This is a genomic window from Exiguobacterium sp. s46 (assembly GCF_018618875.1).
GTDB lineage: Bacteria > Bacillota > Bacilli > Exiguobacteriales > Exiguobacteriaceae > Exiguobacterium_A > Exiguobacterium_A abrahamii.
On the sequence record NZ_JACSMY010000001.1, the window covers coordinates 1,081,713 to 1,139,212 of the forward strand.

At 46.6% G+C, this 57,500-nt stretch carries 62 protein-coding genes and 1 tRNA gene (2 of these 63 cut by a window edge); 30 read left to right on the top strand and 33 right to left on the bottom strand.

What is annotated here, in order from left to right; genetic code table 11:
- From KNQ08_RS05815 to KNQ08_RS05845, 7 genes are all read left to right on the top strand, one after another.
- Nucleotides 1-2,122, top strand: partial view of a HAMP domain-containing sensor histidine kinase gene (locus tag KNQ08_RS05815; RefSeq protein ID WP_149427519.1) — the 3' portion only. It extends 194 nt beyond the left edge of the window; 2,122 of the gene's 2,316 nt are visible here — the last part of the coding sequence; its start codon lies off the left edge, out of view; it ends in the stop codon at nt 2,120-2,122.
- Entirely contained in the window at nt 2,112-2,417 is a 306-nt protein-coding gene (locus tag KNQ08_RS05820) for a hypothetical protein (protein WP_133207422.1), read from the top strand. Before KNQ08_RS05815 ends, KNQ08_RS05820 begins: the two co-directional genes overlap by 11 nt.
- A 12-nt stretch (nt 2,418-2,429) precedes the next feature.
- Complete coding sequence (locus tag KNQ08_RS05825) at nt 2,430-2,981, top strand: cysteine hydrolase family protein (RefSeq protein ID WP_149427520.1); 552 nt, start codon at nt 2,430-2,432, stop codon at nt 2,979-2,981.
- Between the two features lie 207 nt (nt 2,982-3,188).
- Nucleotides 3,189-4,070 (top strand): manganese catalase, encoded by an 882-nt coding sequence (locus KNQ08_RS05830; RefSeq protein ID WP_058264888.1) that lies wholly within the window; start codon nt 3,189-3,191, stop codon nt 4,068-4,070.
- Between the two features lie 5 nt (nt 4,071-4,075).
- Nucleotides 4,076-4,294 carry a hypothetical protein gene (locus KNQ08_RS05835; RefSeq protein ID WP_055968392.1) on the top strand — a complete coding sequence of 73 codons (219 nt, stop codon included), beginning with the start codon at nt 4,076-4,078 and terminating at the stop codon, nt 4,292-4,294.
- Complete coding sequence (locus KNQ08_RS05840) at nt 4,287-4,580, top strand: spore coat protein (protein WP_029341888.1); 294 nt, start codon at nt 4,287-4,289, stop codon at nt 4,578-4,580. The genes KNQ08_RS05835 and KNQ08_RS05840 overlap by 8 nt, the downstream gene beginning before the upstream one ends.
- Before the next feature lie 74 nt (nt 4,581-4,654).
- The gene (locus KNQ08_RS05845) at nt 4,655-5,770 is read left to right on the top strand and encodes a hypothetical protein (protein WP_055968393.1); all 1,116 of its coding nucleotides are present in this window, start codon (nt 4,655-4,657) and stop codon (nt 5,768-5,770) included.
- A 42-nt stretch (nt 5,771-5,812) separates the two neighbouring features.
- Here the strand turns inward: KNQ08_RS05845 and KNQ08_RS05850 are convergent, their stop codons facing one another.
- Complete coding sequence (locus KNQ08_RS05850; RefSeq protein ID WP_432277370.1) at nt 5,813-6,223, bottom strand: thiol-disulfide oxidoreductase DCC family protein; 411 nt, start codon at nt 6,221-6,223, stop codon at nt 5,813-5,815.
- 181 nt (nt 6,224-6,404) lie between these two features.
- On the opposite strand from KNQ08_RS05850, the gene KNQ08_RS05855 reads away from it, so the two are divergent.
- On the top strand, nt 6,405-7,148 hold the full coding sequence (locus tag KNQ08_RS05855) for an SDR family oxidoreductase (protein ID WP_055968397.1): 744 nt from the start codon (nt 6,405-6,407) through the stop codon (nt 7,146-7,148).
- A gap of 55 nt (nt 7,149-7,203) precedes the next feature.
- Here KNQ08_RS05855 and KNQ08_RS05860 read toward each other — a convergent pair whose 3' ends face one another.
- From KNQ08_RS05860 to KNQ08_RS05875, 4 genes are read right to left on the bottom strand one after another with little or no spacing between them, the layout of a single operon-like run.
- A complete protein-coding gene (locus tag KNQ08_RS05860) occupies nt 7,204-7,662 on the bottom strand; it encodes an NUDIX hydrolase (protein WP_214770486.1) in 459 nt (152 codons plus the stop codon).
- Nucleotides 7,634-8,359, bottom strand: a complete 726-nt coding sequence (locus tag KNQ08_RS05865; RefSeq protein WP_214805084.1) for an alpha/beta fold hydrolase — start codon at nt 8,357-8,359, stop codon at nt 7,634-7,636. Before KNQ08_RS05865 ends, KNQ08_RS05860 begins: the two co-directional genes overlap by 29 nt.
- Nucleotides 8,349-8,762, bottom strand: a complete 414-nt coding sequence (locus KNQ08_RS05870; protein ID WP_214805085.1) for an RDD family protein — start codon at nt 8,760-8,762, stop codon at nt 8,349-8,351. The genes KNQ08_RS05865 and KNQ08_RS05870 overlap by 11 nt, the downstream gene beginning before the upstream one ends.
- 12 nt (nt 8,763-8,774) lie before the next feature.
- Complete coding sequence (locus KNQ08_RS05875) at nt 8,775-8,942, bottom strand: hypothetical protein (protein ID WP_214805086.1); 168 nt, start codon at nt 8,940-8,942, stop codon at nt 8,775-8,777.
- A 122-nt stretch (nt 8,943-9,064) separates the two neighbouring features.
- Here KNQ08_RS05875 and KNQ08_RS05880 point away from each other — a divergent pair, with 122 nt between their 5' ends.
- Nucleotides 9,065-9,991 (top strand): zinc-dependent alcohol dehydrogenase, encoded by a 927-nt coding sequence (locus KNQ08_RS05880; protein ID WP_214805087.1) that lies wholly within the window; start codon nt 9,065-9,067, stop codon nt 9,989-9,991.
- Here KNQ08_RS05880 and KNQ08_RS05885 read toward each other — a convergent pair.
- Nucleotides 9,973-10,569 (bottom strand): hypothetical protein, encoded by a 597-nt coding sequence (locus KNQ08_RS05885; RefSeq protein ID WP_214805088.1) that lies wholly within the window; start codon nt 10,567-10,569, stop codon nt 9,973-9,975. The genes KNQ08_RS05880 and KNQ08_RS05885 overlap by 19 nt on opposite strands.
- The gene (locus tag KNQ08_RS05890; RefSeq protein WP_214805089.1) at nt 10,570-11,301 is read right to left on the bottom strand and encodes a DUF5694 domain-containing protein; all 732 of its coding nucleotides are present in this window, start codon (nt 11,299-11,301) and stop codon (nt 10,570-10,572) included.
- Nucleotides 11,302-11,410: 109 nt separating this feature from the next.
- Between KNQ08_RS05890 and KNQ08_RS05895 the strand changes: the two genes are divergently transcribed.
- A complete protein-coding gene (locus tag KNQ08_RS05895) occupies nt 11,411-11,764 on the top strand; it encodes a hypothetical protein (RefSeq protein ID WP_214746073.1) in 354 nt (117 codons plus the stop codon).
- 127 nt (nt 11,765-11,891) lie between these two features.
- On the opposite strand, the gene KNQ08_RS05900 is transcribed toward KNQ08_RS05895, so the two are convergent.
- Nucleotides 11,892-13,244, bottom strand: a complete 1,353-nt coding sequence (locus tag KNQ08_RS05900) for a phenylacetate--CoA ligase family protein (RefSeq protein WP_214805090.1) — start codon at nt 13,242-13,244, stop codon at nt 11,892-11,894.
- A gap of 172 nt (nt 13,245-13,416) precedes the next feature.
- Between KNQ08_RS05900 and KNQ08_RS05905 the strand changes: the two genes are divergently transcribed.
- Nucleotides 13,417-14,271: an AraC family transcriptional regulator gene (locus KNQ08_RS05905; RefSeq protein WP_214805091.1), complete on the top strand. Its 855-nt coding sequence runs from the start codon at nt 13,417-13,419 to the stop codon at nt 14,269-14,271.
- Between the two features lie 55 nt (nt 14,272-14,326).
- Here KNQ08_RS05905 and KNQ08_RS05910 read toward each other — a convergent pair whose 3' ends face one another.
- Together KNQ08_RS05910 and KNQ08_RS05915 are read right to left on the bottom strand one after the other, a co-directional pair.
- Nucleotides 14,327-15,676 carry a phenylacetate--CoA ligase family protein gene (locus tag KNQ08_RS05910; protein ID WP_214805092.1) on the bottom strand — a complete coding sequence of 450 codons (1,350 nt, stop codon included), beginning with the start codon at nt 15,674-15,676 and terminating at the stop codon, nt 14,327-14,329.
- Between the two features lie 245 nt (nt 15,677-15,921).
- Complete coding sequence (locus KNQ08_RS05915) at nt 15,922-16,311, bottom strand: hypothetical protein (RefSeq protein WP_035397030.1); 390 nt, start codon at nt 16,309-16,311, stop codon at nt 15,922-15,924.
- A gap of 159 nt (nt 16,312-16,470) precedes the next feature.
- Between KNQ08_RS05915 and KNQ08_RS05920 the strand changes: the two genes are divergently transcribed.
- Together KNQ08_RS05920 and KNQ08_RS05925 are read left to right on the top strand one after the other, a co-directional pair.
- Nucleotides 16,471-17,895, top strand: a complete 1,425-nt coding sequence (locus tag KNQ08_RS05920; RefSeq protein ID WP_064299730.1) for an NAD(P)H-binding protein — start codon at nt 16,471-16,473, stop codon at nt 17,893-17,895.
- A 120-nt stretch (nt 17,896-18,015) separates the two neighbouring features.
- On the top strand, nt 18,016-21,603 hold the full coding sequence (locus KNQ08_RS05925; RefSeq protein WP_214805094.1) for a dynamin family protein: 3,588 nt from the start codon (nt 18,016-18,018) through the stop codon (nt 21,601-21,603).
- Nucleotides 21,604-21,887: 284 nt separating this feature from the next.
- On the opposite strand, the gene KNQ08_RS05930 is transcribed toward KNQ08_RS05925, so the two are convergent.
- From KNQ08_RS05930 to KNQ08_RS05940, 3 genes are all read right to left on the bottom strand, one after another.
- Complete coding sequence (locus KNQ08_RS05930) at nt 21,888-22,796, bottom strand: LysR family transcriptional regulator (protein ID WP_214723464.1); 909 nt, start codon at nt 22,794-22,796, stop codon at nt 21,888-21,890.
- Between the two features lie 12 nt (nt 22,797-22,808).
- On the bottom strand, nt 22,809-23,759 hold the full coding sequence (corA, locus tag KNQ08_RS05935) for a magnesium/cobalt transporter CorA (RefSeq protein WP_214723466.1): 951 nt from the start codon (nt 23,757-23,759) through the stop codon (nt 22,809-22,811).
- A gap of 481 nt (nt 23,760-24,240) precedes the next feature.
- On the bottom strand, nt 24,241-24,789 hold the full coding sequence (locus KNQ08_RS05940) for a hypothetical protein (RefSeq protein ID WP_023468520.1): 549 nt from the start codon (nt 24,787-24,789) through the stop codon (nt 24,241-24,243).
- A 284-nt stretch (nt 24,790-25,073) separates the two neighbouring features.
- On the opposite strand from KNQ08_RS05940, the gene KNQ08_RS05945 reads away from it, so the two are divergent.
- A complete protein-coding gene (locus tag KNQ08_RS05945) occupies nt 25,074-26,192 on the top strand; it encodes an NAD(P)/FAD-dependent oxidoreductase (protein WP_035397025.1) in 1,119 nt (372 codons plus the stop codon).
- Between the two features lie 42 nt (nt 26,193-26,234).
- Nucleotides 26,235-26,558, top strand: a complete 324-nt coding sequence (locus KNQ08_RS05950) for a hypothetical protein (RefSeq protein WP_133207443.1) — start codon at nt 26,235-26,237, stop codon at nt 26,556-26,558.
- Nucleotides 26,559-26,636: 78 nt separating this feature from the next.
- On the opposite strand, the gene egtD is transcribed toward KNQ08_RS05950, so the two are convergent.
- The 5 genes from egtD to KNQ08_RS05975 form a co-directional block, all read right to left on the bottom strand.
- Entirely contained in the window at nt 26,637-27,593 is a 957-nt protein-coding gene (gene egtD / locus KNQ08_RS05955; RefSeq protein ID WP_055968420.1) for an L-histidine N(alpha)-methyltransferase, read from the bottom strand.
- The gene (gene egtB / locus KNQ08_RS05960) at nt 27,593-28,873 is read right to left on the bottom strand and encodes an ergothioneine biosynthesis protein EgtB (protein ID WP_214723468.1); all 1,281 of its coding nucleotides are present in this window, start codon (nt 28,871-28,873) and stop codon (nt 27,593-27,595) included. The genes egtD and egtB overlap by 1 nt, the downstream gene beginning before the upstream one ends.
- A gap of 124 nt (nt 28,874-28,997) precedes the next feature.
- Nucleotides 28,998-29,981, bottom strand: a complete 984-nt coding sequence (gene guaC, locus KNQ08_RS05965) for a GMP reductase (RefSeq protein ID WP_214723470.1) — start codon at nt 29,979-29,981, stop codon at nt 28,998-29,000.
- A gap of 160 nt (nt 29,982-30,141) precedes the next feature.
- Nucleotides 30,142-30,648, bottom strand: coding sequence for an NUDIX domain-containing protein (locus KNQ08_RS05970; protein ID WP_214723472.1), 507 nt, complete (start codon nt 30,646-30,648; stop codon nt 30,142-30,144).
- On the bottom strand, nt 30,635-31,192 hold the full coding sequence (locus tag KNQ08_RS05975; protein WP_149427536.1) for a GNAT family N-acetyltransferase: 558 nt from the start codon (nt 31,190-31,192) through the stop codon (nt 30,635-30,637). Before KNQ08_RS05975 ends, KNQ08_RS05970 begins: the two co-directional genes overlap by 14 nt.
- Nucleotides 31,193-31,354: 162 nt before the next feature.
- On the opposite strand from KNQ08_RS05975, the gene KNQ08_RS05980 reads away from it, so the two are divergent.
- From KNQ08_RS05980 to KNQ08_RS06005, 6 genes are all read left to right on the top strand, one after another.
- Nucleotides 31,355-31,597 (top strand): hypothetical protein, encoded by a 243-nt coding sequence (locus KNQ08_RS05980; protein WP_208796362.1) that lies wholly within the window; start codon nt 31,355-31,357, stop codon nt 31,595-31,597.
- Between the two features lie 243 nt (nt 31,598-31,840).
- The gene (locus KNQ08_RS05985; protein ID WP_023468529.1) at nt 31,841-32,041 is read left to right on the top strand and encodes a cold-shock protein; all 201 of its coding nucleotides are present in this window, start codon (nt 31,841-31,843) and stop codon (nt 32,039-32,041) included.
- Between the two features lie 84 nt (nt 32,042-32,125).
- Nucleotides 32,126-32,491: a nuclear transport factor 2 family protein gene (locus KNQ08_RS05990; protein WP_047394207.1), complete on the top strand. Its 366-nt coding sequence runs from the start codon at nt 32,126-32,128 to the stop codon at nt 32,489-32,491.
- Between the two features lie 124 nt (nt 32,492-32,615).
- Complete coding sequence (serC, locus tag KNQ08_RS05995) at nt 32,616-33,680, top strand: 3-phosphoserine/phosphohydroxythreonine transaminase (protein WP_149427537.1); 1,065 nt, start codon at nt 32,616-32,618, stop codon at nt 33,678-33,680.
- Nucleotides 33,681-34,838: a phosphoglycerate dehydrogenase gene (locus KNQ08_RS06000; RefSeq protein ID WP_133207446.1), complete on the top strand. Its 1,158-nt coding sequence runs from the start codon at nt 33,681-33,683 to the stop codon at nt 34,836-34,838. It abuts the gene before it with no gap.
- Nucleotides 34,839-34,851: 13 nt separating this feature from the next.
- A complete protein-coding gene (locus KNQ08_RS06005) occupies nt 34,852-36,054 on the top strand; it encodes a DUF1015 domain-containing protein (protein WP_214805096.1) in 1,203 nt (400 codons plus the stop codon).
- A gap of 51 nt (nt 36,055-36,105) precedes the next feature.
- Here KNQ08_RS06005 and KNQ08_RS06010 read toward each other — a convergent pair whose 3' ends face one another.
- The gene (locus KNQ08_RS06010; RefSeq protein WP_214805098.1) at nt 36,106-37,878 is read right to left on the bottom strand and encodes a glycoside hydrolase family 13 protein; all 1,773 of its coding nucleotides are present in this window, start codon (nt 37,876-37,878) and stop codon (nt 36,106-36,108) included.
- Between the two features lie 194 nt (nt 37,879-38,072).
- Here KNQ08_RS06010 and KNQ08_RS06015 point away from each other — a divergent pair, with 194 nt between their 5' ends.
- Nucleotides 38,073-38,786, top strand: a complete 714-nt coding sequence (locus KNQ08_RS06015) for a YebC/PmpR family DNA-binding transcriptional regulator (RefSeq protein ID WP_023468535.1) — start codon at nt 38,073-38,075, stop codon at nt 38,784-38,786.
- A 244-nt stretch (nt 38,787-39,030) separates the two neighbouring features.
- Complete coding sequence (locus tag KNQ08_RS06020) at nt 39,031-39,324, top strand: hypothetical protein (RefSeq protein ID WP_023468536.1); 294 nt, start codon at nt 39,031-39,033, stop codon at nt 39,322-39,324.
- A 40-nt stretch (nt 39,325-39,364) separates the two neighbouring features.
- Here KNQ08_RS06020 and KNQ08_RS06025 read toward each other — a convergent pair whose 3' ends face one another.
- On the bottom strand, nt 39,365-39,616 hold the full coding sequence (locus KNQ08_RS06025) for a hypothetical protein (protein ID WP_029341919.1): 252 nt from the start codon (nt 39,614-39,616) through the stop codon (nt 39,365-39,367).
- A 357-nt stretch (nt 39,617-39,973) separates the two neighbouring features.
- On the opposite strand from KNQ08_RS06025, the gene KNQ08_RS06030 reads away from it, so the two are divergent.
- From KNQ08_RS06030 to mnhG, 7 genes are read left to right on the top strand one after another with little or no spacing between them, the layout of a single operon-like run.
- Entirely contained in the window at nt 39,974-42,379 is a 2,406-nt protein-coding gene (locus tag KNQ08_RS06030; RefSeq protein ID WP_214805100.1) for a Na+/H+ antiporter subunit A, read from the top strand.
- Nucleotides 42,376-42,816, top strand: coding sequence for a Na(+)/H(+) antiporter subunit B (locus tag KNQ08_RS06035; protein WP_056062059.1), 441 nt, complete (start codon nt 42,376-42,378; stop codon nt 42,814-42,816). Before KNQ08_RS06030 ends, KNQ08_RS06035 begins: the two co-directional genes overlap by 4 nt.
- Before the next feature lies 1 nt (nt 42,817).
- Nucleotides 42,818-43,159, top strand: coding sequence for a Na(+)/H(+) antiporter subunit C (locus tag KNQ08_RS06040; RefSeq protein ID WP_023468540.1), 342 nt, complete (start codon nt 42,818-42,820; stop codon nt 43,157-43,159).
- Nucleotides 43,152-44,639, top strand: coding sequence for a Na+/H+ antiporter subunit D (locus KNQ08_RS06045; RefSeq protein WP_149427543.1), 1,488 nt, complete (start codon nt 43,152-43,154; stop codon nt 44,637-44,639). The genes KNQ08_RS06040 and KNQ08_RS06045 overlap by 8 nt, the downstream gene beginning before the upstream one ends.
- Before the next feature lie 3 nt (nt 44,640-44,642).
- On the top strand, nt 44,643-45,119 hold the full coding sequence (locus KNQ08_RS06050; protein WP_023468542.1) for a Na+/H+ antiporter subunit E: 477 nt from the start codon (nt 44,643-44,645) through the stop codon (nt 45,117-45,119).
- Between the two features lie 47 nt (nt 45,120-45,166).
- The gene (locus KNQ08_RS06055) at nt 45,167-45,403 is read left to right on the top strand and encodes a Na(+)/H(+) antiporter subunit F1 (RefSeq protein WP_369792030.1); all 237 of its coding nucleotides are present in this window, start codon (nt 45,167-45,169) and stop codon (nt 45,401-45,403) included.
- Nucleotides 45,387-45,761 carry a monovalent cation/H(+) antiporter subunit G gene (mnhG, locus tag KNQ08_RS06060; protein ID WP_214805102.1) on the top strand — a complete coding sequence of 125 codons (375 nt, stop codon included), beginning with the start codon at nt 45,387-45,389 and terminating at the stop codon, nt 45,759-45,761. The genes KNQ08_RS06055 and mnhG overlap by 17 nt, the downstream gene beginning before the upstream one ends.
- 53 nt (nt 45,762-45,814) lie before the next feature.
- Here the strand turns inward: mnhG and KNQ08_RS06065 are convergent, their stop codons facing one another.
- From KNQ08_RS06065 to adh, 13 genes are all read right to left on the bottom strand, one after another.
- Entirely contained in the window at nt 45,815-46,258 is a 444-nt protein-coding gene (locus KNQ08_RS06065; protein ID WP_050678277.1) for an Rrf2 family transcriptional regulator, read from the bottom strand.
- A 217-nt stretch (nt 46,259-46,475) separates the two neighbouring features.
- Nucleotides 46,476-47,372, bottom strand: a complete 897-nt coding sequence (locus KNQ08_RS06070) for a glycerophosphodiester phosphodiesterase (protein ID WP_214805104.1) — start codon at nt 47,370-47,372, stop codon at nt 46,476-46,478.
- 151 nt (nt 47,373-47,523) lie between these two features.
- Entirely contained in the window at nt 47,524-48,780 is a 1,257-nt protein-coding gene (gene odhB, locus KNQ08_RS06075) for a 2-oxoglutarate dehydrogenase complex dihydrolipoyllysine-residue succinyltransferase (protein WP_214805106.1), read from the bottom strand.
- Between the two features lie 35 nt (nt 48,781-48,815).
- A complete protein-coding gene (locus KNQ08_RS06080) occupies nt 48,816-51,656 on the bottom strand; it encodes a 2-oxoglutarate dehydrogenase E1 component (protein ID WP_064299712.1) in 2,841 nt (946 codons plus the stop codon).
- Nucleotides 51,657-51,968: 312 nt separating this feature from the next.
- Nucleotides 51,969-52,697: an amino acid ABC transporter ATP-binding protein gene (locus KNQ08_RS06085; RefSeq protein ID WP_251133629.1), complete on the bottom strand. Its 729-nt coding sequence runs from the start codon at nt 52,695-52,697 to the stop codon at nt 51,969-51,971.
- Nucleotides 52,694-53,338, bottom strand: a complete 645-nt coding sequence (locus KNQ08_RS06090; RefSeq protein ID WP_023468550.1) for an amino acid ABC transporter permease — start codon at nt 53,336-53,338, stop codon at nt 52,694-52,696. The genes KNQ08_RS06085 and KNQ08_RS06090 overlap by 4 nt, the downstream gene beginning before the upstream one ends.
- A 31-nt stretch (nt 53,339-53,369) precedes the next feature.
- The gene (locus KNQ08_RS06095) at nt 53,370-54,137 is read right to left on the bottom strand and encodes a transporter substrate-binding domain-containing protein (protein ID WP_023468551.1); all 768 of its coding nucleotides are present in this window, start codon (nt 54,135-54,137) and stop codon (nt 53,370-53,372) included.
- Nucleotides 54,138-54,339: 202 nt separating this feature from the next.
- Nucleotides 54,340-54,423: transfer RNA gene (locus KNQ08_RS06100), tRNA-Leu, on the bottom strand.
- A 42-nt stretch (nt 54,424-54,465) separates the two neighbouring features.
- A complete protein-coding gene (locus tag KNQ08_RS06105) occupies nt 54,466-55,398 on the bottom strand; it encodes an alpha/beta hydrolase (protein WP_055968447.1) in 933 nt (310 codons plus the stop codon).
- Between the two features lie 21 nt (nt 55,399-55,419).
- A complete protein-coding gene (locus KNQ08_RS06110; protein ID WP_050678281.1) occupies nt 55,420-55,761 on the bottom strand; it encodes a hypothetical protein in 342 nt (113 codons plus the stop codon).
- Between the two features lie 15 nt (nt 55,762-55,776).
- Nucleotides 55,777-56,787 carry a S66 family peptidase gene (locus KNQ08_RS06115; protein WP_214805108.1) on the bottom strand — a complete coding sequence of 337 codons (1,011 nt, stop codon included), beginning with the start codon at nt 56,785-56,787 and terminating at the stop codon, nt 55,777-55,779.
- A 188-nt stretch (nt 56,788-56,975) separates the two neighbouring features.
- Nucleotides 56,976-57,338, bottom strand: a complete 363-nt coding sequence (locus KNQ08_RS06120) for a DUF779 domain-containing protein (RefSeq protein ID WP_023468555.1) — start codon at nt 57,336-57,338, stop codon at nt 56,976-56,978.
- A gap of 22 nt (nt 57,339-57,360) precedes the next feature.
- A protein-coding gene (gene adh, locus KNQ08_RS06125) for an aldehyde dehydrogenase (RefSeq protein WP_055968451.1) crosses the window boundary here: on the bottom strand, nt 57,361-57,500 show its final stretch. Its footprint extends 1,381 nt past the window's final position; 140 of the gene's 1,521 nt are visible here — the last part of the coding sequence; its start codon lies beyond the right edge, outside the window; it ends in the stop codon at nt 57,361-57,363.

Consider the following 57,500-nt stretch of genomic DNA (forward strand, 5'->3'; position numbering starts at 1 on the left):
CAATCTTCAAGTCCAACAAATCGACTTTAATGATCAAACCGATCTTAAGCAGGTCAATCAGCGGTTGGAACGCTTACAACAACACGTTCAATCATTTAATCAACGTTATTCAGATCCATCAGACGAACGCTTTACGCGTCAACTTGTTCAATTTTCAAGATTTTTAGAACTGGAACTCACCTTACAAGTACTCACGGATAATCAAAAGCTGGTTCAACAATCTGACTCCGCTATCAATGACTACTTTCGATTGATTCATAATGAAGAGCGAAAAGCACAACAATCACTACAACAAAGAACCGTTGAAGTTTTACGCTACGCCTTTGGTGTGATGATCATTGCTTTTTGCCTTCTCAGTTACTTGATTTTAAGACTTGTGCGGTCTTTTCGAACGGACTTACTTGACCTCGTCGATCAAACGAAACACCCTGACCGATTGGAGCAGAACGATTTTCAGAACCGTCACGATGAGATTGGTACACTTGGGCGATCGATGCAACAAATGACAACGTTGCTCGCCTTTGAACACCAGCAAACGCAAGCTGTCAATTCACAACTCCAAGAGTCTTTCTATCAACAAAAAATAATTGAGCGACAACTTCAATTTCAAAACCAGTTAGCTACTCAAATTTTACGTCATCAATCAATGACAGGTCTTCACACGTGGCTACAAGCAATCGGTAGTCATTTTCGGGCGACGCATATCTTTTTTTCACCACAGTCGGAAAGTTTTGAAGCTGTCCATATCGCACTATCAGACGAACCGACTTATGACCAAGAACGGCTAGAGTTAGAAGCCAAGACCGAGCTAGATACATCGATCCATCTAATTGAGGAAGAACAATTGACGTTGTGTGCTCTCCCATTACACAGTCCGTCAAAATTCATCGGTACATTGACGTTACAATTTCATCATCGTTTCACCGAGACTATCGCACTTCAGAAAACGACACATTTATTGAATATCGGGTTGATGCGGTTGCTTGATGACATCCGTATAAAAGATCACCATCAATTAATTCAACGCATTTTAAATGGTCTTCGAGAAGCTATATTGTTCGTCGATGTGACGAACACAAATATCTTTACGAATCACATGTTCCATCAATTGTTCCCGAACTGGTCACCATCTGAAAAACAATCTGAAAACTTAGCATTCGTTATCGAAGCCTTCGAACCGTTGATTCTCGAAACAGATGCGTTGCATGTATATGTCGAACAAATCAAAGCAGGCTTCGAGCATGCATCAATCGTTCCGGCTCAGGATTTCTCAATGCCAGATGATCGTCATGTACGACTTTACACAGAATTTTTGCCCGATCGTCAAGGTATTTTATTTGTTTTTCGTGAACGCACAATTGAAGTCAACCATGCTAAAAAAGAGCAAAACTTCATTTCGGTTTTATCTCATGAGCTACGAACGCCGCTTGCCTCCATTGAAGGGTTTAGCGAACTGATGTTACACCGGACATTGTCTCCTTCAAAGCAGCGCAAATACTTAGAGACCGTGCGAAGTGAGACGCAGCGACTCAGCCAATTATTAACCGAATTCCTAGATTATCAGCGACTTAGTCATCAAAAAGAATCCTATCATTTGGTATCATTTTGTATTGAACGTATGCTCATTGAGTTAACCGAGTGGTTGAACGTTTCGACATCGACGCATCATTTACAAATCCAAACCGACGGACCTTGTCTGATCACGGCTGACCAAGAAAAAATCCGGAGAGTCTTATTAAACATCTTGAATAATGCGATAAAATATTCTCCCGTTGATTCAAATATCCAAGTCTCGCTAGCGTGCTGTGAATCTGAAATCGTCATCACCATTAGCGATGAGGGATATGGTATCCCAACTCAAGATCTTCCCTATCTGTTTGATCCCTATTACCGCGTCGAACAGGCAGACCACCTTCAAGTTCAAGGAACAGGTCTCGGTTTACCGATTTGTAAGGAAATCATTGAGGCACATGGCGGACGTATCACCGTTCATTCAGAAATCGGAAAGGGATCCGACTTTTTTATCCGTTTACCTCGTGATGAAGAGTGGAACACAACCAATAACATGTATAAGAACAGTATGAATAATCTACAACTAGGAAGTGAAGAACGTGGAAGCTGATTTAAATCAAATCGTTCGCTGTTTGAATCAAGATTTTAAACAGCAAAAAACTGTCTTCAGTGCAATGGCATTGAAAGAGACCAACCCCTGCATCGTCTTGATGGAAGATCACCGCAAAAGACTGCTGAATGACGCTTTATATCAATACCCAGATTTCATCGCAGAGTTGGAATCCCTCATCTATCGTTGTTTAATTGATGTCCGGGGAGCCCGTGAATCAGCCTCCCCTTCTGAGATTTTTATCTCTAAAGCCCAGCTCTATTCACCTTATCATTATTTAATCACTTTTTTATGAGAGGAGTCCGCCATGACTGTTCAAGAAAATACAGCATTGTTGATCATCGATGTCATCAATAAGATGGATTTTGAAGGAGCTGAGCAGTTATTGCAACAAACGCTCCCTGTCCTTGAACCACTCTCAAAATTAAAACAACATTGTAAACGTCAAAACATCCCGGTGATTTACGTCAATGACAATTTTGGTCTTTGGCAGGAAAATGTCAATCAAATCATAGATGAGTGCCGCGGTGGTCTTGGAGATGTACTCATCGAGACAATGCACCCAGAAGAGAACGATTACTTCATCATCAAGCCAAAACATTCAGGTTTTTTCGGGACCCAACTTGATATTTTATTAAAGCATTTGGATGTCTCACGTCTTATCATCACCGGTCTAACGACGGATATGTGTATCTTATTTACTGCAAACGATGCCTACATGCGAGAATATGCCATTCATGTTCCTGCAGACTGTACGGCAGCAGAAACCGCCGTTGCAAAAGATCATGCTTTAGAAATTCTCAGTTCGACATTAGCTCTTGATTGCTCCTCAAGTTTAAGCTTGATGGAGGGGGAATGACGATATTGCATTATTTTTTTGAAACGTTTAAAACTGCATACGAAATACTGCCTTGGCACTATCCCAAACTTGTTCATAAATCATTCTTTGATTGAACGTTCACCTCAGCATATCGAAAAATAAGGTAAACAGGTTTGAAAGGAACCGATTAAGGTATATAACATGTGTAAGTCATATATGTTTAAAACTTAAAAGGGGGTTCTTTTCATGTTTCGCCATCAAAAAGAATTACAATTCGAAGTCAAGGTTGATCGACCCGATCCAAAACTCGCTCGGGCCGTGCAAGAGGTACTCGGTGGACAATTCGGTGAGATGACGGTCATGATGCAATATCTTTTCCAAGGCTTCAATTGTCGAGGTGAAGAAAAGTACAAGGATATGCTGATGGATATCGGGACGGAAGAAATCGGGCACGTTGAAATGCTATGTTCCCTCATTTCTCAATTGCTCGACGGGGCGTCACCGGATGATCAGGCAGAAGCTGCCAAAGATCCAGCGACGGCAGCAATTCTCGGGGGTATGAATCCACAGCATCTTTTAGTTAGCGGTCTCGGTGGACTGCCATCAAACGCAAACGGCATTCCGTGGAACGGATCCTATATCGTCGCGAGCGGTAACTTATTGGCAGATATGCGCTCGAACCTACATGCTGAATCACAAGGTCGACTTCAAGTCGCCCGTCTCTATCATATGACGACGGATGAAGGCGTGCGTGCTACATTCCGTAAGATGCTCGCTCGCGATCGTTATCACCAGTATCAATGGATGGCTGCGATCGAAGAGCTGGAAACGAAAAACGGCGTCGTCGTGCCTGCTACTTTCGCACCGGAAGATGAGATGGAAGCGCAACCGCATGCTTATGAGTTCTGGGACCTATCGGAAGGAACAGCTTCAAAAGAAGGTCGCTGGGCTCAAGGGGAAGCACAAGATGGCACCGGTGAATTCGTTCATCTAGAAAACCCTGCACCACAAGGAAATATTCCGAATATGAAGGTACCAGCACACAAACTTCACCACGACCTAGCAGAAAAAACAGGAATGCAAAATGTTAAAGATACTGTCAAACGGATGTTACATGATAAGGAGTGAGACCGATGGCTAAATCACCACTTGCAATCCATGAAACACTCGAAATCCATGAAATCATGACGATGAAACAAGCCTGTCTCGTTAAAGCTGTTGCTGTTCGTTCTTTTGTTAAAGATGAGACGCTTGAAAAATTGATTGCTCAAGACATCAAAGATAGCGAACAAGCATTAAACGATTTACAAAAGCTATTGGCAGATCATGAAGGAGGCGGTTCTCATGAATGAAGCTCTCCAATCCATCAACCGTCCTAGTAAAAAACGCGACGAGTTGATTGCGACAGACTTCTTGATCAGCAGCAAATCACTTGTCCGTGCTTATGCTGTCGCAATTACGGAAACGGCTTCTCCTGATGTGCGGAAAGTCTTGACCGAACAACTGAATAAAGCCATTCAGACTCACGCTGCGATCGCCGGATACATGATTGATCACGATATGTATCACGCGCATGACTTGAAAAAACAATTAAAACACGATCAAGAAAAGCTAGAGGTCGCAAAAGGATTACTATGACGTTTCCCCTTCCCTTCTGATCCTGAAGCGGAAGGGGTTTTCTTTCATAATTCGTGTAAGGAGCGATCAGTCCCATGATTGACATCAATCACATTCAAATCAAACAAAGCGGAGAAACCGTTTGTCTCACCTGGAAAGGAACAAGTAACGTCCGACTCTTCTTAAACGGTATACCTTGTTTCATTCAGAACTCGAATACCTATCAAACGGATGTACTCCCTTTATATGAGCCTTTGTCGTTCGAACTGATTGATTCAGATTCGAAGACACGTATCGTCACGGCTCTTGTTTCAAGTACGGATGATTTGTTCTGGAACCGAAAAGTGACTGTCCTGATTCAACAAAATCATGCTGTCCGACTATTATGGGGTGAAATTCCAGAGGTATCGCATTATTCGATATTTCAAGATAAGCATCGATTAGGTCAAACTACAACACCCGAATGGAAAGGAACGATTGACCCTGAACAGTTTACACGTTTCGAAATCCGGATGTTACGTCCCATTTCTAGAAAATCGATGCCGTTCGCACGTATTATCGAGACGTTCGCCCGCGTTACGAATCAGATAAAACAAGAACAAGACCGAGAACGGGAATTTGAACAATTCGTGCTCTATTTTTCTTTGTACCCGCTATCCGCTTCACATACGAAGGTTTCTTCATACCGATTGCGTGTACTAACGTTCATTGCTCCTCCGATTCTCATGAACCCGAATCCGTTTTCTCCGCATCGTTATTTCGAAGGCGATGCGCGACAATATTCGCCTTTTTCTAAAGAGTATCGTACCTTTACAGAGGTCCTGACATGTAATGGTGAAACCACTCATCAACTATCAAAACAAGCAAATCCTACTCGCTCTTTTGATGCTCGTCATCAGTTATATCGAGAAGATGTCGCTTCGACACAGCAAGTCTATTTATCACATCAATCACCAACTCGATATACGCTTCATCATTCTGTTGGTAATCCGCTCGTCGTCTCACCAAACATCGACTACGAAATAACGGTGACACACCGTTCAAATCTTTGGCGTATCGCAGGAACACACCTCCAATCACCGCATCATGAAGTGTATCTGGATGAGGGAGACGATTGTTTTGAAACAATCCACCAAGCCCATGATTTAGGATTAAGTTTCCTCGGCGATCCATTGCCAAGTTGTCACTGGTTGCATGTGACCAACCAATGAACAGAAAGAAAACCGCGACCGATTCGTCGCGGTTTTTCATCTTTAGTCGTGAAATCGAGCTCGCGTCTCCGGAGACGGTAACGCGCACTGCTGCTTTTGTCCAAACCAGCGATGACGGTTGTTTGCAACGAAATCATAGACGCGATCTCGAAGTGAACGTGGAACAATCTGAAACACACTCAACAGACGCCATCCACCTTTTAAATGACGGGCAATCCGTAACGCTGCATCTGATTTGATATAGGGTACACCCCGGTCAATCACAACGACACTGTCGATCGTTTCCGGAAGATGATGACGACGGACGATTTCTTGTCCTGTTTCCCCTTGCAACGAAGCAAAATCATGATATCCTTTGTCTCGTTTCAAAATGAACTGGACACTCGCGTCACAGAGATTACATTCTCCGTCGAATAAGACGATTGCTTTCATGATCGATTCATCCTTCCCCACCTGTTTAACGAATAATTTCGTACACTTTTTCTTTACCACATTTCAAGTCAAAACATGCATTTAATCAGTATGTTAAATCATGATAACGCTTCCGTTCATTGTCTTTCTTACGCTATACTGTTTTTGTAAACATTTGGAACCATTCATTTATTTGAATGTATCTATGTAAAGGAGCGTACATATGACGAAACGACCGATTGCCATCGTGACCGGTGCCAGTCAGACACGCGACATCGGAGCTGCGATTTGCCGCCAGCTTGCCTCGTCCGGACATGACCTGGTCTTTACTTATTTTAAAGCAACAGCGGATTGGGCGGCTAGTTTTACGACCGAACTCGAAAATCAAGGTGCCCGCGTCCTTGCGATCGAGCTAGATTTAGGTCAAGCAGATGCTGCTGACGATTTATTCAATCAGGTAGAAGACTTTGGAACACCAAGCATCCTGATCAACAACGCTGCCCATTCGACGATGACGGATTGGAAAACACTTGATGCAGCCAGTCTTGATCAACACTATGCCGTCAATCTCCGGGCACCGTTGTTGCTCGCGACACGTTTCACGAAACGATTCGCTGAAGCACATCTAACGTCCGGTCGTATCATTCAACTGACGTCCGGACAAGATCTCGGTCCGATGCCTGACGAGATTGCTTACGCTACGACAAAAGGTGCCTTGTCGACGTTTACGAAGACTTACGCGGCAGCCGTGGCACCGCTTGGCATCACCGTCAATGCGGTCAATCCGGGTCCGACAGACTCGACTTGGATGGATGAAGCAACCCGGACGGCGCTTAAACCTAGTTTTCCGTTCGGGCGAATCGGTGCGCCGGAAGACGTCGCACGATTGATCCAATTCCTCGTCAGTCCTGACGGTGGCTGGGTGACCGGGCAAGTCATCCATTCCGAAGGTGGCTTTGAACGCTGAATATGTCGCATGTAAAAACATCCCTCTGACGTGAAAATCAGAAGGATGTTTTGCATTATCGAAAGACCGGACCCGTTTCCGTCAAAAAATCGTTCCAGGCTGTTTGATGCAGTTCGCTATAGAGTTCTGGCATTTGGTCTCTTTCAAAAAAAGCAACGTCGAGTGATTCATCGGAATCAATCGTCAATTGCCCCCCATTGATTCGGCAAACGAAAAAATGGACGATCGGCTGAGCGACATCCCCGTTCGGATACATCTCTTCGTACTTCGAATAGACACCACTCAAACGTTCGATCCTGACATGAAAACCGGTCTCTTCAAAAATCTCACGCTGTGCGGCTTCAACGAGCGACTCTCCCAGTTCCAGTGCGCCGCCGGGAAAGCCCCATGCTTGTTGCTCCCGCCGTTTTTGAAGAAGAATGCGCCCCTTCTTGTCAAAGACAATCCCACCGGCAAAGTTCAACATCACTTTTTCTTGACCGACCTTAGTGCGAAGAAAACGTATGTAGTCCATCTGTCGCCCCTTGAAGTTTGACGTGCTTCAGCCATGCAATCAGTTGCTTGATCATGGCATCGGTCACGATATGATTGACACCCGGAAAAACGTCTAATACGGTCGTTTTCGCCATACCTGCTTGAACAGCGGTTGCATGATAGAACTGCTGGATCGATAGTGGAATGATGTCATCGGCATCGCCGTGCAGGAGCAACCGCGGACGCTCATCCATCACACTGATTGGATCGAGCTTCCATGGTACATCCTCCTTTTTGATAGCAGGTCGCCCGTCACGAACGCAGAATTGACGTTCTGCTTCAAGATAGGCACCGCTCCCATTGATCGCAACGAGTGCTTTAATCGGCTGACGCGACATGATCCCGTGGGCAATGAACCCACCCATCGAGACGCCGATCGCTATCACGTCTGAAACATGCCAGCCTGATTGTTCGATGATAGCTGTCGCTTCCGTAATCGATTGTTCGACGACCGTCCAAAAATAGGTCGTCGTTACTTCTGAATCAAATGGATGATCAAGCGGATCACGTTGATCATGCCGAAGAAGTTCCGGGATGAAGACATCATACCCTTCTTCAGATAATTGTCGCGCAAACTCTAGATAAGAGACAGCTGTTCCGCCCCAACCATGATAGAGCAGAATGGCTCCTATAGGTTGAGAGGCACGGACACTATGGACATGAAAATCAAGCTTCATTTTTTAGCTTTTCCTGGTTCAAGCGGACGATCGTTCTCGCGAAGTCATCTTCCGGTAATCGTTGTCCGTTCTCAAGAAACGGTTTCCAGTACGGTCGAATCTTAAATAACGAGACCGTATCACGATAGACTGTTCGGCGGACGATTTGTTTTGTCGTCAACGGCAATCCGTTCTCGCTTTCAACCTGGATGCCGCAAATCTGACCACCGATTGTTTTTCCGTTCAACAGTTTTAATTGCGCGACTTCTCCTAGAAAACTGATCGTCGGTTGTGTCACGACAGCGTGAACGACTTCTGACTTCACACGTCGTAACACCGTTTTTTCGATGACGACAGAAAGTCCGAAATAAACAGCTTGGTTGATGATATACGCACCGATTCGTCGTTTTGTCGTTGAATGCATGGATGGTCCTCCTTATACGTTGAAATAAACGACAGCGCCAAGTCCACTGACGGCAATCAAATAAAAGACGATTGCGAGTCGTTTGTTTGCGGCAGAAATATCCTTTCGGGCGAGGATCTTACTATACCGAAACGTCAAAAATGCGAACACGAGCAATGCCAAAATTAATAATGGTGCCATTTGATTCCCCCCTCTTCTTTTTTATTCTACATCATTTCTGGTTTCGAATTGTTATATTTTACAAATAAAGTGGTATATGCTTGATCCATATATAATCAATCCAACAATGAAATGAGGTTTACATGTTGAACACTACAACAATTTGCTGTCTTGTGGAGTCGAAGACGCCTGGTTATCTTGTTCGGGAACTGCCGCCGCTTGGCATCTATGACGTCCACGTCCGCACTCTAGCCGGTGCCATCAGTATCGGTGCCGAACTTCCCCAATGGCTGGAACAAGACATGACCGAAACCAGCTATGACTATCCGCTCGAGACAGGATATGAAAGTTATGGCGAAGTGCTTGCAGTTGGTGACGCCGTCCAAATCGTCAAGCCCGGAGATCGGGTCGTCAGCTTCTATGGTCATCAAGATCAGGCGATCGTTCCTGTATCGAAGGTCATCCCGGTTCCTGCTCATATCTCACCGCGCGAAGCCCTACTGTTGATTCTGTCCTGTGACGCGGCAAAAGGCGTCCGAAAGCTAACATTGACACCCGACACAAGCGTCTTAGTTTCTGGAATGGGTACGATCGGTTTGCTGACGGTACATTACTTACGGCATTACGTCAACGTTCGTCAGATTGATATCCTCGAGCCGCTTACGTCCCGAGCGGAGTTAGCGCGTCAATTAGGTGCACGTGTTGTCACACCGGGTTCAAGTATGTATGACGCCGCCATCGAATGTTCCGGACGCCAAGCGGCCTTTGCCGAGCTTCAGTCCGCTGTCCGTCCTCATGGTGCAATCTGCGTCTTATCGGACGGCAACCGGGAAGCCTTGACGTTGACGCCCGCGTTTCACGCAAAAGAACTTCAGATCGTTGCATCGAGTGACGGCTGGGACTACCGCAAGCATGCAGACTGGCTCTTTTCAGACGAGCGTCACGCGACATTGCCCGCTTTGTTCGAACACGAGACTTCGTTTTCGAAGCTTGCCAGTTGCTTCGCTAGCTTAATGGAAACATCAGATCTCCCAATCAAAGTATTCGTTGATTATGAGCAGACGAGCTGAACACCGTTCGGATCCGTACCTACGAGCGATACGTCGGAAAAGACTGCTTCTTGTAAGACGGTCTTCTCTCCGCGGACGGTTTGGATTTGTGAAATCGGTCGATCGAACAGTTTCGTTAAATCCGCCTCTAATCCTTCGCGCGGTGTCGTTAGAATTAAACGCTCAAGTGTCGTTCCATCAGTATCCGCAATTGCATCTTCATGGACTTGCAATTCAATCCGTAATCCGTATGGTGTCTGCAAGAACGTCCGCCGCTCGTTCGCTTGGACCGTGAACGATAACGTTTCTGCGCGATCAAGAATCGTTTGCACGTCACCAGGCTGAATCAAAAATCCGATGTGATCGAAGCGAACCGTTTTTCCGAATCCGATCGTCACATTGACCGCTCCCCGTTTCATTTCAATGATTCGGAATAAAATTTGATCTGCTCGAAAATCATCCCATGATAGAGGTGGATTGAACGACGAAAATTCTCCGTCTTTCTTCCCGATCCGCTGGGAAACGTGAAATCCGCGTGCCGTGTACCAAGCTTCTGTTTCTTCCAAATGTGGTGTCCAGATATGGTAGTGAAATAGCATTTACATACACTCCTTTTCGTTGTTCCAATCGTTCCACGTCATCACTTCGACTTGGTTCGATTCATTCAAATATTGTCGTAATAACGGGAGGTGCGCAGCACCGTATAAACAGACGATTCGTTCGTTCGTCTGTGCGAGGTGCAGTAAACGATTTGCGATCTTTTGATTACGGACTCGCCAGTAGCGTTCAACCCAAATCCGCCCGCTCTCCAGTCGTTCGATTTGATCATAGATTCTAGCCGACGCTGCAATCGTTTCTTCAGCGTGCAATCGATCGAGCCATTCGGAGAAGGATAACTGCTCCATCGCGTGCTCTAACTGTTGGGTCCGTTTCATCTCAGCCGCGACGATCGTCTCAAAGGCTTCCGGATGATGTGAACGGACGATTCCTAAATCCGGTACGCCGGGTACGATTTCGTTCCAATCGACCCCATGGAGATCTGCTACTCCTGCCATCCGGGCTAAGCGAAAGCCGATTTGTTGCCGTTCATTTTCGGTTAAATCACTTTCGTGTTGATAGGTTTCATATGTATGTTGCAGGTCACTCATGCGTTCAGGTGCCGTCTCAAGGGCAACGCATGTCGGTCGAAATGCGTTCAATCGAGCGACGACTTCTTGGATTTCTCGTTGCCTTCTCTCTGACGCGATATCAAAAATTGCTGGACGAATCATGTCACCATTTGCCGGGCGATCGAGATGGAACATGCCTAACAGTAAAATCTGAGGTTTCATCTATCTCCCTCCTTTTCCTGATTTTACCTTATACTTGGTAAAAGAATCGACTATTACCTATCATGAATTTACGTTACTATTCAACGAATACTCATATAAGGAGGTTCCGATGAAAAAGATATTCGTCATTGTGTTCATTGGATTTTTATTCGGATGCAGTCAAACCGGTACAGAGGACGAAGTTAGTCATGCCATGATCGTCATTGTGAATAACAAAGAGTATAACGGAACAGAAGTTGAATTGGATGCATCTATGCAACAAGGAGAAAAAATGAGCACGATACTAAAGAAAACAAAAGCCTATGAAATGCCCCAAGCGAACAGTCAATCGAATCTTTTTTCAGTCGGCTCCACCATCTATTCTGTTAAAGGAACAGAAGATTTTATCATCGTAAAAGACAAAGAAAATAAAAAATGGCTTTTAAAAAAGGTAAGAGATATCAAAAACAATTTGAATCAATGAGGCACTTTAACACTTTTAACGTGGTACCTCTTTAGAAGTACCAACAGCAGAGATGTTTTGTACTTTTACACGAGGTATGGTGAAAAGTAATAAAAAGTGGACAGATGGCGCCATCTGTCCACTTTTTTTATCCTGTTAAGCTTGATTTAACGAGTAAAATTTTCCCACTTTCCTCTGCATCGATATAAGATACGGCTTGTACATCGAGATGGATATCACGACCGAATAAACGGTACAACCGTTCCATCAGAAGTCGTTCGTCTGATTGACTGAACCGCTCTGCGTCCGGAACGTAGTAGATCGATACGCTATCTGTCGTCATTTGAACATATTGAATACGCTCGATACTGTTTGGCAAATGTTTGACGAGACTCGCCAGTTGCGCTTCAAAAATCTTTTGTCCATCCGGTTTTTGAATGAATGCCCGCCCCCTGCCGTCAATCGATTCGATGATTGGTCCCGGGTGACCACAGGAACAGGTGCGCTGACTGAGCGTCATCCGATCTCCGACCCGGTAGCGAATGAGGGGGGGTCCGTGTGTATCAAAACTCGTCACAAGAATCTCCCCGTCTGTATCGAGTTCGATGATCCCCATCTCATGGTGCAGATGTTTTTGACCAAACCGGCATTCAGAAACGATAGGTGCCCCTTCAGACGATGCATATTGATCAAAGACTGGTCCGTGAAACACTTCTTCGATGACTTGGCGCTCTTCCGCGTCGATCCGTTCTGCCGTCGGGAAAATCGCAACCGGTTGACACGTCAAGCGGATCCCTTCTCGCTTCGCGAACCGCGCGAGCTCAATCATCGCTGACGGAAGACCATCAATCGTTTCTGGTTGAAAACGTTCGATGGCTTCAAGATACGCTGCCATCGTCCGTGGGGATAACCGTTTCACCGTGAACAAGAGTTGATTCGCCGCTCGATTTATCCGCCAGTAGACGTCCACCTGTTGACGCTCGGGTACGAGATCCTGTGCCGTAAAGCTGATTCGTCGCATGCCACGGTAGACACCGTGGGTCGCCTTGAAATAATCCAGATGGGCCATGCGAATTTGCATATCCGGTATCGTATATCGTACTTGCAGTGACGTGCCTGTCGTTCCACCCGTTTTCCCTATGATTGGCGCAGCGACATCTGTTTGAATGTCCTCCATGTGCGTTCGTAATATTTCTTTTGATAGTACAGGAATATGTTTTAGTTCGGATAAGTCCGTTAACGGTAGGCAAATGTCATGTGAAGTGAAGAGCTGACGGTAATAGGGACTGTGTTCAGTACAGAAGCGAAGGAAGTCATTTAAACGATCAAGTTGTTCCGCTTTGACGTCGATCGTCGTATGTTCTCGTTCGAGGAGCATCCGGAACCGTTCTTGATAGACCGGTCCATAACGTTCGCGATGCAATTGATACCCATAGAGGGTTGTGAAGAGGTGCTGGAGAAATAGAGGAGAGCGATTGTAGATCTGCTCTTTGATACCCATGTCATCACGTCCTTTCGCAAGGGAAGTAACGGTTTCGATGTCTCTACGATAGCCGATGTACCTGACAAGAATATGACAAAAATAAGGGAACATGCATCCTGACAAATTACTATCGCCTTGGACAGGTCCGACGATCATCGCTCTATTATACTAAAAACAAGGAGGTGACAAGATGTGGCTCGAATCAATTCAACGCGTCATTGACTATATCGAAGATCATTTAGAAGATTCGCTCGATCTCAACGTTTTGACAAGGGTGGCGCAGATGCAAACGTATCCTTTACAACGGACGTTTTCGTTACTTGCGATGATGACCTTACCGGAATACATTCGGGGGCGACGTCTGACGCTCGCTGCCCAACAATTGACACAGACGGACGAAAAAATCATCGATCTCGCCTTACGTTTTGGTTATGAGACGCCGGAAGCTTTCACAAAAGCTTTCAAACGTCAGCATGGTTGTTCGCCAACGTTGATGCGAAGCGAGCGACGTCCGATTCACGCCTATAACCGCCTGAGCATTCAGGTGACCTTGAAGGGACTGGAGCAAATGGATTACCAACTCATCGAACGACCGGCTTTACAAATTTCAGGATGGCGAAAACATTTCCCGACGCAAGATGGTGCCCAACAACAACTGATTCCGTTGTTTTGGAATGATGTGAATCATTCTGGTCAAGATGCTACCTTGTTTAAACAAAATGACGGTCAGATTGAAGGTGTGATTGGTGTCTGCTCCAATTTCTCCGAAGCATCGATGGATTATTGGATCGCGACGACGACAACGGAAGTTCTGCCCGGTCAGGAAACGATGACGATTCCGGCGAGTCTTTGGGCGACGTTTCCGGTCGTTGGTCCGATGCCGCATGCCATTCAAGAGATGTGGCAGCGTATCTATCAAGAGTGGATCCCATCGCATGGATATGATCCTCTACCTCACGCTGAACTCGAAGTTTATTCGGCAGGCGACCCGTCTGCCGCCGATTATCAATCTGCCATCTGGATTCCGGTGCGGCCACGCGACTGACAGTTTCAGGACATACGAAAAAGCGAGATCATCGGTGACCTCGCCTTTTCATGTGTCATGCATACTGTTGTTTAATCAGTAACGTTTTTCCACTGATTTCTTTCGGAATTTCGGGTACCGCGCGCATGACGACATTCAATTGTCCGTCAAACAGTCGGTCAAGAACGAAAAAGAGTTTCTTCTCATGTTCTTTCTCGAAGCATCGTTCATCCGGAACATATAATAAAACAATCTCATCCCGCGTCTCTTGAATGTATTGCACGCGTTCGATACAGTTCGGGAACGCTCGAACGATTCCCGCAAGTTCGCCTTCAAAGACACGGTGCCCGTTTCTGAGTTGAATGAAGCTTCTCCCCCGTCCGTCGATCGAAGCGATGATCGGACCTTGATGACCACAGGGACACGTTTCCTGACTAAGCGTCATCCGATCGCCAACGCGGTAACGGACAAGTGGTGTACCATGCGTATCGAAGCTCGTCACAAGGATTTCACCGTCCTCATCACGTTCAATGATTCCCATCTCATAATGTAAATGTTTTTTCCCATACGGACATTCGGCGACGATCGGCGCCCCTTCTGACGACGCATACTGATCATAGATTGGCGCATGGAAGACTTCTTCGACGAGCGTTCGTTCTTCTGCCGTCATCATCTCAGCCGTCGGGAAGATTGCTTTGGGACGAAACGTACAGGTCATCCCATATTTTTTAGCATATCGTGCGACTTCGATCATTCCTGAAGGCAAACCATCAATCGATTCCGGCTGAAACCGATTCAGTTGTTCGATGTATGCAGCGGCGGTTTTCGGATTGATGTTTTTGATCGAGAACAACATCTGATTGATGACTTTATTCGTCCGCCAATAAACCGGTGCCTTTTGTTGCGGGGAAGCAAGCGTTTGACCGGTAAAACTTGCACGGCGCATCCCTTGATCGACTCCATGGGTCCACTTGAAGAAGTCAAGATGTGCCATCCGGATTTGCATGTCTTCCTTTGTATAATGCACTTGAATCGATTTACCGGTCGTACCGCCCGTTTTTCCGAGAATCGGGGCATGGACGTGCGCATGGACGTCCTCATTTTGTTGGCGTAAGATTTCTTTCGTCAAAGGGGGAATCTGTTTTAGTTCGTCAATCGATTTTAGCGGGAGCTCTAGTGCAATGGTAGAAAACAATTCCTGATAGTATGGACTATGTGTTTGGCAAAAAGAAAGGAAGTCGTTTAATCGATGCAATTGTTCTGCTCGAACGTCATGCGGTCGTCCTAACTTCTGTTTCAGTTTTTGTAAACGTTGCTGATAGGCGGGACCGTATCGTTCATGGAACAGGCGACGTCCTTGTAAAGTCGTCAACAAGTTTTGGATGAAAATCGGTGAGTGAAAGTAGATCGATTCTTTGAGCTGCATGATGTCACTCCTTCCATAGTTAGACCACCTTTTACTGATACTTTCATCTTATTTCCAGTCGCCGCCCATCTCAATTAGTTCTTCGTGAATAAACTTAGCTTTTATTTTCATGGCGATTTATTTTAATGAACTCTGATTCACGAACATCTTCTTACCGATTCTTGAACTTACAACTTTTCTTCCCTCACAAAAAATCCGATTGATGAAGAGGAGTTTCTTCATCAATCGGATTCATACGAGTGGCATTACGATTTCGCACCTTTTTGTAGCATCTGACATCCGTATGCCCGCAATTTAATCGCTTCGAGTACGAGCGACATCTGTTGCTCATCCAATCGTTCAATCAGCTCGATGATCGTGATCGTCGTTCGTCCATTATACAATTGGACGATCAAGTGGATGATTGCTTCTAACGCTGGACTCGGATAGGGTTCAGCCAGAAATTCACGATCAAAAAACTCACCACTATCCGGAAAGAAGTAATCCGAGAACCGTTCGAGCACTTCTGGCTGTCCTGTCGCAAGGTACAGCATCGAGACCATCGCTGCATCTTCTCGTTGTTTCGGCTTTAATCGTCTCCACAACAGATCGAATCGTCGTTCATGTCCCTCTTGCATGAATTGTATCGTCTGCATGGTTGAAGCCCCCTTTGTTTTCATACTTCCTGTTGGTTCTTTTCCATATGTTACTATTCCCTATTCCATTCAACTGAATCGTCTCAGCATATCCTCTTGCGATTGAACCGACTCGATTGGGGGTACATTACAACAGATATAAGAGAGGAGTTTACATCCATGCCAACGCGCCTAGCTTTAGCCGGAGCCACCGGATACATTGGTCACAATTTACTGAACGAACTAAAGAAAAAATATGACGTCATCGCCCTTTCACGAAATGGTGACGACAAGGACAATGAGGAACGCGTCGAATGGCGATCGTGCGACCTCTTTTCTCTAGACGATACGATCGCTGGTATGAAAGGAGCAGACATCGCTGTCTATCTCGTCCATTCGATGATGCCATCTGCTAAATTGACACAAGGATCGTTTGAGAATATGGACTTATTGTTAGCCGATAACTTCGCCCGTGCCGCAAAAGAAAACGGCATCCGGCAAATCATCTACTTAAGTGGTATCATCCCCGAGGAAACAGAAAATCTATCGCGTCACTTAAAGAGTCGACTTGAAGTCGAACGCGTTCTCGGTGCGTACGGAACACCGGTGACGACGATCCGTGCTGCGTTAATCGTTGGTCCTAAAGGTTCATCGTTCCCAATCTTATCGAAACTCGTCAAACGCTTACCCGTCATGGCACTCCCACGATGGACACGTAACAAGACCCATCCTGTCGCCTTACCCGACGTCATTCATGCCCTTGGTGAAAGTGTCGATCGCGATGACGTCAAAGACCGGGCCATCGATATCGGTGGACCGGAAGCGATGACCTATAAGGAGATGATCCTTAAAACAGCCGACATCATGGGTAAACGACAACCGACGATCGATATTCCTTTATTGACCGTTAAATTATCGCGCCTTTGGGTGACGCTCGTGTCCGGAGAACCAAAAGAAACCGTCTATCCACTCGTTGAAAGCATGGTCCATGAGATGGTTGCGGATCCAGAAAAAATGGTTCCCGGCATCAGTGACGGCAAAATCACATTCGAACAATCAGTCCGAGATGCATTAAAAGAGGAGGAGGAACAAAAAGGATCTTCTTCCTCGTCGTCTTCGACACCAGACGTCCTTGACGTCCGATCGGTACAACGTGTTCTTTTGCCAAAGGATCGCGATGCCGACTGGGCAGCTGACGATTATATGAACTGGTTGTCATCATTTGCCCGCCCTTTCCTATCGTCAACTGTGAAAGATCAAGTCGTTGGAATCCACATTCCGTTTTACGAACAACCGCTGCTTGAATTGACGAAGGAACCGGTTCACGATCGACAAATGGCGACATACCGGATTACCGGCGGATTGTTCGCAAAAGTCGAGCAAGATAGCCGTGGTCGGATTGAATTCCGGCAAATTCCCGGTACGCAAGAATGTATCATCGCCATCCATGAATTCGTCCCTGCGCTACCGTGGATACTCTACAAGGCAACACAGGCGAATGTTCACCTGCTCGTCATGTATCTCTTCAAATTACACTTGTTGCGCCGGATTCATTCGACGGAACAAGAATCGACACGTGCGGACGAAATCGTTCCGTCGTCTTGAACCTAATTAAAACAATCTGCCTCTTACTGGGCGGATTGTTTTTGTCGTTTGCGGAAGGATGACGAAACGGAAAAAATCGTGATACACTGGACGATGACTGAAAGAAAGGGGTTTCATTGCATGCGCTCATTTGAGGAACGATTATCGAACCAACTCGAGGCGACGGCTTCACTCGCCACATTGATTCAACCTTCAACGGATCAACTCCGTTTAGATAAACTAGATAAATTTGCTAGCAAACTATTAAAACGAGAGTTCACGATTGCGTTTGCTGGTCACTTTTCAGCTGGAAAGTCGAGCATGATCAACGCCTTGACGGGTGAATCGGTCTTACCGACGAGTCCGATTCCGACGAGTGCAAACATCGTGACACTTCAGCAAGGTGAGATGGATTCAGCAATCGTTCACTTTCATGAACAGCCGTCTGTTCGTCTGACTGCAAAAGAGCAAGAGAAGCATCTTCAATCGCTTGGGAAAAGTGGTGATGTCCAACAAATCGATTTGACGCATGCCGCGTCCGCGCTGCCTCCTGGTCTCGTCTTAATGGATACGCCAGGCGTCGACTCGGTCGATGATGCCCACCGTGTATCAACGGAGTCTGCCCTTCACTTGGCTGACATCTTGTTTTACGTCATGGACTACAATCATGTTCAATCCGAATTGAACTTCATGGTGACGGATGAATTACAAGCTGCCGTACCGGAATTATATTTAATCGTCAATCAAATCGATAAACATCGTAACGATGAACTATCATTCGACGCCTTCCGCCGCTCGGTTCATGCGTCCTTCGCTGAACACGGTGTCGTACCGAAAGGAATCTTCTTTACGAGCCTACGGGACCCAGCCCATCCGCATAACGATTTCACGGAAGTCGAACAGCTCGTCAAACAAAGCATTCGCGACGCTCAACCGAAGTTGTTGACTTCTGCCGCTTTGACACTCGAAAGTCTTCACCAGGAGCATACACGTTATCTCACACGTCTCGTCTCAGAAACAAACGAGACGATGGCTGAGCAATTGAATGACGCTGAACGACGGAATCCGGCGAAAATCGAAACCGAATTAGCACGTGTCTCGCAACAGTTAGAAGCACGTCAACCGGACCGCTGGGTACAGACGTTTTCGCTTCATCGGGATCAACTTTTGAAAAATGCGACATTGATGCCGTTCGAATTACGCGAGAAGATGCGCCGTTTCCTCGAGTCACGTCAGCGTGATTTCAAGGTTGGATTATTCCGTAGCGCGAAAAAAACGGAAGCGGCTCAAGCAGAGATCGCACAAGACGTGCTCCGTGCCTATCAGACAGTGACTGCTTCCGAAATTTCGCTTCATTTACGTAACTTGATGAAACAATCGTTACGTGACCTTGGTCTCCTGCAGGATACGCATATCGTCGCAATCGATCAGCTCTCACTTGACCCACCGCTTTCCGTACTCGAGAGTGCCTTGCCAACCGGTATTACGATCACAGGTGAATCAGTGCTCCAGTTCACGAATCGTGTCGCCGAACAGACACAAGCGTGGTTCGTCAAGGAAACGAACGCATGGCGTGAGCTTATTCGTCAAGAGTTGACGGCAACTTTCCCGAAAGAACAAGCTGAGCTATTGCAGCAACAGACGTTACTACAGCATAAATGGACTAGCGTTCAAGCATGGCAACAGGCTACCGTAGCACTCGAACGATATGAGCATGGCGTTGCTAGTCCATCCGACCAACAACTCGAACAGGCTCGGACGCAAGTTTCAATCTGGGAGGAGCAATTGATTCAGCAAGAAGCGGCGATCGTCTCCTTTACCGGGTACGAATCGGTGATAGAAACTACTGCGTTTGAAGTTGCGACGACGATCAGTGAGCAACAAGCCGTCCGTTATGCACCTGAAGACGTCGCTCGAATCCGTCAGCATCTGAATGGTCTTCAAGGTTTTGAAGATGCCGTCGCTTATTTGAATGACAAATTGGACCGACTGACACACCAATCCTTCACGATTGCCTTATTCGGTGCCTTCAGTGCCGGAAAATCATCGTTTTGCAATGCCTTACTCGGAGATAAGGTTCTCCCGGTCTCTCCGAATCCGACGACAGCATCAATCAACCGGATTCACCCTGTTGACGCTGCACACCCGCACGGCGTGGCAGAAGTCACGTTCAAGTCGGAAGCAGCGATGCTTGAGGAATTAAATGAAGCAATGGTCGAAACAATGACGTTCGAGTCAACGAAACAGGCATACGATACGCTCTTATCACGTGCCGCGTCACTGACGGACCCGTTCTTGCGTGCTTTCTTGAAAGGATTCCCTACCGTTCAATCCTTCATCGGTACCGCTCAGACAGTCGATCAAGACGCTTTTAAACAGTATGTCGCGCAGGAAGAACGAAGCTGTTTCGTAGATGTCATCGATTTCTATTACGATAGTCCGTTAACACGTCTCGGCGTGACGCTCGTCGATACGCCAGGAGCAGATTCAATCAATGCCCGTCATACTGATGTCGCTTTTGATTACATCAAGAACGCGGATGCCATCTTATTCGTCACGTACTTCAATCATGCCTTTGCCCGCGCTGACCGTGAATTCTTGATTCAACTCGGTCGTGTCAAAGACGCATTCGAACTCGATAAGATGTTCTTCCTTGTCAACGCGATTGATCTCGCTGCGTCAGATAGCGAACGTCAAGATGTCTTGAACTATGTCGCGACGGAATTGCAACGCTTCGGGATTCGATCGCCTCGACTGTATGGAGTCTCGAGCTTACAAGGACTCACGGAAAAGCAACAAGAGCGATCAGATTCAACTTCCGGTTTACCTGAATTCGAGGAGGCATTCCATCACTTCCTAGCGGAGGATCTGACCGGTCTCGCCAAAGTATCGTTGTCTGAGCAGACGGAAAAGACCGTCCAGCGACTCGAACGATTTATCGCTGCGACTGAAGCGAATCTGTTGCGAAAAGAAGAACGGTTGGCTGAGCTGTCTGCTTTAGAACAGCAGGTCACGGATCGTTTCGAAGACAATCGCGCCGCTTTGATCGAACCTGCACTCAAAGCAGAGATCCATGAGCTATTGCATCATGTCGTACAACGCATTTATTACCGTTTCCCTGACTTTTTCAAGGAAGCCTATAATCCTGTTCGTTTTGCTCAAACTGGCAAAGGAGCGGCGTTACAGGATGCATTAACGGAACTGTTGACGTTTCTTCGGTTCGATTTTGAACAAGAGCTCCGGGTCACGCATTTCCGTGTCGATCAATGGCTCGAATCGGCCTTGATCCGGCGTCAACAAGAGGAGCAACAGTTGCTAGAGCAATGGAACGAATCCTTCCAACTCGCACCTGTCACGGTCTCTCGATTAAACGAAATGACGTTCGACGGACCCTTCGAAGATGCAACGCCTTATGTCGGCGTCAAACGCCACTTCCGGAATGCGAAAGCTTTCTTTGAGAAAAATGAGAAGGAGCAGTTGAAGGAGGAGCTTGCGACATTAACTAAGCAAGAAGCACTCGCGTATACTGCCACTCAAGAAGAACGCTTGCTTGCAGTCGCGTCGGCACATCTGGACGCTTCTTTGACAGCCGTTTCAGAGCACCTATTACGCCAAACACTCGAGCAACTTGAGAGTGAACGCGCGACGTTACAGGCACAAGAGACGCTGACTCCTTATAAACAAGCAGCAAAGCAGATTCGTAGTCTGACGCCACACGTCACTTCTTGAAACACGATCGCTCCAACGTAAAAGAGGCTGACCCAACAGTCAGTCTCTACAAAGATAAGGGTGGCAGATCATAATTCTGCCACCCTTATCCCGTAAAAATAGAATGACCCGTCATACGCCACTCCTACAGGAAAAGCGCATTTTTGCGCTGTCAGAGACAAACAAGACCCGTTTTCATGCTGGAATGAAGCAGGAAAACGGGCTTGTGTCTCGCCTGAGGAAAGGGCGTGAATAGACGAGTCATTCTTTTTTTTGAGTCAGTCCCCTTTTTGATTGCCTTCTCGTCAACGCGATGGCGTTGGCCAGTACGACTGAAAATAGTGGACGATGTATTGGTGGACGTGCCGGATGACAGGACGTAATTCCGTCCCAACGAGTCGGTTCAATGAGACATCCCATAACATCGGTGGGTCGAACGGGATGATTTTAATGTCATCCGCATGGTGAAACCGTAGTATCGGCTCCGGTAGGATCGAGATGACGTCAAGTTCTTGGACCATCCCGATCAACAAGTCCCATGCCCCTGACATGAAGAAGATATTCGGCTCTTGCTGCACTTTACGAAACTCCGATAATATTTGATGATGTAACATGAATCGGTCGTTCAAGATGACGAGTGGTTCATTTCCGATATCACGATAGGATAGCGCTTCTTTTGCTTGAAACGGGTGATTCGGACGAACGGCGACGACGACCTCATCTTCAATCAATCGAAAACGTTCGATGCCATAGGATTCACCCGGTTCGATCAAGATGGCCAAGTCGAGTTCTTCAAGTAACAGTCGACGTTTGAGTTCAAACGCCCCCTCCTCGATGATTTCGAGTTCGATGCCAGGGTGTTCCGCCATGAACTTCGGAATCAACTGCGAAAATAAGACAGGGAGGATGACGGGTGGGATACCGAGACGGACTTTTCCTCGGACGACGTTCGAGCGTTCACGCAGATGCCCCATCAATGCTTGATGACGTGTCAGAACGATCTTCGCATCCTCATACAATTGACGTCCCGTTTCCGATAACCCTGTCAACCGTCCGTGCTTTCGAATGAACAGTTCCACTTGCTCCAGCTGCTCGAAGTCGCGGATCATCTGACTAAGCGCCGGTTGCGAGATTGACAAGTGCTTCGAAGCACGCGTTAAGTTATAGCCTTGCTCAACGATTGTCGTAAAAAAAAGTAACTGTCGAATATCCACTTACATCTCCCCTTATTCATCAAACCAGCGATTTTTTTTGAAAAACAGAATCATTCCTAAAGCGAGGAGTCCCATTGCCCCTAATGTCACGAAATAACCGTACCGAGTGGTCAGTTCTGGCATATGTTCGAAGTTCATGCCGTATATTCCGGCGATGAACGTCAACGGCATGAAAATCGTCGTGAAGATTGTCAACGTCTTCATGATGCTATTCATCCGGTACGAGTTGAGGGAAATGAAATTATCCCGAAACTCAGAGGTCATTAATCGATTGTATTCGATCATTTCCGATAACTTCAGTAAGTGATCGTACAAATCGCGAAAGAATGCTTGTTTCTTTGGATGAATCGATAACCGCTTTGATTCGACGACACGATACAGTAAGTCCCGCATCGGCATGACAGTCCGCGAGATTCGAAGTAACCGCGCGCGTAGTTCGAAAATCTCCTCCATCAACCGACGATCATTGCCACGCGTTCGGTAGCGTTCTTCAAGCGCAAACAATTCATCTTCCGTCGCATGAACGATCGGAAAATACCCGTCGACGATCTTATCCATGATTTTATGTACGAGGTCGACTGTTTCTTGTTTGTCGAGGCGTTGGCTACACTGTTCAAACACGATATCAATTTCTGGTGAAGATTGCTCATGGTAGCTAACGAGATGCCGATCACTTGCGAACAAATTGATTTCACGACTCGTCAACGTTCCTTCATCGAGCGCATGAAGGACAAAAAAGCTATGTTCTGTATAATATTCAAGCTTTGGGCGTTGCAAGTAATGAAAACAATCTTCAATCGCCAGTGGATGAAAATCAAAAACCTCAATCAATTTTTGCTTCTCTGCGTCTGTCGGTTGATCGAAATCAACGAAATAACGTTTGATGCCCGACTCCTGTATCCGACTTACATCATCGGTCAAAATGATTGTGTCATTCGCATCGATCAGTATACAACGAATCAACTTTTTCTCCCCCTTTTCCTATGTAAGCGTACTATATTTTTTCGTATGCAACAAAAAAAGGATTTCCTCGAAGAGAAATCCTTTCAGATTGTAGACAAATGAACTGACTCAAAAAATGACACACCTTTTCACGCCCTTTCCTCAGGCGAGACACAAGCCAGTTTTCCCGCTCCATTCGAGCAGGAAAACGGGTCTTGTTTGTCTCTGACAGCGCAAAATCGCACTTTTTCCTGTAGGAGTGGCGTGTAATGCGTCATTTTTTTATATCCGGAAGAAGGACCGAGAAGCATTTTGTTCACTCGACATCGCTTCCTAGGGAAAAACAAGCAAGAGCGACCCTGAAGCGAAGCGGCGCGATGCTTGTCCCAGGAAAACGATGCGAGTCGAACAAAAAAAGCGCAATCCTTCTCGTTAGAGAACAATTGCACTTGTCTTCAGTCTCAAAAGATTTCCCCGAAGAGAAATCCTTTTCATATAGCAATCAACCATGTTCAATATAAAATCCGCTCCAATAAACCTGACGATACGTAAACTCTTTTCCACTCTTCGTCGTCACAAGCATCTCATCTTCTGCCATGACGGCAATTTTAATGGGTACTTCACCGTGATCCGTCAAATAATTGAGGATCTCAAGATGCCGATTCAACCAAAGACGACGGCGGAACCAACGAAAACGACTGAATGCCGCACTGAAGTGGAGTAAGGCAAGCGCAAGGATAATTAAAGCAAACGGAAGTGGAATATCGAACAACGCAATCAAATATACATCTGCGATCAGCAAGGATAACGAGAGACCCATTTCCGTCATCTCCATGAAAGATGCTTTATAGGTCGCAAAGTAGGTCATCACACGAAATAGGAAGATGACCGTGAGGTACGGTACAAAGTACATTTGAAACACATGGTCCGTGCCGCTGTTGACGAACATGAGCAGTGGCAGGAAGAATAGCAATTTCCAGATTAGGATGGCGGAATAAAATAAAGTATGATCCGTGTAGCGTCTGCGTACGATGGCTTGACTCATATTCATTGCCTTCCCCTCCTTCATGATGGACCGTTTCAAAGTCGATGATGACAGGACATGATGCCTATAAGGGTATGTTTCCGAATTCAGCTGTTTCTAATCGTCTAATTCACAGTTTTTAGAAACTGTATATTTAGTATACGTCATCATTCACCAAATGGTTCACTTTCCCCATCATTTCCCATCATTCGATGTGCTACAGATTGGAAACCCGCTCTTGCTAGTCGTCCGGATCTTCTACTGCTACAATAAAAGATATTCCAATTGAACAGAATCGAGTTGAATCTTTCATGTACACCCATATCATCATTGGCGCCGGAATTCTCGGTGCCTCGACTGCCTATCATTTATCGAAGGCTGGTGAACGCGTCTTACTCGTCGATCGGAAGGAACCCGGTCGAGCCTCTCATGCGGCAGCCGGCATCATCTGTCCATGGATGACACAGCGGCGAAATAAGGCATGGTACAAATTAGCGAATAACGGGGCTCATTTTTATAAGACGTTGATTCCTGAACTGGAAGCACTCGGTGAGACGAGTACGGGTTATCAGCAAGTTGGCACGATCGCCTTACACGAAACATCAAAAATCGAAAAGATGGAGACGATTGCGCAAAACCGTTTTCCGGAAGCGCCTGCCATCGAACGTATCGAACGACTGGACCAAGATCGTGTCAAAACGCTCTTTCCACTCGTCGAACAGATCGAGGATGCCTTATTCGTTTCCGGTGGTGCCCGCGTTGACGGACGTGCCTTGTGTGCCTCATTGATTCGTGGTGCTGTCGAACACGGTGCGACCGTCCTAGAAGGAGATGCTACTCTTGTCGTAGACAAGGGAGTCGTCACTGGTATAACCATGGAAAATGAACAGTACTCGGCAGAACAGTTCATTTTAACGGCGGGTGTTTGGTTAAATGACCTACTCCGTCCACTTGAGCTTAAAATCGATTTGCATCCGGAGAAGGGACAGATCCTGCAACTCGATTTGACGGATTCTACATCAACGACTTGGCCCGTCGTCATGGGACAACGCGGATTATATCTCGTCTCAATCCACGAAGGGAAACTGATCGTCGGTTCAACACACGAAAAACAGACCGACTACGACTTGAAACCAACCGTTAAGGGGATGTATGCCTTATTGAATCGGGCTTTACCTGTCTTACCGCGTCTCGAAGAAACAACGATTGATGAACTGCGTATCGGCTTACGCCCGTATACGAAAAACTCCCTGCCGGTGATCGGACCGCTTCAAAATCATCCGAACGTGTTCCTAGCGAACGGACTTGGTGCATCTGGTTTGACGATCGGACCCTATCTCGGTAGCCAATTAGCGAAGCTTGCACGTCATCAAGCGCCTGATATCGAATGGACGACTTATGAGCCGACCTATGTCTCTCTCGACTCCTGACCAACTCTATGCTTCACTTTGAAAGGAAGTACACCATTGTCCATGAAACCAATCGTTCCTCTTGAATTATTCGATGCTTTAGATATACGTGTTGGTACAATCCAGTCGCTTTCGGATCTTACCGATGGCTCAATTCAGCTTGAACTACAATTCGACGGATTTACGCGTTTATTCTCACTCGACTGGGAATCACTGCGACCCGATGTCCATGAATTGCTTGGAAAACAAGCGATTGCCGTACTCAATATACCTGGTCGTACGCCTGAAGAGTCCGGTCGGGTGCTTGAGATCGGTCGCTCGGAACAATGGATGCCGATTCTCGTCGTACCGGAACATCCGATTCCGGAAGGAGCACGTGTCGAATAAGGCATATCATTTAGAAAAACACTCCCTGTGTCGCTTCGTAATGGAAGCTTTCAAGTGGGAGTGTTTTTTGATGTGCCGTTACATTTTTTCTAAATAATGCACGCTGAATCGTTCATCGTCATCGATCCAACAATTGACTGAATGAAAACCACTTTGACGGGCAAGTGTCTCAAACTCTTCTTTACTATACTTATAGGAGTTTTCCGTATGAATCGTTTCCCCTTGTTTGAATGGAACCGTCACATCTCCAACTTGCACGAGTTGATCGAGTTGACTCCGAAGATGCATTTCGATTCGTCCTTTTTCTTCATTATAAAAAGCATGATGTTCGAATCGTGTCACATCAAACGTTCCCTCGAGCATCTGATTCAAATGCGTCAACATGTTCAAATTGAATGCTGCTGTGACACCGGCTGCATCATTATAAGCCCGTTCAAGCACATCAACAGACTTTTTCAGATCAACACCGATCAAGAATCCATCGCCCGTTTCAAGAATTCGTGAGGAATGACGTAAGAAGCGCATCGCTTCCTCCGGTTCAAAGTTACCAATCGTCGATCCCGGGAAAAAGATGACTCGTTTTTGAGACTCCTCGACCGGTAAAGAAATCGATTGTGAGTAATCCCCACAGACCGCTTTAATATGCAGCGCAGGATACCGTTCCGACAATTGGCGTGCAGATTCCATTAGGAAGTCTTTTGAGATATCAATGGGCATATACGTATCGAGATGTGTAAATGTCTCCAGTAACATCTGGATTTTACGACTGCTGCCACTTCCATATTCAATCAGTGTATGCACATCGCCGATACTTCGTGCAATCTCCGCTCGATGCTGCTCCAAGATGGCGAGTTCTGTCCGTGTCGGATAATATTCCGGTTGTTGCGTAATCTGTTCGAACAACTGGGATCCGATATGATCATAAAAATATTTTGCCGGTAAGACCTTTTGTTCTCGCATCAGACCTTCAATGACTTCTAAACGCATGTTTTGTTGCGGCGTATATAAATCGTACCCAATGACTGTCTCTCGCATCACATGTCACCTGCCAATCGGAAGCCGCCAAATAACCAACGTTTATCAGGCGGGAAGAAGTTGCGGTATGTCTCGCGAATGTGATCGTCAGGCGTCACGCACGCTCCTCCACGCAGTACCATTTGATTACACATGAACTTCGCATTGTATTCCCCGAGCGCTCCTTCGAGCGGTTTACTGCCTGGATATGAACTATAAGCGCTCGACGTCCACTCCCAGACGTTTCCGAACATGCTCGCAAGCGTTGTCTCTGACTCTTCGACGGCTACCGGATGGAAGGTTCCGCTTCCCATCATATTACGCTTCGTGACAGAATCGACTTGGCGAGAAGCCCATTCCCATTCCGCTTCTGTCGGCAAGCGTTTCCCTATAAAGCGACTATAAGCGTCCGCCTCATAAAAACTGACATGACAGACCGGTTCATCGAGACGAAGTGGTTCGACACCGTTCATCGTAAAGATCGTCCATTCTCCCGCGTCATCTTTCATCCAATATAACGGGGCTTTCCAGCCTTCTTTTTGAACCGTTGCGTACCCATCCGATAGCCAGTACTCTGATTTTTGATAGCCCCCTGCTTCAATGAACGCCAAATACTCCCCGTTCGTGACAGGACGCGTTGCGAGTTTAAACGGATGTAACCACGTTTTATGACGTGGACTCTCGTTGTCAAACGCAAAACCGTCTCCTGTATGACCGATCTCGACGAGTCCTTCCTCGAATTGGATAAACGATGTTTCCTTGACTGCATTTTCAGGCACATCTGTTGTCAACGACTTTGACTGATAAGCAGGTAACAGTGGATTCGTGAAAAAGTTATACTTCACGTCCATCAAGATCAATTCCTGGTGTTGTTGCTCGTGTTGCAGTCCCATCTCGACTAACGATTCGATTTTCCATTGGTCTTCTGGAGTCCGTTCTTCTTTCAAGAACTCGACCATTTGTCCATCGACATATGACCGGTAAGCAATGATGTCTTCGACGGTCGGACGTGACAACATCCCCCGTTGTTGACGAGGCTGGTAAGGACCGATTGAATTATAGTAAGAATTGAATAGATAATTGTACTTCGGATGGAAGACTCGATAGCCTTTACTATATTCTTGTAAAATCATCCGTTCAAAAAACCAGGTCGTATGGGCGATGTGCCATTTCGGCGGACTCACGTCCGAACTCGCTTGAATGATGAAGTCTTCTGCTTCGAGCGGTTCAATCAAGGCAATTGTTTGGTTACGAACAGTGGCAAATTTTTCGATTAAGTACGATGTCGTTTCAAATAGCATGTCAATCACTCCCTATCCAAAATATTCCGAATCTTTTGGTCCATTTGATGTATACCCCTCCTATGGAAGAGTTATGCTAAAGAAACAAAAAAAAGTCCGCTCCGTTAAGAGCGAACTGATCACTTTAATATACTTTATCGCCGTTGAAGATCGAGTTCTTGACGACGACGTAGTCGACCGTCCGAATCGCCTGCAATTTGTTTCCGCCAGCGTATGAGATTGCCGATTGTAAATCTTGCTCCATCTCGATCAACGTATCCGCCAGGCTTCCTTTATGCTCGACGAACATCTTTTTTCCTTCAACGTTCTTGCGTTCCCCTTTTTGGAACTCAGAAGCAGAACCGAAGTATTCCTTGACGAGCACTCCGTCCACTTCATGTGTCTCACCAGGCGATTCTTCATGCCCCGCGAAGAGTGAACCGATCATGACCATCGACGCACCGAACCGGACCGACTTCGCGATATCGCCATGCGTCCGAATCCCACCATCCGCGATGATCGGTTTACTTGCTGCTTTTGCACACCAACGAAGTGCCGCGAGTTGCCAACCGCCTGTACCGAATCCTGTCTTAATCTTCGTGATACACACTTTACCTGGTCCAATTCCGACTTTTGTTGCATCGGCTCCCGCATTCTCAAGTTCACGCACCGCTTCCGGTGTCCCGACGTTACCAGCGATGACGAAACTTGCAGGTAGAAGCGACTTGATGTGGCGAATCATTTGAATGACGGCTTCCGAATGACCGTGCGCGATATCGATCGTGATGTATTCCGGAGTCAGCCCTTCTGCTGCGAGATGTTCGATCAGCTGATATTCCTCTTCCTTGACACCGACGCTAATTGAAGCGAACAGTTGGCGTTCTTGCATCATGCGAACGAAAGCCAAACGACGAGCCGGTTCGAATCGATGCATGATATAGAAATAATCGCCTTCCGCTAAGAACAAAGCGATCGATTCATCAATGATCGTTTGCATGTTTGCCGGTACGACCGGAAGCTTGAAACGTCTACCACCGAACTCGACTGACGTATCACATTCCGAACGACTACCAACGATTGATTTTGCTGGAATTAATTGAATATCTTCATAATCGAATACTACATCCATGAATAACACCTCTAATTACGAATATTTTTTAATATATTGGCGATAATCATTCGCCCCTTGACTACTATAACGAACTGTCCTCATAGTGTCAAAGAAATTTTCGCATTTTTAAGGCTTTTTAAGAACTTTATTCAGATATCAACAGTTAAATGTTCGTATTTTACCGATTTTTACATTGTAAATTTATCAACCAGTGCTCTTCCCAGTCAAAATAGCTTGTTGCTTCGGATACTTCGAACACATGATCAGGATAAGGGAGTGCTAGAGGTGGACGATCCTGTTTTGGGAAATATGCCAGTTGTTTGGATTCCCCATCGACGGCTTCGAGCGTTCCCCCGACTACCTTACACTCGAATACTGTCGCTACGTATTCAACTTCGTTTCCGTCTGGGTACGTCAAACGAAACGACTCTCCACCGAAGGTCGCAATCAGACGGACCGGTCGGACGAATAGACCCGTCTCTTCATAGACTTCGCGAATGACTGCCTGTGCCGGCGATTCCCCCAGTTCGATCGCTCCAGCAGGCAAACTCCAAAACGGACCTCCTGGATCCTGAAAGAGGATGTGACCTGCTTCGTTTCGAATGATCGCTGCGACGCATGGTGTAAAAAGACGCTGCGTTCCGACAAGTTGGCGCAGATTGGCATAATAATTAGAGATTGGCATGACGTGACTCCTTTCGGTCTTCTTTTAATAGGGCAAACAAAACAAAGTCTTCCCAGGCATCGTTGATGAAGAGATTTTGTTTCGCGATTCCCTCTTTACGAAATCCGACTTTTTCAAGGACACGGATCGAGCCGATATTCTCTGGCATGACTTCAGCACGGATCCGGTGGAACTGGTGGACATCAAATAAATGATCCACGAACAATCCGACCGCTTGTGCCATATATCCTCGTCCTGAAAAGGCGGCATCCAACTGGTAGCCAATCATGCATGTCTCCGCTGGTCCACGTTGAACGAACATCGCCGAAACATCCCCAATCAACTGGTCCGTCTCGGATAAAAAAACACCATACGCATAATAAGCATCTTGACGCATTAACTCTTGATGACGATGAATCCGTTCACGTTGCCCTTTTATCGTGTATTGTTCTGGTGACGGCTTGATTGGCATCCAGTATTCAAAGTGATCACGGTTTCGCAAATTCACCTCAAGGATCTCCGCTGCATCCTCCAAGATGTACGGGCGAATGTATACAGGAAGCATATAACGTTCCTCCATTTCCATTATTATCTTCAGTTCAAGAAGTTTGGGTGTTTCATAATTCATATAGCGGGAATCTACATTATAGTTTCATTACATTACAGTGACAGCATACTATAGAGAAAACTGTCGAAGAAGGAGTGACTTATGTATTCAGACACTGATTTGCTTAATCAAATCAAACAACGCGATTCTGTCGCGTTAGAACGATTATACGATCGTTACGAAAAAACACTCTTTCTTCTATTCCGTCGCACACAAGTCGAGGATGCACTCATTCATTCCGCGATGACACAACTATTCCGAACTGTTTGGGAACAACCGACACGTTATCCGAACTTCCAAGGATTCATTTTGCATACATTACGACAGCTCAGTAGTAAAAGAGAACATATTCCGACTCGTTGAAAGAATCAGTTATACTCTTTCGACACGGGTAGAATGAACCCTTTAATTGCATGATTTATTCAAAGAAGAACAGCTTCGTTTGTTCTTTTTTTGTTTTGTCCTTTCTTTTTCAATTCAGGCATGCTATATTATTAAGTAATTATTGTTGTTCGGTGGAGATACGAAGTGTTTCACTTTATATTCGATGAAATTGATCACGGTAGTAATAATCAGTGTGCCAGTCACACGCAGGAGGCAATACACATGGAACAAGGTAAAGTAAAATGGTTTAACGCAGAAAAAGGATTCGGCTTCATCGAGCGCGAAAGCGGAGACGACGTATTCGTACACTTCTCAGCAATCCAATCTGAAGGTTTCAAATCACTTGACGAAGGTCAAGAGGTTTCTTTCGAAGTTGAAGAAGGTCAACGTGGACCACAAGCAACTAACGTTGTAAAACTTTAATTTCTTTTAGACCCTGCTCACGCAGGGTCTTTTTTTGTGTTTATATATGCTACACTAGCGATTCAGGAAGAAAGGAGATGTATTATGACACTTGAACAAACGATGCAACACCTTCAAGATGCTATGCTAAAAGGCGACCTAACACAAGTCTCGCATCTATTATCTCCCGAATTTACGTTCATCGATGCATTAGGGCGGTCATTTGATGCCGAGACCTACCTCGATCATTACGTGGATCCTGCAAACATCCGCTGGTTATCCCGGACCGATGATTTTTCATACATTGATCATTTCGAAGATACGGCAATCCAGTATAGTTTGACAGAAGACCGATTTGAATACGGGACAACTCAATACGTTGGTCGTTTCCGGATCGTGTCCATCTATCGTGCTACGTCAGATGGTTGGAAATGGCACTTTGGTCAATTAACATCTCTTGATCCGTCGTAACGGATTCAAGGGATGTTTTTGTTTTCATTTTCCATTCATCGTCAGTTGGAATTGCTTCTCATTTTTCATTCCGTTACACTTGAGGGGTACATATTTTCTGAAAATTCAAGAAGGAGTGTTCCTCATGACGGTTTATAACTTCTCTGCCGGTCCAGCAGTCCTTCCTGCCCCGGTCCTATTGAAGGCTCAATCCGAGCTACTCGATTATGAAAATTCAGGACAATCCGTTCTTGAAATGAGTCATCGTTCGCCAATCTTTGAATCGATTCGAGATGCGGCTGAACAATCCTTACGGCGACTGATGTCGATTCCCGATACGTACTCCGTATTGTTTCTTCAAGGAGGAGCTACACTTCAGTTCGCGATGTTACCGCAAAATCTGGCGACGAAGACCGGACGAATTGATTTCATCGATACCGGCGGCTGGTCGACGAAGGCGATTGCAGATGCCAAACTGTACGCCACGGTCAACGTGCTCGCCTCTTCCGCTGATCACGGGTATCGCTTCATTCCAAAAGGTCCGTTCACGTCAACAGCCGACTATTTGCACATCACTTGGAACAATACCCTCGAAGGGACGACGTATCAGACACCGCCTCTCGTCGATGTGCCACTCGTCGCTGATGTCTCGTCATCGATTTTGTCTGAACCATTGCCAATCGAGTCATTCGATGTGTTGTATGCTGGTGCTCAAAAAAACCTTGGTGTCGCTGGTTTAACGGTCGTCATCGTGAAGAACGAGTTGCTTGATCGTGTTCCTGACACGATCGGTGCCTACTTACGGTATGACATCCATGCAAAACAGCGGTCTCTTTATAACACGCCACCGACGTTTAGTCTTTATATGACGAAATTAGTGCTCGATTGGATTGAAGAGACGGGACTCGAGACGATCGCGGCACGAAACGTCTCACAAGCGCGCATGTTATATGAAGCAATTGATCAATCCGATCTATTTCATAACCATGTAGCCGTCAAGGATCGAAGCCGGATGAACATTCCATTCTCGACCGGAAGCGAATCGGAAGACGCTGCTTTCTTGAACTTCGCTGCGCGTAACGATTTAATCAATCTTGCCGGTCATCGCTCGATTGGTGGAATGCGCGCGAGTCTTTACAATGCGATGCCGACCGAAGGGGTTACGGCACTGATTCATATCATGCACCGTTTTGAACAGGGGGAACGTTAAATGTATCAAGTCCAACTATGGAATGATCTATCAGACAAAGGATTAAAACGATTTACAGACGACTATCACGTCCAGCGGGAAACGGAGCAACCAGACGCCTTTCTCGTCCGCAGCAAGGATTTACATGACATGCGCTTTCCAGATAGTCTCAAAGCCGTCGCCCGAGCTGGCGTCGGTGTCAATACGATTCCACTCGATCAACTCGCGAACCGCGGGATTCCCGTCTTTTCGACACCAGGTGCCAATGCGAATGCCGTCAAGGAACTTGTCATCGGTAGTTTATTCCTGACGGCGCGAAAACTCGTCCCGAGTCTGCTTTGGACGAACAACTTACGCGGACCAGATATTCCGGAGAGGATCGAAGCGAACAAAAAACAATTCGTCGGAACGGAGTTGCTCGGGAAACGAATCGGGATCGTCGGACTCGGGGCAATCGGGGCAAACTTAGCCAACACCCTTCACGAGCTTGGCATGACCGTCACAGGCTATGATCCACATATGTCCGTTGAGTCTGCCTGGCGCGTCTCGAATCAGATTCAGCGGGCAACACAGCTCGAGGATCTCCTCGCGACAAGCGACTACATCACGTTGCATCTGCCGCTCGTTGATGCGACGACGGGTTTACTCGATGCGTCACTCTTCTCGAAGATGAAACACGGCGCGACCCTACTCAACTTCTCGCGTGGTGAACTCGTCGATGAACAAGCGTTAGCAGAAGTGCTCAGGTCCGGTCGCCTGGCGAATTATGTGACGGATTTCCCGAACGCCTTCATCTTGTCCCTCCCCCGGGTCATTGCTTTACCACATATCGGGGCATCAACAAGTGAAGCGGAGGAAAACTGTGCTATCATGGCGGTCGATCAACTGCGTCTGTTCCTTGAGACAGGAAACATCCGCAATGCGGTCAATTTCCCAGCCGTCGAGCTACCGTTCACTGGAAAACGACGAATTACGATTGCTCACCACAACATTCCGAACATGGTCGGTCAAATCGCCTCGGTGTTAGCGCAAGAGTCGATCAATATCGCGAATATGATCAATGGTAGTAAAGATGCGATTGCCTATACGATCATCGATATCGATAACCATGCGGACGAGATGATTTCGCTCGACCGACTGAATCAGATTCCTGGCGTCTTGAAAACACGCCTACTCTAAAGGAGTGAACCCCATGCCAACTTTCGAACCTTTTGCGGCGTTACGACCGGGCTCAAAATATGCGGCAGAATTTGCCGCCTTGCCGTATGATGTTTATTCGCGCGAAGAAGCACGTTCTGAGATTCGACGTCATCCGCTGTCTTTTTTACGGATCGATAAAGCAGAAGCCACCCTTCCGTCATTGATCGCTGAAGATGACCCACGCGTTTATCAGCAAGCAGCGCTTGCCTTCGAAGAGAGTCAAACAAACGGCATCTTACAGCTCGATGCAGACGAGACGTATTACATTTATCAATTGTCAGATGGAACACATACGCAATCCGGTTTCGTCGGATGTGTTGCCGTAAGTGATTATGAGACGAATCAAATTCGTAAACATGAGTTCACACGTCCTGATAAAGAGCGCGACCGTGTCCGACACGTCGAACAGTTACAAGCACATACGGGTCCGATTTTACTTGCGCATCAAACCGATGCACAACTCGAAGCAATCGTCACGACGATTACTGCTGGCGATCCCCTATATGATTTCACCGTCGATGGAGTGACGCATCGAATTTATAAAATCACCGATCGCAATCATCTATTGACGATCGGGAGCCAGTTCGCCCGTCACGATGCTCTCTATATCGCTGATGGTCACCACCGCGCTGCAGCAGCAGCCATCGCTGCCAGTCGGACGGACCAGGAGGAAGCACAACGTTTTCTTGGCGTCTCCTTCCCGCAGGATCAATTACGGATTCTCGGTTACCATCGGGTCGTTGAAGATTTGTACGGTCAATCCGTCGTTGATTTCCTTGAGCGATTAGCCCATCGCTTTACGATCACAAAAGGACGTGCCGAACAAACGAAGCCTCACCAAATCGAGATGTATCTCAACCGGCAATGGTATACCCTTTCGTACGATTCTGAACGAACAGGAACGAAAGCGAATCTCGACGTCTCGATTTTACAAGAAGAGTTGTTGACACCGTTACTCGGTATCGAAGATCCACGGACGGACGCACGGATCCAGTTCGTCGGTGGTCATAAGGGGTATGCCGGCCTTGAGCAAATCGTGGACTCTGGACATGCCGCTGTCGCTTTTCACTTGCATCCGACTTCGATCGAAGATTTAATGGCAGTGGCTGATGCCGGAGAAGTGATGCCACCGAAATCGACTTGGTTCGAACCGAAACTTCGGAGCGGTTTACTGATCCATCCGTTTGATTCGTAATGCACACCAAAAAAGCAAGTCGCGGATGCGATATCCACGACTTGCTTTTTCTTATACGTGTCGCAAAAGAAGAGCTGACACAGCTTCTACTTGAATAGTTCCCGAAAACGTCGTTGCGTCTAACAGACTTTCATACGTTCCCTCAAGCGAAAGAGATTGTGCCTCTTCACTGACGTTGACCACGAGCAAGTAAACCTGTTCGCCTTGACGTCGCTCAACGACAAATGTCTGTTTTGTATCATCGATTCTTTGGAAATGATACGTTCCGGCATTTGCTAAAACCGGATGCTGTTTTCGAAGAGCAATCAACTGTGCAACGTGATCGAACAACTCACGGTTCTGCTTCGTCTCATCCCATTCCATACACGCACGGTTTGCCGGGTCTTGCCCCCCAGTCATTCCAATCTCATCGCCATAATAGATGACGGGTGAACCCGGAAACGTCAACAGTGTAGTGAAGAGTAACTTTATTCGATCGATATTCCCTTTCGCACGCGTTAGAGCACGCGGCGTATCATGCGAGTCAATCAAATTGAACATGACCTCGTTGACATTTTGAGAATGCCAGTTCAAATTCCGGCTGACTGCATGTGAGAAATCACGAACGCGCGTCTCGCCCGTCGCAAAACAAGTCAAAAAGCTCTCGGTCAAACCATAATTCATGACGGCATCAAATTGATCGCCGAGGAGCCATGGTTGCGAATCCGTCCAGCACTCACCGACGATATAACATGTTCCGGTCGCAGCCCGGACTTCCTTGCGAAACTCACGCCAAAATGCATGATCGACTTCACTTGCGACATCCAGACGCCAGCCGTCGATTCCGAATTCCTCGACCCAGTAACGTCCGACGTGAAGCAAATAGTCTTTGACGTCCGGATGGGCAGTATTCAATTTCGGCATGTTCCGTTCAAAGGCAAACACTTCATAGTTCGGAATCGATGGATCGACTGGGAAGGAACCAATCGTAAACCAGTTGGCGTATTTTGAATCTTTCCCCTTTTCTAAGACATCCTGAAAGGCGGGGTGCTCTTCACTAATATGGTTGAAGACGGCATCGAGTAATACACGGATACCATTCTCATGTAGCACATCGATCATCTTGCGGAACGTTTTCTCGTCACCAAATGCAGGATCAAGCTTCAAGTAATCAAGCGTATCGTATTTATGATTGGATGGTGCCTCAAAGACTGGACAGAAGTAGACACCCGTGACGCCGAGACGTTGTAAATGATCGACGTGATCAATGACCCCTTGAAAATCTCCACCGAAGAAATTCTGAAAAGCAGGTGCTTCACTTCCCCACTCCTTCGTTCCCGCTGGATCATTCGCCCGGTCACCATTCGCAAATCGTTCCGGGAAAATTTGATACCAGACCGTATCCTTCACCCAATCCGGTGTATCAAAGACATCCGTCGCATGAACATATGGCACAGAAAAATAATAGCCTGGATGATCGAGTGGCGCTTCGTCATACCAGCCACGCTCGGTTAAAACGGCTGTCGTATCGCCATGAACCTCAAACCCATATCGTACCCGCTTCCGTTCTGGACGGATTGCAACGAACCAATAGTCATACGTCGCATCACTTCCATTGTGTTGCATCGGCGTCCGCTCTACTTTCCATGATTTTTCTTTCTCCGGATCAAAATTCCAATCTCGGTCTTCTTCTTTTTCCGCTTCCCATTCGTACGGATCACCATATATCAATTCAACTTTTTCAATATCGTCTTTAGCCGTCATGAGTCGGACATGGACCGTCTCTTGATCGTAAGCATAAACGAACGGTGATAATGCGCGATGAACTACCCCAGCCTGGTTCAAATTCTGCCACTCTCCCTTAAATTGATATTTCTCTATCGGTAAAGTTCCTTTCTTCCACATCGCTTAAACGTATTTAATAGAAATTCAACGGTTCCACCGACATTTTAGTTCAGTCTGTCAGGTAGTTTAAGGTATACTGATAACGCATAGGAAATCACGGATTTCTGACATTACGGAAAGAGAGTGGATACGAAATGGGTCGTAAATGGAATAACATTAAGGAAAAAAAAGCATCAAAAGACAAAAATACGAGTCGGATTTACGCAAAGTTCGGTCGTGAGATTTATGTAGCGGCTAAACAAGGTGAACCCGATCCAGAATCAAACCAAGCATTAAAGGTCGTTCTCGAACGAGCGAAAACATACAACGTGCCACGTGCCATCGTCGATCGGGCGATTGAAAAAGCAAAAGGTGGAGCGGAAGAAAACTACGACGTCTTGCGTTATGAAGGATTCGGTCCAAGCGGTTCAATGGTCATCGTCGAAACGTTGACGAACAACGTTAACCGGACGGCTTCTGACGTTCGTGCTGCATTCGGAAAAAATGGCGGAAACATGGGCGTGAGCGGATCCGTCGCTTATATGTTCGATGCGACGGCAATCTTTGCGTTTGAAGGTAAAACTGCGGATGACGTTCTTGAATTGATGATGGAAGCGGATATTGATGTGCGCGATATCCTCGAAGAAGACGAATCTGTCATCATCTACGCTGAGCCGGAACAATTCCATGCTGTACAAGAAGCGTTGAAAGCTGCAGGCATTACTGAGTTCTCACTTGCCGAACTGGTCATGCTCGCCCAAAACGAAGTCGCGTTGTCTGAAGACGACGTCGCACAATTCGAGAAAATGATCGATGCACTGGAAGATCTTGAGGATGTGCAACAGGTCTACCATAACGTAGAACTATAATTAAAAAGACAAGGGGATGGTCACGACCATCCCCTTGTCTTTTTAATTATAGTTTCTGTATCGGTTAACGCCCGAAATCGGTCACGCACCGTCTGTTTTTATCATAAAGTATGAAACGCGTTTCATAACAAGAACAAAAAAAGATTCATTTGTGATGTTTATTTCTTGTATTTAATGGGAATAGTAATATTCGGAGTTGATTATAACTTATTTTGCTTTGAAGAAATAAAAGGAGGAACGAACGATGACATATTCTTTAATTGAAACATTCAAACACATCGTAAGCGAGGCAACTAGCTTTAAGCGCGTTGATTTCGGAGGTTACGATATTTATATGCAGACAACAGATGGACGAACGATTACGGCACACATCCGCTATGATGGTGGTGGTACGGACTTCAATGAAGCTTATTTAATGCTTGAATCGAGTACCGGTCAACGTCGCACAGCGACCTTAACGCTTTATCAATTCGAACATCTCTCTTCTTATACTGCACACAGTGAACGGACACGTGCCCTAGTCACAACAAGTGCTTAATGACCATAAAACACGCCTCTCATTCGAGAGACGTGCTTTTTTAATTTTCTTCTCGCTCGAGGCGTTCGAGTTCTGCGTGTGTTTGTGGGAATCCATTCGCTTGCCAATCTGCCCGATGAATGGAATCCAGTTGTGTCAGTCCGACTTCAGCTGGATCGCGTTTCGCGTCGACACTTGGACGATGGTCAATATCATCTGAAGTCGATTTTCGTTGTTGGTATTGTTGATAGGCGATTGTCGCAATCGCCGCTAGACCACCTAAAATAACACCTGTCTTGAATGTTGCTCGCATGAAAGTTCCCCCTCTATGGTCATTAGTTGTGCTCTAGATAAATGTACCCGCGTTCCTTGAGTTTGAATCATTCTTCTCATGGATCCACGTGTTTTTTGAAAAAAACCAAAAAAATTTTCAGCCTATTTCTGCCGTGTTCCTACATATTTAATAATCAAGAGAAAAAATGGCTCTATCCCTTATGCTTCAACGCTTCACGTCATGCAAGAAGGAAAAAAGTACGCTATACTTGATTCAGAAACATCTTCGACGAACAAAATGAATCGTGTCTTCTACTGGACAGTTCCGAGCTTCAACAGCTTGCGTTCGCGTCCCTTTTTCATTTTTGGTCGTCGATGTCACAAAGGAGGGAATTTCGTGTCCGTGATGCACGGGGCTATTTTACTGCCCATATTGATCAGTCTTTTCATTCCGCTTCTAGCGAAACGCCTTCCGAACATTCATACCGGTTGGTTTGTACTTGTCGTACCTGTACTGCTCGTTTCGTATTTCAGCCGCTTTCTCCCTGGTTCGATGTCAGGTGAGACCTTTACGGCACGCATGCCGTGGATACCATCGCTCGGTATCGATTTCGTCACGTATCTTGACGGACTCGGCTTATTGTTCGCACTATTGATCACAGGAATCGGATCACTCGTCGTTCTTTATTCGATTTTTTATCTAGATGCGAAAAAAGAATCACTCGGAACATTTTATGTCTATCTGTTGATGTTCATGACCGCCATGCTTGGGGTCGTGTTGTCAGATAACATGGTCGTCCTCTATCTGTTCTGGGAATTAACGTCGATTTCGTCGTTCTTATTGATTGCCTACTGGTACGAGCGGGAACGTTCTCGTTACGGCGCTCAAAAATCGATGCTGATCACCGTCTTCGGTGGACTAGCGATGCTTGGGGGAATTGCGATTCTCTCTACACTCAGTGGATCGTTAAGTATTCGTGAGACGTATGCGTCACTTGAATCGATTCAAGGTGAACCCTTCTTTACGGTCGCCCTTGTTTTATTCTTGCTAGCTGCCTTCACGAAATCGGCTCAGTTTCCGTTCCACATCTGGTTACCAGATGCGATGGAAGCACCGACTCCTGTCAGTGCCTACTTGCACTCGGCAACGATGGTCAAGGCAGGGTTGTATCTTGTCGCTCGTTTTAGTCCGATTTTTGCGGATGAGTCGCTTTGGTTCTATCTCGTCTCATCTGTCGGAATATTCACCTTATTCTGGGGTTCACTCAATGCGGTGAAACAACATGATTTGAAAGGAATACTTGCTTACTCGACGATTTCTCAGCTTGGATTGATCATGTCCTTACTTGGACTTGGAGCTGCCGCCTTACACGTCGATGCCTTAGATGACGGATTATATACAATCGCGACAGTTGCTGCGATCTTCCATCTGATCAACCACGCGACGTTTAAAGGCAGTCTCTTCATGATGGCGGGAATCGTCGATCACGAGACTAGTACTCGCGATATTCGGAAGCTCGGTGGTCTTGCGCAACTCATGCCGATTTCGATGACGATTGCGATGATTGGGACGCTTTCAATGGCGGGGATTCCACCATTCAACGGGTTCTTGAGTAAAGAGATGTTCTTGACAGGTGTACTTCAAGTTTCAGGATCTGACTTGTTCCACTTACCATCTTACGGTTGGATCATTCCTGTACTCGCCGTCGTCGGAAGTATCTTTACATTCGTCTATAGCATCTTGATCGTCCGCAAAACATTCTTCGGTAAGCGTCAAGACGATAAGTTACCGAAAACACCACACGAGGCACCGATTGGAATGTTGATTCCACCTCTCGTCCTCGTCTCGCTCGTCGTCATCATCGGACTCTTCCCGAATCTATTATCGGATACGTTGATTCGACCGGCAGTCGAAGCGATCTTACCGCAAGTCGTTGATGCGGGTGGGAAGATTGATGTGCATATTTCAATGTGGCATGGATTCCAACCAGAATTTTTCCTGACATTACTCATCTTTACAGTCGGGTTCATCTTGTATAAAACACTGCCACGCTGGCAATCGCTCTATAACCGGATGCCTCGTGCCGTCTCCTTGAATCATCAATATGACGCTTTATTACGTCGTGGTGAACAGACCTCGACAAAGATTCACGATACGGTCATGACCGGATACATGCGGTCATATCTCGTCTACATCTTCGGATTCATCGTCATCTTGATCTTGACGGCATTATACGGGTTTGATGCCTTCCGCTTCGCAGTTGATCCAATCAGCTCGATTGACGCGTATGAGATCATCCTTGCACTCGTTCTCGTTTCGAGTGCCCTTTCGATCACCTTTGCGCGTTCACGACTGACATCGATCATCTTGCTCGGTGTGACCGGTTATACGGTCGCTCTGTTCTTCGTCTTGTTCCGAGCGCCAGATCTCGCCTTGACACAACTCGTCATCGAGACAGTATCGGTCGCTCTATTCCTGCTCGTTTTCTATCGTTTACCGGAAATCAGTCGGAAAGAAGAACGCATTCCGTTCAAGCTCGGCAACGCCTTGATTTCAGCACTCGTCGGATTGACGGTGACACTCGTCGCCCTTGCTTCTCTCAGCCAACGATCGTTTACTTCAATCGCCAAATATTACATCGATAATGTCGCTGATCTTGCCGCTGGCGGTAATATGGTCAACGTTATTCTCGTCGACTTCCGTGGCTTCGATACGTTGTTTGAGATTGCCGTTCTCGCACTTGCCGGAATCGGTATTTACACGATGATTAAATTCAGACGAACAGGAGGGATCGATAAATGAAAAAGCAGGCGAAAAAGCATACGAATGACGTCATCTTAGAGTCCGCGACTTCCTTTATCACGTTCGTCATCTTCCTGTTTGCTGTCTACTTGTTCTTTGCTGGACACTATACACCGGGTGGTGGTTTCATTGGTGGTCTTGTGACGGCGTCTGCTCTTGTCTTGATCTTACTTGCTTATGACATCAAGACGTTACGCCGGATTTTGCCATTCGACTACAAATGGATCACAGCACTCGGTATGTTGATTGCCGTACTGACGGCGTCAGGAGCGCTTCTGTTCAACGTACCGTTCTTCACACATGCACATGATTATTTCAACCTGCCGTTGTTCGGCAAGACATCGCTTCACACCGCGATGCTGTTTGATCTTGGAGTGTATCTTGTCGTCGTCGGTGTGACGATGACGATTATTCAAACGATTGGGGAGAGTGATTAATATGGAAATCATCATGGCGATCGCCGCAGGCATCCTGACGATGTGTGCCATTTATCTCATTCTTTCGAAAAGTATTCTTCGCATTATCATCGGAACAGGGTTGCTCAGCCACGCTGCCCATCTACTTGTCATGACGATGGGTGGATTAAAACGAGGCGCGGCTCCGGTCTTAAAGGACGGCGTGACTTCCTATACGGATCCACTACCGCAAGCACTCGTCTTGACCGCCATCGTCATCAGCTTTGGTGTCACTGCCTTTTTCTTGGTACTCGCTTATCGTGCCTATCAAGAACTCGGAACCGATAATATCGAAGAGATGAAAGGAACCGATTCGAATGATTAACTTACCGCTACTACCAATCATCATCCCTTTGTTGACTGGTGTCCTCTTGATGTTTTTCCCGCGACACCTCAAAGGACAACGAATCGTTTCCCTCTTTTCGACGATTTTAACTGTCTGTGCCTCCATCTATCTTGTGCTGACTGTCCGGTCGAACGGCATCTTAACAGTCACACTCGGTAGCTGGCCAGCACCTTTTGGTATCACACTCGTCTCTGACATGCTATCCGCTTTACTCGTCACGACGACAAGCATTCTTGTTCTTTGTATCATCTGGTATGCCATTGTCTACTTGAGCGTTTCCTATCAACGATACTACTATTTCATTGCCGTCCAATTTTTGCTCGTTGGTGTCAATGGTGCCTTTACGACAGGTGATATCTTTAACATGTTCGTCTTCTTCGAAGTCTTCCTGATTTCGTCTTATGTTTTGATCGTTCTCGGCGGGAAACCGGCACAATTACGAGAATCGCTGAAGTATCTCTTGATCAACGTCATCTCGTCCGCATTATTCGTCATGACGGTTGCCTTCTTGTACGGGATCATCGGATCGCTCAGCATGGCGGATATCAGTCAAAAGATTTCAGAGGTCGGACAGCCGGCAATCCTAAACGTCATCGCCTTGTTATTCCTGATCGTCTTCGGATTAAAAGGTGCGATCTTCCCGCTCTACTTCTGGTTACCTGGTTCTTATCAAGTACCGCCGACGCCTGTTCTTGCTCTGTTCGGTGCCTTGCTGACGAAGGTCGGGGTCTACGGGATTTTACGGACGTATAGTTTGTTCTTCTCAAATGAGATTGGAACGATTCATCAAATCTTAAGTATCCTTGCTCTCAGTACGATCGTCATCGGGGTGATCGGTGCGCTTGCGACACGGGATGCGAAGCAAATCATCATCTACAACATCATCGTCGCAGTCGGAGTCATCTTGTACGGGGTTTCCCTCATGACACCGCAAGCACTAGAAGGTGCGATTTTCTACCTTCTTCATGATATGTTGATCAAAGCCGCTTTATTCCTTCTCGTAGGGATCATGGTCGGAATTGCCGGCTCGAGTAAACTGAAAGATATGGGAGGGATGATCAAAGCCTATCCTGTATTAGGTTGGACGTTCTTCATCGCGGCGTTATCACTTGCCGGGATTCCACCGCTCAGCGGATTCATTGGGAAATTCCTGATTGTTCGTGGTGGTATTGAAGCCGGTGAGTTGATTGGACCAATCATCGTTCTACTATCCAGTCTACTCGTCTTGTATTCGGTCGTTCAATTGTTCATGCGTGCCTTTTGGGGAACACCGAAGACCTACTCTGGTGATAAACAAGCGCTTGTTCCAAAGCTGCTAGTTCCTACGATTGCCTTAGTTGCGCTCAGCGTTCTCTATGGAGTAGGTGCTGAGGCGATGCGTCCACTGATTCAACAGGCCGTCGAACCGTTGACGAATCCAACGCTCTATATCGATGCCGTATTAAAAGGAGGTCGTTAATTCATGGCATTTCAAGTCTTGCTCAACTTATTCCTTGCATTCTTGTGGATGTTTCTCTCAAACAATTTCTCGGCCTCCGGTTTCGTCATTGGTTACGCGCTAGGGCTGATTGCGATGTTCGCTTTCCGTCGCGGCTTCAAAGGTCGCTTTTACCTCGGACCTGTCGTTGCACTCGTCCTATTGTTTTTCCGCTTTCTCTACGAGCTAGTCGTCGCAAACATCGATGTCTTGAAAATCATCTTAAAGCCGAAGTTAGATATTCAGCCTGGTATCTTCGCTTATGAGACCGAACTCGATCAACCGTGGCAAATCACGTTGCTGTCGATGCTGATCACATTGACACCTGGAACGCTTGTCGTTGATATCTCGGATGATAATAAGACACTCTACATTCATGCACTCCACATGCCAGAGGTCGATGAAGCAGTCGCTTCGATTCGTGATAGTTTTGAGAAAGCCATTCTGGAGGTGAGTCGGTAATGTTCGATATTTTAATCTATATCGCACTCGGGGGTGTCTTTCTCTCGATGCTCGGTCTATTTTACCGGGTCATCAAAGGACCAAGTGTGGCGGATCGTGTCATTGCTCTTGATTCGATTGGTATCAGCTTGATTTCAATCGTTGGTCTTGTCTCGATCATCTTACGGACGAGCGACTACCTCGAAGTCATCCTGTTGATTGGTATACTCGCCTTTATCGGTACGGTTGCCTTTTCAAAATATATCGAGAAAGGAGAGATCATCGAACGTGATCGCAATCAATGAATTGATCGTCGCGGTCTTCGCCTTGCTCGGTATGGGATTTAGTCTCGTCACCGCGCTTGGTCTGATCCGCTTACCGGATGTCTATACGCGTGCTCACGCTGCATCTAAAAGCGCGACATTAGGTGTCATGTCGATTTTAATCGGCGTCATCATCTATTTCGTCACTGAAGATGGATTCTTCTCCTCTCGTGTCGTTCTCGGCATCCTGTTCGTGCTCATCACAGCGCCGATTGGAGGACATCTGATCGCTCGTGCTGCATATTACAGCAATGTGCCGTTATGGAAATCGTCTGTTCGTGACGACTTGTCTCAGAACAAAGAACATGTGGAACCAAAGAAACGCCAAGATGATCTATAAGTATCGCTATGACAAAACCCTCGTTTCCGTGAATGGAAGCGAGGGTTTTTTGATTAAGAACGCTGTAAAGGTGAGGCAGCAAACAAGAGTGCCAACTCATCACGATTATCTAACAATTCTTCTAATGTATGCTGTTCCAATTCCCGGATAAAAGCTCGAAGCGCTCGTCCGAGCACACCTTTTAGACGGCATCCTGGTTCGATGACACAATGACCGTTGCTTCCAAAACACTCGACGATATCCATCGGTTCCATTTCCCGAACGACTTTCCCGATGTTGATGTCTTTTGGATCACGAATCAAACGGAGTCCGCCTGACCGACCTCTTGTTGATTCGACATAGCCAAGTTTCGCTAATTGTTGTGTCACCTTCATTAAATGGTTGGATGAGATGCCATAATGATTTGCAATCTGCGGCATTGGTGTGATGACATCCCGGTGCACCCCGAGATACATCAACACACGTAGTCCATAATCCGTATACTGTGTAATTCTCACGATCCTCACTCCATTTCTTCCCAAAACTGCACTGTTATCGTACCATGAAATACGAAACTGACTACATTGTTTTGTCTCATGATTCGAAATTCTGATAAACCTCTATTTGGTTTACGTATGGAATGAAATATTGGATTTAAGATACGAGTTTTAAAAACAAAAAAACTATTTCTTCTTTCCTGTTCGAAAGAAGAAATAGTGCTATTTCCTTTTTACCTTATTTTTTGTATAGTCCTTTCACGACATCATTAAAACGGTCGGCATAGTTCGTGAAGACTCCTGTGACACCATAGTCGAGCATACGAACCATATCCGCTTTTTCATTCACAGTATACGGGTGAAGTAACAAATCATGAGTCCGAATCGCTGAGACGTTTTCACGTGTCAATGCTTTGTAGGAAGGACCAACACCGACTGCATACTGACGGATTGTGGTTAATCGATCATCCGTCAAAGCCTTGACTTCATTTGCTTCCATCAACTGAACCAGTGGGACGTTCGGGTCGATGGCTCTGACTTTTTGAAGACTCGCTTCACTAAACGACTGAATCAAGACTTGTCCTGGTTTGACATTGTTACTCGACAATCCGTTCTGCTTTAGTACGTCGAGCAATTTCTGTTCCATTCCGGGATACACTTCCGGTGATTTCGTCTCGATATAGTAATTCGCATGCTTCCCATACTTACTCAAGACTTCTTGAAGCGTCGGTACTTTCAGACCGACATATGACTTTTTCGCAAGCGTCGGGTTCGCTTCATTAAACCAGCTACCAGCATCAAGTTTCTTGATTTCAGCAAGCGTTTTATCTTTGACGGCACCTGTTCCGTTCGTCGTCCGATCAACCGTTTCATCGTGCATCGCAATCAATTGACCGTCTTTCGTCATCTGTAAATCAATTTCGATGTAATCTGCTCTGAATGTCTTATGTCCCATTGCATAAGCTGGCATCGTATGCTCTGGCGCGTATCCCGAAGCTCCGCGGTGAGCAACATTGATGATTTGATTTGGATCGAGTAACGATTTTCCTTTTGAATGTGCGCTGACATCTTCTGTCGGAAGACCTGTGCTTAATACGGCTCCTGCTACCATCGTCATTCCAAATTGTTTCAACATAATCAATCCCCCCTTGAAATATTCTTACAACACTTATCCTATATCGTTTGTATGAAGCTGATATAGAGAAGACGTAAATGTCGTTTCGTGATTTGATGACAAAGTGATATCAACAAAAAAAGACCCGCATCTATAACGGGTCTTTTTATGATTACGCTTCGAAAATCAATGACTCTGGATCTTCAAGGAGATCTTTAATGTGCTTCAAGAACGTAACGGCTTCTTTTCCATCAACGATTCGGTGATCATAAGAGAGTGCGACATACATCATCGGACGGTTTTCCATACGTTCAGCATCAATCGCTACAGGACGCAAGTTGATTGCGTGCATTCCGAGAATCGCGACTTGTGGACCGTTTAAGATCGGTGTCGACATGAGTGAACCGAACGTACCACCATTCGTGATCGTGAACGTACCACCCGTCAAATCAGATAGACCGAGTTTATTATCACGCGCCTTGACCGCTAGTTGAATGATGTCTTTTTCAATCTCAGCAAAGTTCTTTTTGTCCGCATCACGAACGACTGGAACGACGAGACCGTCTGGTGCTGAAACGGCAATACCGATATCATAGAATTTTTTGAGGACGATTTCATCGCCTTGAATCTCAGCATTCAAGTATGGCATCTTTTTAAGTGCTGCGACTGCTGCTTTCGTAAAGAATGACATGAAGCCAAGCTTGACTTCGTTTTCCTTCACGAATTTCTCTTGGCGACGTTTACGCAGTGCCATGACCGCTGACATATCGATCTCATTGAATGTCGTCAACATCGCTGCCGTTTGTTGAACTTCAACGAGTCGGTTCGCGATTGTCTTACGACGGCGTGACATCTTGATTCGCTCTTCCGGTTTCCCAGGAGTGGCTGCAGGTGCTGGTGCCGGTGTAGCAGGTTTCGTAGGAGCCGGTTTTGCTTGCTCACGTGGTGCTACTTCAAACGTCGCGACGTCTTGCACACGAATCCGACCGAGCGGATCTTGCGTTGCCACTTGTGCTAAATCAATTCCTTTTTCACGAGCCAGTTTACGGGCAGCAGGTGAAGCAATCGGACGATCCGCAACAGATGTACTTTCAGTCGCTGCTGCAGCCACCGGTTGTTCCGTTTTTTCTTCTGCTTTTGGTGTCTCTTTTGGCGTTTCTTGTACTGTTTCTGCCGCAGCCGGTTTTGGAGCCTCGCCACCAGCAGAGATGACAGCAATCGTTTCCCCGACGCGGACTGTATCTCCTTCAGCAGCCATCACCTCCGTCAACGTACCAGCTTCATCTGACGGTACTTCGATGTTGACCTTATCTGTCTCGAGCTCAACGATGGCTTCCCCTTTTTCCACGTGATCACCTGGTTGTTTTAACCAAGACGCCACCGTTCCTTCTGTAATTGATTCGGCAAGTTCTGGTACTTTGATTTCCATCGTATTCTCCCCCTATGACTCGATTCTATCTTAAGTTATGATGTGTGATTTGATACGTGTGATGGTGCTGTTGGAGTAGAAGCAGTCGCTGTGAGTGCATCATTAATGATACGTGCCTGCTCTACTTTATGACCTGATGGGTCACCTTCTGCTGTACTGGAACGACGACGACGACCGATGTAACGGACGGTTTGGATACCATTCGGTGCGACTGTCTCAAGTCGAGGTTCCATGAAGGACCACGCCCCCATGTTTTTCGGTTCTTCTTGCACCCAGACCATCTCTTCGACGGATTCATAGCGCGCGATGACTTCTTTTAAGGCTTTTGCCGGGAATGGATACAACTCCTCGACCCGGACGATTTGTAGCCAATCGAGATTCTCATCTGATTTTGAAACGGCTTCCGCTAGATCGATTGCCATCTTACCAGAACAGAACACAAGACGTTTAACTCGATCTGGTGCTTCTCCGAGCCCTGATTGTTCGATGACACGCTGGAAACTACCTTCCGTCAACTCAGAGACATCCGATGTTGCAAGCGGATGACGCAAGAGACTCTTCGGCGTCATGACGACGAGCGGTCGGACTTCCTCTTTTCCGAGAATCGCTGCTTGTCGGCGCAATAAGTGGAAGTACTGGGCAGCACTCGATACGTTCGCGACCGTCCAGTTTTTCTCACCCGATAACGTCAAGAAGCGTTCTAAACGACCACTCGAGTGTTCTGGTCCTTGCCCTTCATAACCATGCGGAAGCAACATGACGAGACCTGATGTTTGTCCCCATTTCGCTCGGCTAGCTGAGATGAACTGGTCGAAGATGACTTGACCTGAGTTCGCAAAGTCCCCATATTGCGCTTCCCATAATACGAGCGTTTCCGGAGCGAAGACGTTATAACCGTATTCAAAACCAAGTACACCTGCTTCAGACAACGGACTGTTGTAGACCGAGAATGATGCAGTTGCCGTTGATAAGGCATGGAGTGGCGAGAAGCCTTCTCCTGTTTTCACATCATGAAGATTAATGTTCCGTTGTGCGAACGTTCCTCGTTCAGAATCTTGACCGCTCAAGCGGATTGGTGTTCCATCTGAGAGAATCGAAGCAAACGCCAATGTTTCGGCATGTCCCCAGTCAATTCCGTTCTTTGTCGAGAACGCATCCGTCCGGCGCTTCAGGACCTTCTCAAGTTTATGGAATACTTGGAAGCCATCCGGCCACTGTAACAATTCTTCGTTGTACGCCGTCAATGTTTCAATCGAGACCCCTGTCTCAATCGTCGGAACGCCTTTAAAGACGACGTCCGGCATGACCCCACCATACTCTTTCTCCGCGTTCGGTACTTTTTCACGAGCCGCTTTCATTTGATCATTGATCGACGTTTCAATCGATTGAATTTCGTCAGCTGTCGCATCCCCGTTCGCGACAAGCGTTTTCCCGTACAAGACACGAATTGGATCATGTTTATGAATCAAATCGTATAAGACCGGGTTCGTATTCATCGGTTCATCCATTTCGTTATGACCAAAACGACGATATCCTATTAAATCAATCATGACATCCTTCTTAAACGTTGCCCGGTACTCGCTCGCGAGCAAAGCGACTGCGAGACAGCTTTCCGGCTCATCCGCGTTGACGTGGAAGACTGGGATCTCGTATCCTTTGGCAAGATCACTCGAGTAACGCGTCGAACGGGAGTCCGTCGGCTCCGTCGTGAAGCCGATCGTGTTGTTCGCGATGATATGAATCGTTCCGCCGGTGTTATATCCTTTGAGATTCGCTAAATTCAATGTTTCAGCCACAATTCCTTGACCTGGGAACGCTGCATCCCCATGAATGAGGATCGCAGCTGCTGCTGCTTGCTCTTGACGTGGTGCCCCTTTTTGTGAGCGATCATCTTGAGCCGCACGTGTGAAGCCTTCGACGACTGGGTCGACGAACTCAAGGTGCGACGGATTGTTCGCAAGCGTCATCCGCACGTTACGTGTCTCTTGCTCGAGTTTTCGGTTTAAACCGAGGTGATACTTCACGTCGCCCGTCCAACCGTACGTGATCCCGATCGATCCTTCAGATGGTACGAGGTCGTGGTTCGGTGCATGCTGGAACTCAGCAAAGATCATTTCATATGGCTTCCCAAGTACGTGCGCCAAAACGTTCAACCGTCCACGGTGTGCCATTCCGATATTAATCGTCTCCGACCCGTTCGAGATGAGGTGTCCGACGATCGTGTCGAGCAATGGCACCATCGCGTCAAGTCCTTCAATCGAGAAGCGTTTTTGACCGACATATGTTTTGTGCAAGTATTTTTCGAAGAGGTCCGTTTCAGCTAAGCGTTTGAACAACTGTTTCTTTTGTTCAGCGTCTAGCGTCGCCGTCAAAGCACCTTGCTCGATTTTCTGTCGGAGCCATTTCTTTTCATCGAGATCGTCGACATGCTGGAACTCAACTGCGGCTGCTCCCGTGTACTGCGCTTTTAAATGTTCGATGCCTTCAAACGCGTCCTGTACACCAGTTGGTGGTTCAGGACAGACGAGTGAGACTGGCATTTTTCGAAGATCTGCCTCTGTCAATCCGTACTGACTCAATTCGAATAATCCTGTTTCTCGCGGATGGTCCTTCAGCGGATAGATATCCGCCGCAAGATGTCCTTTTGCACGAATTTGTTCCGCTAAACGATTCGCCGCAAGATATTTTTCGAAATCTCCTGTCTCGACTTGCATCGGTACGACTGGTTCCGTCACGGGTGCACCATGCTCTTCGAAATAAGCACGTGTCTCCTCATCAACGGATGTCTTGTCTTCTAAAAAACGCTCGTACAATTCAATGATGTAGCCAAGGTTTGGTCCATAGAATGCTTGTTGATCTTGCTCGTGGCCTGCCATGTACGGTTCCCCCCGTTTCTATATTTCTCCCCACACATCCAGTGGATACTCGATGTGTTTCCAGCCCTCTACCTGTTAGCGCTTTCAAAAGGAATTGCATGAATAAAACGCTGAACGTCATGAGAAGGAATGATCGTGTCATTCTTCCATGAAAGTGCCTTCGTTACTATATTACTACTCTTTTCCTGTGTGTGCATTTCGAATTCCCAAATTCTCACGCTTAAATGTATAAGTTTTTCTTATGAGCACTTAGTCAGTTATTTATGATTCGTTAAAAAACCGGCGTATCCGCAGTTAGATACGCCGGTTCCATCATAAGACTTTACTAAGGAACGATTGCGTCCGTTCGTGTTGTGGAGAATCAAACAATGCTTGTGGTACGTTCTCTTCGACGATATAGCCAGCATCCATGAATAAGACGCGATCTCCGACCTCACGAGCAAATCCCATCTCATGGGTCACGACGACCATCGTCATGCCTTCAAGGGCAAGTTGTTTCATGACGGCAAGCACGTCACCGACCATTTCCGGGTCGAGCGCTGACGTCGGCTCATCAAATAACATGATTTTCGGATTCATTGCAAGCGCGCGGGCAATTGCGACCCGCTGTTTTTGCCCCCCAGATAATTCACCTGGATAATTATCGGCTTTTTCCCGTAATCCGACTTTATCGAGGAGTTCAAGCGCCCGCTGTTTCGCCTGTTCTTTATCCGATTTGCGCACTTTGATCGGTGCAAGCGTGACGTTTTCTAGCACGGTCTTATGCGGGAAGAGATTAAAATGTTGAAAGACCATCCCGACTTCTTCCCGGACCTTGTTGATATCGACCTTTGGACTCGTGATGTCGAAATTATCGACGATGACCGTACCACCCGTGATCTCTTCCAATCGATTCAAACAGCGTAAAAACGTACTTTTCCCAGATCCCGACGGACCGATGACACAAACGACTTCTTTTTCGGCAATCGAGACGTTGATGTCTTTTAAGACTTCATTCGAACCGAAGGATTTTTTTAAGTTCTTAACTTCAATGATACTCATCGTAATGTAAACCTCCGTTCCAAGAACTTCGCCACTAAGGACAAGAGATAAATGATGACGAAGTACATCAATCCGACGACGGACCAGACGATGAATGGTTCAAACGTCGTTGACTGCTGCACTTGACCTTGTTGCGTCAAGTCAGCGATTCCGATAATCGACAACAACGAGGTATCTTTTAAGCTGATGATCGACTGGTTCGTAATCGTTGGTAACATCCGTCGGAATGCTTGCGGTAAGATGATCTGTACCATTGTTTGACGCCCTGTCATCCCGAGTGAACGCGCAGCTTCTGTTTGTCCTTTATCAATCGACTGGATACCAGCTCGAATGATCTCCGCAAAATAAGCACCGGCATTGATTGCGACCGTCAGTATCCCTGCATACATCCGGTCCATCGATAACCATTCGAGCGAATTGAGTCCAAAATAGATGAAGAATAACTGAACGATGAACGGCGTTCCGCGAATGACATCGATATAGACGATCGCGATCCCGTTTAAGATTTTTGATGGTGATAACCGCATCAATGCGACGACTAAGCCAATCAGAAAGCCGACGATGACCGCGATGATGAAAATATACAATGTGACTTGAAGCCCTTCCAAGAAAAATGGAAATGCGGTTTTGACCACTTCCATTGGCTATCCCACTCCCTTATCGCCTTGCGACTTATTTCAGATACGTATCAACGATTTTATCGTATTCACCGTTTTCTTTCAGATTCGCAAGTCCTTTGTTGATTTTCTTCATCAGATCCTCGTTCTCACCTTTTAAGACAGCGATTCCGTAGTTGTCCCCGTTGAGACGGTCTCCGACAAGTTTTAATCCAAGGTTTTGTTGTTTGTTGGCATATGAGATGACAGGATAATCTTCAATCAAGGCTGCTGCGTTACCGTTCTTCACTTCTTGGAACATCGCTGGGCTGTCATTGAACTGTGTGACCGTGAAGCCAAGCTTATCTGCGTTATCCGTTGCATATTTCGCACCCGTCGTTCCCTTTTTGACGGCTACTTTTTTCCCTTTTAAATCGTTGACGGATTTAATACCATTCTCATCTTCTTTGACGACTAGAATAAGACCAGCTTTGAAGTATGGATCCGAGAATGTGACGACTTTCTTCCGTTCTGGCGTAATACTCATACCAGCAATGGCAACGTCCAATTGATTTGCTTGAAGTGCCGGAATGATACCGCTAAAGTCCATCGCTTCAAATTGAATCTTGAAGTTCTGATCCTTCGCGATTGCTTTCATGAGATCGATGTCGATTCCTTTGTACGTATCCCCGTCTTTATATTCGAATGGTGGATACGTGACGTCAATGCCGACCTTGTACGTTTTTCCTTCTGACGACTCTTCTTCTTTCGAACCGATGCTACATGCACCAAGTACGAGAACACAGCTCATCAAGAGCGCTAACAAGATACTCCCTTTTTTCATGTTTGTTTCCCCTCTCCTATGTGTTAAAGATTGTTAACTCTACTTAGTACTTTCCCTGAAGAGTACCCTCTTTAAAACGTATTTTACCAGAAAAATTCTAAAAAGATAAACTTTTCTGAATTTTTATTCGTTGTAATCGTTTTCTATTCAGCAACAAAAAAGGAGGCAATCCCTTGCTGGGATTGCCTCCTTCAATCATTTATGCCGCCGAGAGGACTTGAACCTCCACGGTGTTGCCACCACTAGATTCTGAGTCTAGCGCGTCTACCAGTTCCGCCACGACGACGTTGATTTATGATATTAATATAGCGGGTAAAGAACTGAGTTGTCAATCATTTCGCAAGATGTTACGTACGAACTTCTCGACGACATCATCATACAATGCTGGATCCTCAAAATAGGCCATCGCGTGAGCGGCATTCGGAATAACGACGAGCTCTTTTTCCGTCGGACAAGCTTCATACAGCTCATACACCATGTCTGTCGGTACGAATGTATCCGCCCCACCATGGATGAACAAAATCGGTACTTGTGCCTTTTTGACCTGTTTCAGCGCAGATGCTTCACGGAACGTATAACCTGCCTTTAGCTTCGTCAATACACTCGTCATCCCTAAAAACGGGAAGTGAGGTAGACGGTACATCCGCTTCATCTGATACGCAAGGACTGCATTGACGGACGTATAGGCACAATCAGAAATGATTCCTTTGATTTGTGGCGGGAGTTGTTCGCCACTCGTCATCAATACGGTCGCCCCTCCCATCGATACGCCATGCAGGAATAGTTTCGCCTCCTGTCCGATCCGTTCAATCAGATAGTTCGACCAACTGAGACAATCTTCCCGGTCATGCCATCCGAATCCGATATAGTGACCGTCACTCATCCCGTGTCCACGATTATCGGGCATCATGACATGGAAACCGGCCTGATGGTACAGATAGGCGAATCCGGCTAAATCCGTTCCGACGCCTCCGTACCCATGCACGAGAATGACGATCCGATCTGACGGAACAGGTGACGGAAGGAAATGCCCGCGTAACGTTAAGCCGTCTTTCGCTTCAATCTCGATCCGCTCAAGCGGTTGCTCCTTGATCCACGTCTGACCAGGTTGCATCAATCGGACCATCTCGTCACTCAAATCTCGATTATTCGATAAGAATGGCTTTGGATTCGTAGCGATTGCCATCTCATAAAAATAATAACTCGCTGCTACTAATCCGGATCCGATGACTCCGATTCCAATTTTTGTTCTGCGACGCATCTGCCCCACTCCTTCTTTCCGTTATAGCTCGATCTTCAGTTGAGCAGCATGGTCATCCTCTTCATCCTGCAAGACTTGTTGACGTAATCGTTGTTCTTGTTGCTGACGCCGGTAGGCAAATTCCTGGACAAGCTCTGTACCCGTGAATCCATCTTCTACGAGTTCGCTCAATAATTCCGTTTCTGTCTCGACGACCTCCCCCGGACGTCGCATGACGAGAACATCTCCGACTTGTGCAATCAGCAATTCATCTTCTAGACGAAGTGCATCGTAAAATGGTTCAGGTAACGTCATTCGACGTGTCTCAGGATTGATATGGACGCGTTTATAAACGCCTAATGCTTGAAACTTACGACGTGCCATTGCGTGCTCTCCTTTTTAGTTGAACGTAAGATCGATTCGTGAATCTTTCCCTTGAATACGAACCGTCCCCGTCGCTCCATTGATTAACGTCAACTGTGGCGGTTGATGACCGATGTCAAGATCATATAAGACTGGTAAGCCCGTCTCATCCGCGAGATATTGATATACGTCTAGCCATGTCAGATCTTCTATAATCCTTGCAGACGTACGGCCAAATAAAAAGCCAGCCGCATGGTCGAACCACCCAGCATACGCCATTTGTCGCAGCGTCCGGTGTACCTCTGCAGAATTCGCTTCAGACACCTCAAAGTACCAGAGGATCGGTTCTCCGTTGATCTCTTCACGCTGGAAACGCTGCACATCTCCATACGGTGTCCCAATCAGATGGCGAATCGTCTCCAGACACCCACCAAGTAACCGTCCAGTCACTTCTGTTCGCTCATCAAGTGCTTTCCATTCCGTCGCTTCCGTTAGCTGAAATAACGAACCTGTTGGACGTTCTTCATCAGTCCACTCGGGTTGATAACGATCGGAAGCCCATTGTGTGACGGTTCCTCCAGTTGGCGTCGCGAGCACCCGTCGCCAGGCACTTGTCGTCTCGTCCCATTCTTCACTCCGAAGCTCAACGAAATTCGGACCATGTGCTGTCGCGATTCCCGTCTGAAGCGTCAGACTGAGCAATAACGTACTGATATCGGAATAGCCAAGCAACCATTTTGTTTGGTAAGTAGCTAGCGTCAACTCGGGTAAAAGATCAATGGCGCGTTCCCCACCAAATGGCGGGATGACGGCATCAATCGTCTCATCCGTCATCATGTGATTCAATTCCTCCGCCCGTTGTTTGACCGGTGCACTCTCAGCAAGTTGATGCGACCAAATCGTTTCACCTAAACGGACGTGCATTTGCCGTGCTTGTACCTGTTCAACTGCTCGTTCGACCCATTCCTGTTGCTGTTCACGTAATCCGGAGGAGGGCGCCGTCACTCCGATCGTTTGACCTGTCCAACCTAAAAATGGATATTTCATGGTGACCCCCTATAATGTCATAGTGTGAAACTATCTTCTCGTCAAAATATGAGTTCATTATACCGTTCTTATGCCGCATTACCAACTTTTATCCTGTTCGAACGTCGTGATACGAACAAAAAAACACGATTCCGTACGAGCGACCTGAATGAACAAGTCACCTCGACGAAACCGTGTTTGATTTTTCATTAGCTTGATGCTGATAGTTCAGCGTATTCCTCTTGCGTGAACGCACGGGAGCGTGTCAAAAAACGTTTCCCTTCGACACCTTCAAGAGAGAACATTCCGCCTCGACCATCCACGACATCAATGATGAGTTGCGTATGTTTCCAGTACTCATATTGATCTTCATGAATATAAAACGGACAACCACCGATCTCTCCCAGTTTTTTATCCTGATCTCCCAGGAATAGATCACCCTGCGCAAAACACATCGGGGAACTGCCATCGCAACAACCACCAGATTGATGAAACATCAACGGACCGTGTTTTTCTCTCAACTGGTCGATTAACTCTAGACAAGCTGCTGTCGCCTGAACACGTTCCACCATTTGCATCCACGTCCTTTCCGACTTAGAAGAAACCGAGTTTATTCGGGTTATAGCTAACGAGTAGGTTTTTCGTCCGTTGGTAATGGTTGAGCATCATCTTATGATTTTCACGTCCGATACCTGACATTTTGTAACCACCAAACGCCGCGTGAGCTGGATATT

Coding starts and splice junctions, on each gene's coding strand:
- KNQ08_RS05905 (WP_214805091.1), top strand. CDS start 13,417: ATGTGGCTCGAATCAATTCAACGCGTCATTGACTATATCGAAGATCAT.
- KNQ08_RS06085 (WP_251133629.1), bottom strand. CDS start 52,697: ATGAGTATCATTGAAGTTAAGAACTTAAAAAAATCCTTCGGTTCGAAT.
- KNQ08_RS05915 (WP_035397030.1), bottom strand. CDS start 16,311: ATGCAGACGATACAATTCATGCAAGAGGGACATGAACGACGATTCGAT.
- egtB (WP_214723468.1), bottom strand. CDS start 28,873: ATGCTATTTGAAACGACATCGTACTTAATCGAAAAATTTGCCACTGTT.
- KNQ08_RS06005 (WP_214805096.1), top strand. CDS start 34,852: ATGCCAACTTTCGAACCTTTTGCGGCGTTACGACCGGGCTCAAAATAT.
- KNQ08_RS06080 (WP_064299712.1), bottom strand. CDS start 51,656: ATGGCAGGCCACGAGCAAGATCAACAAGCATTCTATGGACCAAACCTT.
- egtD (WP_055968420.1), bottom strand. CDS start 27,593: ATGCGAGAGACAGTCATTGGGTACGATTTATATACGCCGCAACAAAAC.
- KNQ08_RS06055 (WP_369792030.1), top strand. CDS start 45,167: ATGCTCGGTCTATTTTACCGGGTCATCAAAGGACCAAGTGTGGCGGAT.
- KNQ08_RS05855 (WP_055968397.1), top strand. CDS start 6,405: ATGACGAAACGACCGATTGCCATCGTGACCGGTGCCAGTCAGACACGC.
- KNQ08_RS06070 (WP_214805104.1), bottom strand. CDS start 47,372: ATGTTGAAACAATTTGGAATGACGATGGTAGCAGGAGCCGTATTAAGC.
- KNQ08_RS05880 (WP_214805087.1), top strand. CDS start 9,065: ATGTTGAACACTACAACAATTTGCTGTCTTGTGGAGTCGAAGACGCCT.
- KNQ08_RS06025 (WP_029341919.1), bottom strand. CDS start 39,616: ATGCGAGCAACATTCAAGACAGGTGTTATTTTAGGTGGTCTAGCGGCG.
- KNQ08_RS05890 (WP_214805089.1), bottom strand. CDS start 11,301: ATGAAACCTCAGATTTTACTGTTAGGCATGTTCCATCTCGATCGCCCG.
- KNQ08_RS06090 (WP_023468550.1), bottom strand. CDS start 53,338: ATGGAAGTGGTCAAAACCGCATTTCCATTTTTCTTGGAAGGGCTTCAA.
- KNQ08_RS05865 (WP_214805084.1), bottom strand. CDS start 8,359: ATGAAGCTTGATTTTCATGTCCATAGTGTCCGTGCCTCTCAACCTATA.
- KNQ08_RS05950 (WP_133207443.1), top strand. CDS start 26,235: ATGAAACCAATCGTTCCTCTTGAATTATTCGATGCTTTAGATATACGT.
- KNQ08_RS06095 (WP_023468551.1), bottom strand. CDS start 54,137: ATGAAAAAAGGGAGTATCTTGTTAGCGCTCTTGATGAGCTGTGTTCTC.
- KNQ08_RS05840 (WP_029341888.1), top strand. CDS start 4,287: ATGAATGAAGCTCTCCAATCCATCAACCGTCCTAGTAAAAAACGCGAC.
- KNQ08_RS06000 (WP_133207446.1), top strand. CDS start 33,681: ATGTATCAAGTCCAACTATGGAATGATCTATCAGACAAAGGATTAAAA.
- KNQ08_RS06110 (WP_050678281.1), bottom strand. CDS start 55,761: ATGGCACGTCGTAAGTTTCAAGCATTAGGCGTTTATAAACGCGTCCAT.
- KNQ08_RS05925 (WP_214805094.1), top strand. CDS start 18,016: ATGCGCTCATTTGAGGAACGATTATCGAACCAACTCGAGGCGACGGCT.
- KNQ08_RS06045 (WP_149427543.1), top strand. CDS start 43,152: ATGATTAACTTACCGCTACTACCAATCATCATCCCTTTGTTGACTGGT.
- KNQ08_RS06115 (WP_214805108.1), bottom strand. CDS start 56,787: ATGAAATATCCATTTTTAGGTTGGACAGGTCAAACGATCGGAGTGACG.
- KNQ08_RS05835 (WP_055968392.1), top strand. CDS start 4,076: ATGGCTAAATCACCACTTGCAATCCATGAAACACTCGAAATCCATGAA.
- guaC (WP_214723470.1), bottom strand. CDS start 29,981: ATGGATGTAGTATTCGATTATGAAGATATTCAATTAATTCCAGCAAAA.
- KNQ08_RS05860 (WP_214770486.1), bottom strand. CDS start 7,662: ATGGACTACATACGTTTTCTTCGCACTAAGGTCGGTCAAGAAAAAGTG.
- KNQ08_RS05870 (WP_214805085.1), bottom strand. CDS start 8,762: ATGCATTCAACGACAAAACGACGAATCGGTGCGTATATCATCAACCAA.
- KNQ08_RS05875 (WP_214805086.1), bottom strand. CDS start 8,942: ATGGCACCATTATTAATTTTGGCATTGCTCGTGTTCGCATTTTTGACG.
- KNQ08_RS05900 (WP_214805090.1), bottom strand. CDS start 13,244: ATGGGTATCAAAGAGCAGATCTACAATCGCTCTCCTCTATTTCTCCAG.
- KNQ08_RS05845 (WP_055968393.1), top strand. CDS start 4,655: ATGATTGACATCAATCACATTCAAATCAAACAAAGCGGAGAAACCGTT.
- odhB (WP_214805106.1), bottom strand. CDS start 48,780: ATGGAAATCAAAGTACCAGAACTTGCCGAATCAATTACAGAAGGAACG.
- KNQ08_RS05920 (WP_064299730.1), top strand. CDS start 16,471: ATGCCAACGCGCCTAGCTTTAGCCGGAGCCACCGGATACATTGGTCAC.
- KNQ08_RS05940 (WP_023468520.1), bottom strand. CDS start 24,789: ATGAATATGAGTCAAGCCATCGTACGCAGACGCTACACGGATCATACT.
- KNQ08_RS05910 (WP_214805092.1), bottom strand. CDS start 15,676: ATGCAGCTCAAAGAATCGATCTACTTTCACTCACCGATTTTCATCCAA.
- KNQ08_RS06040 (WP_023468540.1), top strand. CDS start 42,818: ATGGAAATCATCATGGCGATCGCCGCAGGCATCCTGACGATGTGTGCC.
- KNQ08_RS05945 (WP_035397025.1), top strand. CDS start 25,074: ATGTACACCCATATCATCATTGGCGCCGGAATTCTCGGTGCCTCGACT.
- KNQ08_RS05985 (WP_023468529.1), top strand. CDS start 31,841: ATGGAACAAGGTAAAGTAAAATGGTTTAACGCAGAAAAAGGATTCGGC.
- KNQ08_RS05830 (WP_058264888.1), top strand. CDS start 3,189: ATGTTTCGCCATCAAAAAGAATTACAATTCGAAGTCAAGGTTGATCGA.
- KNQ08_RS05825 (WP_149427520.1), top strand. CDS start 2,430: ATGACTGTTCAAGAAAATACAGCATTGTTGATCATCGATGTCATCAAT.
- KNQ08_RS06105 (WP_055968447.1), bottom strand. CDS start 55,398: ATGCGTCGCAGAACAAAAATTGGAATCGGAGTCATCGGATCCGGATTA.
- KNQ08_RS06020 (WP_023468536.1), top strand. CDS start 39,031: ATGACATATTCTTTAATTGAAACATTCAAACACATCGTAAGCGAGGCA.
- KNQ08_RS05895 (WP_214746073.1), top strand. CDS start 11,411: ATGAAAAAGATATTCGTCATTGTGTTCATTGGATTTTTATTCGGATGC.
- KNQ08_RS05990 (WP_047394207.1), top strand. CDS start 32,126: ATGACACTTGAACAAACGATGCAACACCTTCAAGATGCTATGCTAAAA.
- KNQ08_RS05975 (WP_149427536.1), bottom strand. CDS start 31,192: ATGCTTCCTGTATACATTCGCCCGTACATCTTGGAGGATGCAGCGGAG.
- KNQ08_RS06035 (WP_056062059.1), top strand. CDS start 42,376: ATGAAAAAGCAGGCGAAAAAGCATACGAATGACGTCATCTTAGAGTCC.
- serC (WP_149427537.1), top strand. CDS start 32,616: ATGACGGTTTATAACTTCTCTGCCGGTCCAGCAGTCCTTCCTGCCCCG.
- KNQ08_RS05970 (WP_214723472.1), bottom strand. CDS start 30,648: ATGCCAATCTCTAATTATTATGCCAATCTGCGCCAACTTGTCGGAACG.
- KNQ08_RS06050 (WP_023468542.1), top strand. CDS start 44,643: ATGGCATTTCAAGTCTTGCTCAACTTATTCCTTGCATTCTTGTGGATG.
- KNQ08_RS05885 (WP_214805088.1), bottom strand. CDS start 10,569: ATGCTATTTCACTACCATATCTGGACACCACATTTGGAAGAAACAGAA.
- KNQ08_RS06120 (WP_023468555.1), bottom strand. CDS start 57,338: ATGGTGGAACGTGTTCAGGCGACAGCAGCTTGTCTAGAGTTAATCGAC.
- KNQ08_RS06015 (WP_023468535.1), top strand. CDS start 38,073: ATGGGTCGTAAATGGAATAACATTAAGGAAAAAAAAGCATCAAAAGAC.